The sequence below is a fragment of the Caldimonas caldifontis genome (assembly GCF_002930615.1).
GTDB classification, from domain to species: domain Bacteria; phylum Pseudomonadota; class Gammaproteobacteria; order Burkholderiales; family Burkholderiaceae_C; genus Caldimonas; species Caldimonas caldifontis.
In genome coordinates this window covers 170246-223333 of sequence record NZ_PSNX01000015.1, presented here as the reverse complement: position 1 = coordinate 223333, position 53088 = coordinate 170246, and the positions used below count along the sequence as shown (strand labels likewise).

The following is a 53088-nucleotide window of genomic DNA, read 5'->3' as shown; positions in this document are numbered from 1 at the left end:
AGCAGCCATCGGGCCTGCTCGGCCAGGGCCAGATCAATGAACACCTGATCGTCGGGGTCGGCGCAGCGCAGGCCGCAGCTCGGAGGGAGGGGGCAGATCCGGGCATGGCGTTGCCAGGCCTCCAGCAGGCCCGCGGAGGAGGTCCGAGACGACACCTTCTTGTATGTGAGCACACGCTCCCACTCCATCCGCATGGTCTCTGTTGCCAGCCAGGTCAACTGGCCTTGCTTCAGCGCGTGGACCCAGGGGCGGGAGCTGGGATCATCAAAGACCAGCCAGTCCAACACCACGTTGGTGTCGAGCACGACACGTGAGGCCGGAACGAAGGAGCGCTGTGGCATGGGCCGGGAGCATAGCCTCAGGAACCTGGGGTTGACTTGCGCGCACCCTCGCTTCCCCCTACAATGGCGGGCTTTTCGGCAGATTCTGCTGCGCTCTTTGCTGGGCGGCTACCGGGGTTTCGGGGCCACGCTTGTTCAGGGGGTTCGGCATTCGGCCGGAATTCGTCCGAAACGTAACTTCAAACGGGAACAAGTTACCTATGCCCACCATCAACCAACTCGTGCGCCATGGCCGCAAGGCCGAGGTCACGAAGTCCAAGTCGCCTGCGATGGAGAACTGCCCGCAGCGACGCGGCGTGTGCACCCGCGTGTACACCACCGCCCCCAAGAAGCCGAACTCCGCGCTGCGCAAGGTCGCCAAAGTGCGCCTGACGAACGGCTTTGAGGTGATCTCCTACATCGGCGGCGAAGGTCACAACCTGCAGGAGCACAGCGTGGTGCTCGTGCGTGGAGGTCGTGTGAAGGATCTGCCGGGTGTGCGCTATCACATCGTGCGCGGCTCGCTCGATCTGCAAGGCGTCAAGGATCGCAAGCAGGCGCGTTCGAAGTACGGCGCCAAGCGTCCCAAGAAGGCCTGATCCGGAAATTGTCGTGGTCAGGCCGTCGCAGGCCGGGCCGAAATCGTTGCGGCAAGCTGCGGTTTGCCGAGTAAGTGGGTGTCCGTGCTGGGTGCCCGAGGTGAGGGGGTGCCCCGAGCCAACTGAAGCAGAAAAGGAAGTCATCATGCCTCGTCGTCGCGAAGTCCCCAAGCGCGAGATCCTGCCCGATCCGAAGTTCGGCAACGTCGATCTGTCCAAGTTCATGAACGTCATCATGGAGTCGGGCAAGAAGGCTGTGGCCGAGCGCATCATCTACGGCGCTCTCGAACAGGTCGAGAAGAAGTCGGGCAAGGACGCGCTGGAGGTGTTCCTCACCGCGCTGAACAACGTCAAGCCCATGGTGGAAGTGAAGTCCCGCCGCGTGGGTGGTGCGAACTACCAAGTTCCCGTGGAAGTTCGCCCCGTCCGCCGGATGGCTCTGGCCATGCGCTGGCTGAAGGAATCGGCGCGCAAGCGCAGCGAGAAGTCCATGGCCCAGCGCCTGGCCAATGAGCTGCTCGAGGCGGCCGAAGGTCGTGGTGGCGCCATGAAGAAGCGCGACGAAGTCCATCGCATGGCCGAAGCCAACAAGGCTTTCTCGCACTTCCGCTTCTAAGACACCGCCAACCCGCCCCGCGGCTGCCCCGGACTGTCCACGAGACACGCGGGGCGGCCTTTGTATTTGGAGTGACATCATGTCCCGCAAGACCCCGATCGAGCGCTACCGTAACATTGGTATCTCCGCTCACATCGACGCCGGCAAAACCACCACCACCGAGCGCATCCTGTTCTACACGGGTGTGAACCACAAGATCGGCGAAGTGCACGACGGCGCCGCCACCATGGACTGGATGGAGCAGGAGCAGGAGCGGGGCATCACCATCACCTCCGCAGCCACCACCTGCTTCTGGAAGGGCATGGACCTGTCCTATCCTGAGCACCGTTTCAACATCATCGACACCCCGGGCCACGTGGACTTCACCATCGAGGTGGAGCGTTCCATGCGCGTGCTCGACGGCGCGTGCATGGTGTACTGCGCCGTGGGGGGCGTGCAGCCCCAGTCGGAAACCGTCTGGCGTCAGGCCAACAAGTACAAGGTTCCCCGCCTCGCGTTCGTGAACAAGATGGACCGCACCGGCGCGAACTTCTTCAAGGTCTATGACCAGATGAAGACCCGCCTGAAGGCCAACCCCGTGCCCATCGTCGTGCCCATTGGCGCCGAAGAGAACTTCAAGGGTGTGGTCGATCTGTTCAAGATGAAGGCCATCATCTGGGACGACGCATCCCAGGGCATGAAGTTCACCTACGAGGACATTCCGGCCGACCTGGTGGAGACCTGCCAGAAGTGGCGCGAGAACATGATCGAGGCGGCGGCCGAGGCCAGCGAAGAGCTGATGAACAAGTACCTCGAGTCCGGTGAGCTCTCCGAGGAGGAGATCAAGCGGGGCCTGCGTCAGCGCACCATCGCCACCGAGATCCAGCCCATGCTCTGCGGCACCGCCTTCAAGAACAAGGGTGTGCAGCGCATGCTGGATGCGGTCATCGACTTCCTGCCCTCGCCGGTGGACATTCCCCCGGTCGCCGGCACGGACGACGAGGACAAGGAGGTCACCCGCAAGGCCGACGACAACGAGAAGTTCGCTGCACTTGCGTTCAAACTGATGACTGACCCCTATGTCGGCCAGTTGACCTTCGTGCGCGTGTACTCGGGCGTGCTCAAGTCGGGCGATACCGTCTTCAACCCGATCAAGGGCAAGAAGGAGCGCATCGGCCGTATCCTGCAGATGCATGCCAACCAGCGTGAGGAGATCAAGGAAATCCTGGCTGGCGACATCGCCGCTTGCGTGGGCCTGAAGGAAGTCACCACGGGCGAGACCCTGTGCGACCCCGATTCCATCATCACGCTGGAAAAGATGGTCTTCCCCGAGCCGGTGATCCGTCAGGCTGTCGAGCCCAAGTCCAAGGCCGACCAGGAGAAGATGGGTATCGCGCTGCAGCGCCTGGCTTCCGAAGACCCGTCCTTCCGCGTCTCCACCGACGAGGAGTCGGGGCAGACCATCATCGCCGGCATGGGCGAGCTGCACCTGGAGATCATCGTCGACCGCATGAGGCGCGAGTTCGGCGTTGAGGCCAACGTCGGCAAGCCGCAGGTGGCCTACCGCGAGACCATCCGAAAGTCGGTCTCCGATGTCGAAGGCAAGTTCGTGCGCCAGTCGGGCGGCAAGGGGCAGTATGGCCATGTCGTCTTCACGGTCGAGCCCAACGAGCCGGGCAAGGGTTTCGAGTTCGTCGACGCCATCAAGGGTGGCGTGGTGCCGCGCGAATACATCCCGGCGGTGCAGAAGGGCGTGGAAGAATCCCTGACCACCGGTGTGCTGGCGGGCTACCCGGTGGTGGACGTCAAGGTCACGCTGACCTTCGGTTCTTACCACGAGGTGGACTCGAGCGAAAACGCCTTCAAGATGGCGGCCTCGATCGGCTTCAAGGAGGCCTGCCGCAAGGCGAACCCGGTCATCCTTGAGCCCATGATGGCTGTCGAAGTCGAGACGCCTGAAGACTATGCCGGCAACGTGATGGGCGACCTGTCGTCCCGCCGTGGCATGGTGCAGGGCATGGACGACATTCCCGGCGGCGGCAAGGTCATCAAGGCCGAGGTGCCGCTGTCCGAGATGTTCGGCTACTCGACCACGCTGCGCTCGATGTCGCAGGGCCGTGCCACGTACACGATGGAGTTCAAGCACTACGCCGAAGCTCCGAAGAACGTGGCCGACGCCATCATCAGCGCGCGCACCAAGTAAACCCCAGACGGTCTTCGACGCCGCGCAACATGCGGTGGGCCTGCTGCCCGTGGCAGGCCTGGGTCGGAGACCTTAAACCCGCACGGGCATTGTTCTTTCCCGGAGAAGAGAAATGGCAAAAGGCAAGTTTGAGCGGACCAAGCCGCACGTGAACGTGGGGACGATTGGTCACGTGGACCATGGCAAGACGACGCTGTAAATGGCAAAAGGCAAGTTTGAGCGGACCAAGCCGCACGTGAACGTGGGGACGATTGGTCACGTGGACCATGGCAAGACGACGCTGACGGCGGCGATCACGACGATTCTGTCGAAGAAGTTTGGCGGCGAAGCCAAGGCGTACGACCAGATTGACGCGGCGCCCGAAGAGAAGGCGCGCGGCATCACGATCAACACTGCGCACGTGGAATACGAGACGGCCAACCGCCACTATGCTCACGTGGACTGCCCGGGCCACGCCGACTACGTGAAGAACATGATCACGGGTGCGGCGCAGATGGACGGTGCCATCCTGGTGTGCTCGGCCGCCGACGGCCCGATGCCCCAGACGCGCGAGCACATCTTGCTGGCCCGCCAGGTGGGCGTGCCCTACATCATCGTCTTCCTGAACAAGTGCGACATGGTTGACGACGCCGAGCTGCTGGAGCTGGTGGAGATGGAAGTGCGCGAGCTGCTCTCCAAGTACGACTTCCCCGGCGACGACACCCCCATCGTCAAGGGCTCGGCCAAGCTGGCGCTGGAAGGCGACACGGGCGAGCTGGGCGAGCAGGCCATCATGAAGCTGGCTGAGGCGCTGGACAGCTACATCCCCACGCCCGAGCGCGCGGTGGACGGCGCCTTCCTGATGCCCGTGGAAGACGTGTTCTCCATCTCCGGCCGCGGCACCGTGGTGACCGGTCGCGTGGAGCGCGGCGTCATCAAGGTGGGCGAGGAAATCGAGATCGTCGGTATCCGCCCGACCCAGAAGACCACCTGCACCGGCGTGGAGATGTTCCGCAAGCTGCTGGACCAGGGCCAGGCGGGCGACAACGTGGGCATTCTGCTGCGCGGCACCAAGCGCGAGGAAGTCGAGCGCGGCCAGGTGCTGTGCAAGCCCGGCTCGATCAAGCCGCACACGCACTTCACGGCCGAGGTGTACGTGCTGAGCAAGGAAGAGGGCGGGCGTCACACGCCGTTCTTCAACAACTACCGTCCGCAGTTCTACTTCCGCACCACCGACGTGACGGGCGCCATCGAGCTGCCCAAGGACAAGGAGATGGTGATGCCGGGTGACAACGTGTCGATCACCGTCAAGCTGATCGCGCCGATCGCCATGGAAGATGAGCTGCCCAAGGACAAGGAGATGGTGATGCCGGGTGACAACGTGTCGATCACCGTCAAGCTGATCGCGCCGATCGCCATGGAAGAGGGCCTGCGCTTTGCCATCCGCGAAGGCGGCCGCACCGTCGGCGCCGGCGTCGTGGCCAAGATCATCGAGTAAGCCGTTTGCGTGACCCAGCACGGGGGGTTTTGCTCCCCGTTCGCAGCCTCAAACTTCGCCACCCCGGTGGCATCGCTCTTTAGGACACCGTCATGCAAAAGCAAAAGATCCGTATCCGCCTCAAGGCGTTCGACTACAAGCTGATCGACCAGTCGGCACTCGAGATCGTGGACACCGCCAAGCGCACCGGCGCGATCGTCAAGGGGCCCGTGCCCCTGCCGACCCGCATGCAGCGTTTCGACATCCTGCGCTCGCCGCACGTCAACAAGACCTCGCGCGACCAGTTCGAGATCCGCACGCATCAGCGCCTGATGGACATCGTCGATCCCACCGACAAGACCGTCGACGCCCTGATGAAGCTGGACCTGCCGGCCGGCGTCGACGTCGAGATCAAGCTGCAGTAAGGCGAAAGGCGCAGCGGCGGCTTGCAGGGCAGGCCGCATCTGCTACAATCGCAGGCTTTTCCGCAAGGCGCCCACCCCTGGTGGGCCTTTGTGGTTTGTAGTTGCGGGGCCGGCTCAGGCGGGCACCCGTGCATCAAGTCAGTCCGGCCAATCGTTGTCGGGCATTGGAGAAAACAATGAGTCTTAGCAATCGTCTCGGATTGCTGGGCCGCAAGGTGGGCATGATGCGCATCTTCACGGGCGACGGCGATGCCGTGCCGGTGACGGTGCTCGACGTGTCGAACAACCGCGTGACCCAGGTCAAAACCGTGGAGACCGACGGCTACAACGCCATCCAGGTGGCGTTCGGTGCCCGCAAGGCGTCCCGCGTGACCAAGCCCGAAGCCGGGCACCTCGCCAAGGCGGGTGTCGAGGCGGGTGAGCTTCTGAAGGAATTCCGTGTCTCCGCTGATGTGGCTGCCGAGTACAAGCCTGGCTCCACGCTGCCGGTGACCCTGTTCGCTGCCGGCCAGCTGGTCGACGTGCAGGGCACGTCCATCGGCAAGGGCTTTGCAGGGACCATCAAGCGCCACAACTTCGGTTCGCAGCGCGCCTCCCACGGTAACAGCCGCTCGCACAATGTCCCGGGCTCGATCTCGATGGCCCAGGACCCGGGTCGCGTGTTCCCGGGCAAGAAGATGTCCGGTCACCTGGGTGATGTGACCGTCACCACTCAGAATCTGGACATCGTGCGTGTCGATGAGGCCCGTCAGCTGCTGCTGGTCAAGGGTGCCGTGCCTGGCGCCAAGGGCGGTCACGTGGTCGTTCGCCCGGCCGTCAAGGCCAAGGTCAAGAAGGAAGGGGCCAACTGATGCAGCTCGAGCTCCTGAACGAACAGGGCCAGTCGTCGGCCAAGGTCGACGCGCCTGACACGGTGTTCGGTCGCGAATACAACGAAGCCCTGGTGCACCAGGTGGTCGTGGCCTACCAGGCCAATGCCCGCCAGGGTACCCGCGCCCAGAAGGATCGTGCCACCGTCAAGCACTCCACCAAGAAGCCTTGGCGCCAGAAGGGCACCGGCCGCGCTCGCGCCGGTATGACCTCGTCGCCGCTGTGGCGTGGAGGCGGTCGGATCTTCCCGAACAGCCCCAACGAAAACTTCACGCACAAGGTCAACAAGAAGATGTACCGCGCCGGCATGGCCGCCATCTTCTCGCAGCTCGCCCGTGAAGGCCGTCTGGCCGTGGTCGACTCCCTGAAGGTCGAGTCGCCCAAAACCAAGGCGCTGGCCGCCAAGTTCAAGGCCATGGGCCTCGAATCCGTGCTGGTGATCGCCGACGAGGTCGACGAGAACCTGTACCTGGCCTCGCGCAACCTGGCCAACGTGCTCGTCGTCGAGCCGCGCTACGCCGATCCGCTGTCGCTCGTGCACTACAAGAAGGTGCTCGTGACCAAGGCCGCGATCGAGCAGCTCAAGGAGATGCTGGCATGAGCGCCCCGAAATTCAACGAAGGCCGCCTGATGCAGGTGCTCGTTTCGCCCATCGTGTCCGAGAAGGCCACGGCGGTTGCCGAGAAGCACAACCAGGTGATGTTCAAGGTCCTGCGGGACGCCACCAAGCCCGAGATCAAGGCGGCCGTCGAGCTGCTGTTCAAGGTCGAGGTCGAAGGCGTGCAGGTGGTGAACCAGAAGGGCAAGGTCAAGCGCTTCGGTCGTTCCATGGGTCGGCGTGATCACGTCAAGAAGGCCTATGTGTCGCTGAAGGAAGGCCAGGAGCTCAACTTCTCCGGGGAGGCCGCGTAATGGCTGTCGTCAAACTCAAGCCCACGTCGCCTGGCCGTCGCGCCATGGTGAAGGTGGTGCACAAGCACCTGCACAAGGGCGCTCCCGAGAAGTCGCTGCTCGAGCCCCAGAAGCAGAATGCGGGCCGCAACAACAACGGCCACATCACCACCCGCCACAAGGGCGGTGGCCACAAGCATCACTACCGCGTGGTGGATTTCCGTCGCAACAAGGACGGCATTCCCGCGAAGGTGGAGCGCATCGAGTACGACCCGAACCGCACGGCGCACATCGCGCTGCTGTGCTACGCCGATGGCGAGCGCCGCTACATCATCGCCCCGCGTGGCCTGGACGTGGGTGCCACGGTGCTGAGCGGCGCGGAAGCCCCGATCAAGGCCGGCAACACGCTGCCCATTCGCAACATCCCGGTGGGTTCGACCATCCACTGCATCGAGATGCTGCCGGGCAAGGGGGCCCAGATTGCCCGCTCGGCCGGCACGTCGGCCGTGCTGATGGCTCGCGAGGGCACGTATGCCCAGGTCCGCCTGCGCTCGGGTGAGGTCCGCAAGATCCACATCGAGTGCCGTGCCACCATCGGCGAGGTGAGCAACGAAGAACACAGCCTGCGCCAGTACGGCAAGGCCGGCGCGATCCGCTGGAAGGGCATCCGCCCGACCGTGCGCGGCGTCGCGATGAACCCGATCGACCACCCGCACGGTGGTGGTGAAGGTCGCACCGGCGAGGCCCGCGCGCCCGTGTCGCCGTGGAACACCCTGACGAAGGGCTACCGGACCCGTAGCAACAAGCGCACCCAGACGATGATCGTCTCGCGCCGCAAGAAATAAGAGGACGCTATGGCTCGTTCACTCAAAAAAGGCCCGTTCGTTGACCACCACCTGATGGGCAAGGTCGAGAAAGCCATCGAGACCAAGGACAAGAAGCCGATCAAGACCTGGTCGCGTCGTTCGACGATCCTGCCCGACTTCATCGGCCTGACGATCGCGGTGCACAACGGCAAGCAACACGTGCCCGTGTACGTGACCGACCAGATGGTCGGCCACAAGCTCGGCGAGTTCGCGCTGACCCGCACGTTCAAGGGTCACCCCGCGGACAAGAAAGCGAAGAAGTAAGGAGCGGCGATGGAAACCAGAGCAATCGTTCGCGGCGTTCGTCTGTCGGTCGACAAGGGTCGGCTGGTGGCGGACATGATCCGCGGCAAGAAGGTCGACCAGGCCCTCGACATCCTGACGTTCACGCCCAAGAAGGCTGCCGGCATCATCAAGAAGGCGCTCGAGTCCGCGATCGCGAACGCCGAGCACAACGACGGTGCCGACATCGACGAACTGAAGGTCAAGACGATCTACGTGGAGCAAGGCGCCACGCTGAAGCGTTTCACGGCCCGCGCCAAGGGTCGTGGCAATCGCATCAGCAAGCCCACCTGCCACATCTTCGTGACCGTCGGCAACTAAGGGGCAGAAAGAGAACCATGGGACAGAAAATCCATCCGACCGGTTTCCGGCTGCCCGTCACGCGTGCCTGGGCGTCACGCTGGTACGCTGCGAACCGCAACTTCGGCCAGATGCTGGCTGACGACCTGCAGGTGCGCGAGTACCTGAAGGAGCGCCTGAAGAACGCCGCCGTGTCGCGCATCCTGATCGAGCGCCCCGCCAAGAACGCCCGCATCACCATCTTCTCGGCTCGTCCGGGCGTGGTGATCGGCAAGAAGGGCGAGGACATTGAGAATCTGAAGGCCGAACTGGCTCGCCGCCTGGGTGTGCCGGTCGCTGTGAACATCGAGGAGGTGCGCAAGCCCGAGATCGATGCCCAGCTGATCGCCGACTCGATCACCCAGCAGCTCGAGAAGCGCATCATGTTCCGTCGTGCGATGAAGCGCGCGATGCAGAACGCCATGCGCCTGGGCGCTCAGGGCATCAAGATCATGTCCGCCGGCCGCCTGAACGGCATCGAGATTGCCCGTACCGAGTGGTATCGCGAAGGCCGTGTGCCTCTGCACACCCTGCGCGCCGACATCGACTATGGCTTCTCGGAGGCCAAGACCACCTACGGCGTCATCGGCGTCAAGGTGTGGGTGTACAAGGGCGACCGCCTGGGCCGTGGCGAACAGCCTGCCGCCAAGACGGACGAGCGTCCTGAGGACGATCGCCGCAATCGCCGTGGCCCGCGCAGCGACCGTCCGGCTGGTGATCGTCGCCCGCCGCGTGGAGGCGCTCGTGCTGGCGCCGGCCGCAATGAGGCGCCGGCCGATGGCAGCGACAAGCCGGTCGAGGCCGCTGCTGACGCACCCAAGACGGCTGCCGTCAAGCGCGTGCGCAAAGCCGCCACCCCGGGCGCCGGCTCGGGCGAGGCCAAAGGAGAATAAGACATGCTGCAACCCGCTCGTCGCAAATTTCGCAAAGAGCAAAAGGGCCGCAACACTGGCGTGGCCACCCGTGGCGCGAATGTGTCCTTCGGCGACTTCGGTCTGAAGGCCACCGAGCGCGGCCGGATCACGGCACGCCAGATCGAGGCTGCCCGTCGTGCGATCTCCCGCCATGTGAAGCGTGGCGGCCGCATCTGGATCCGCATCTTCCCGGACAAGCCGATCTCCCAGAAGCCCGCTGAAGTGCGTATGGGTAACGGCAAGGGCAACCCCGAGTACTGGGTGGCCGAGATCCAGCCGGGCAAGGTCCTGTACGAGATCAATGGCGTGCCCGAACAACTCGCTCGCGAAGCCTTCCAGCTGGCCTCGGCCAAGCTGCCCCTGAAGACCATCTTCGTGTCCCGCCAGATCGGCACCTGATCCGCATTCGGAGTATCGACATGAAAGCATCTGAACTGCGCGCCAAGGACATCGCCGGCCTGGAAAAGGAAGTGGCGGACCTGCTCAAGGCCCATTTCGGCCTGCGCATGCAAAAGGGCACCCAGCAGCTGAGCAACACCTCGGCCCTGGGCAAGACCCGCCGTGACATCGCCCGTGCCAAGACCATCCTGGCGCAGAAGAAGAAGGAAGGAGCCGCGAAATGACGCAAGCTCAAGCCGCTGAAAAGAACACCCGCACCCTCGTGGGTCGTGTGGTGAGCGACAAGCGCGCCAAGACGGTGACCGTCCTGGTGGAGCGTCGCGCCAAGCACGAGCTGTACGGAAAGATCGTGGCCCGCTCCCGCAAGTACCACGCCCACGACGAAAAGGGCGAGTACAAGATGGGTGACCTGGTCGAAATCGCCGAAGGGCGTCCCATTTCCAAGACCAAGTCCTGGGTTGTGACCCGCCTGGTGGAAAAGGCGCGCGAGGTCTGAGACCCCGCACGGGAGCGAGCTCCCGATGGCGGATGCGGTCTTTCGGGGTCGCCTGCCGTGCAACACGGTCGGTTCGCCGCATACTGGCGACCGGCCGTTTTCATTTCCGGACCGATTTCCTTTGCACCTGAATCAGGAGACAACCATGCTGAAAGTTGGCGACAAGCTGCCCGCAGGCAGCCTGCAGGAGTTCATCGAAGTCGAGGGCAATGGCTGCTCGATCGGACCGAACAGCTTTGACATCCAGCAGGCCACCGCAGGCAAGACGATTGCGATCTTCGGCCTGCCGGGGGCCTACACCCCCACCTGTTCCGCCAGGCACGTGCCGGGCTATGTGGAGCACGCGGAAGCGTTCAAGGCCGCTGGTGTGGACGAGATCTGGTGCGTGTCCGTGAACGACGCCTTCGTGATGGGCGCCTGGGGGCGGGATCAGAAGACCGCTGGCAAGGTGCGCATGATGGCGGACGGCAGCGCGGAGTTTGCCAAGGCCACCGGCCTCACGCTGGACCTGACCGCGCGCGGCATGGGTCTGCGCTCACAGCGGTACTCGATGCTCGTCGTGGACGGGGTCGTGAAAACCCTGAACATCGAAGCACCTGGCAAGTTCGAGGTCAGCGACGCAGCCACCTTGCTCAAGCAGGCGCAGGGCTTGCGCAGCTGAGCCGCCAAGGAGGGCTGGCCTGGGGGTCTGGTGACGGGTGTTGACGTCAGGGAAAACTCGGGCCATAATACACAGCTTCGCCGGAAATCGGCTGGTCTTGCATTGCTTGCCAGGCTCGTCCAGGGTTGTGACTGGGGGTCTTGCAGCGCAGGCAGTGTCGGGGCCAGGGCGCGCCGGCTTCGCCCAACCGGGCAATCCTTCCTTCGGGTGGATTGTTCGACGGGCCCAAGACTGACCGCTTTGCCTTCCGTGATGGGCACGGGAGATTCGGCGGGAGAAGTTGGGGACTTTCATGATTCAAATGCAATCGCGACTCGATGTCGCCGACAACACTGGCGCCAAGTCCGTCATGTGCATCAAGGTGCTGGGCGGGTCCAAGCGCCGTTATGCCGGGATCGGCGACATCATCAAGGTCAGCATCAAGGAAGCTGCGCCGCGTGGCCGCGTCAAGAAGGGCGAGGTCTACAGTGCTGTGGTCGTGCGCACGGCCAAAGGGGTGCGCCGCCAGGATGGCTCGCTGGTCAAGTTCGACGGCAACGCGGCGGTGCTCCTGAACAACAAGCTGGAGCCGATCGGCACCCGCATCTTCGGCCCGGTCACCCGCGAACTGCGGACCGAGCGCTTCATGAAGATCGTGTCGCTCGCCCCTGAGGTGCTTTGAGCTTCAAGCCGAGGACAGGCCATGAACAAGATTCGTAAAGGCGACCAGGTCATCGTGCTGACCGGCCGCGACAAGGGCAAGCGCGGGGTGGTGACGGCGCGCGTCGATGCCGATCACATCACCGTCGAGGGTGTGAATGTGGTCAAGAAGCATGTCCGCCCCAACCCGATGAAGGGTACGACGGGTGGCATCGTTGACAAGACCATGCCCATCCACCAGTCCAATGTGGCGATCTACAACGCTGCCACGGGCAAGGCAGACCGCGTCGGCGTCAAGCTGCTGGCAGACGGCAAGAAAGTGCGCGTCTACAAGTCCAGCGGCGAAGAGATCAAGGCGTAAGGGGTTCGAGATGGCTCGTCTGCAACAGTACTACCGCGAAAAGGTCGTCCCGAACCTCGTCAAGAAGTTCGGCTACAAGTCGGTCATGGAGGTGCCGCGCATCACCAAGATCACGCTGAACATGGGGGTGAGTGAGGCGGTGTCGGACAAGAAGGTCATGGAGCACGCCGTGGGCGACCTGACCAAGATCGCGGGCCAGAAGCCTGTGATCACCAAGTCCCGCAAAGCCATTGCCGGCTTCAAGATTCGCGACGGTGTGCCCATCGGCTGCATGGTCACGCTGCGGGGTGTCCAGATGTATGAATTCCTCGATCGCTTCGTGACGATCGCGCTGCCTCGCGTGCGCGACTTCCGTGGCATCTCGGGTCGTTCCTTCGATGGTCGCGGCAACTACAACGTCGGCGTCAAGGAACAGATCATCTTCCCCGAGATCGAGTACGACAAGGTTGACGCCCTGCGTGGCCTCAACATCAGCATCACCACGACGGCAAAGTCGGACGAAGAGTGCAAGGCGCTGCTGTCCGAGTTCCGTTTCCCGTTCAAGAACTGAGGTGGCTCATGGCTAAGGTTTCCATGATTCAGCGCGAAGCCAAGCGCACCAAGCTGGCCGCCAAGTACGCGAAGAAGTATGCCGAGCTCAAGGCGATCGCCAACGACGCCAAGAAGAGCGACGAAGAGCGCTACCTCGCCCGCCTGGAGCTGCAGAAGCTGCCGCGCAACGCCAACCCGACCCGCCAGCGCGCCCGTTGCGAGCTGACCGGTCGCCCGCGTGGCACCTTCCGTCTCTTTGGCCTGGGCCGCAGCAAGATTCGCGACCTGGCGTTCAAGGGTGACATCCCTGGCGTCATCAAGGCCAGCTGGTAATCGGCACGATCAGGAGAAATATCCATGAGCATGAGTGATCCTATCGCCGACATGCTGACCCGCATCCGCAATGCCCAGATCGTCGAGAAGGCCAGCGTCCGCATGCCCTCGTCGAAGCTGAAGGTTGCGATCGCGCAGGTCCTGAAGGACGAAGGCTACATCGACGACTTCGCCGTGCGCGGCGAGGCCACCAAGCCCGAGCTTGAAATCGCGCTCAAGTACTACGCTGGCCGTCCGGTGATCGAGCGCCTGGAGCGCGTGAGCCGTCCGGGTCTGCGCATCTACAAGGGCCGTCACAGCATTCCGCAGGTCATGAACGGCCTGGGTGTGGCCATCGTGACCACGCCCAAGGGTGTGATGACCGACCGCAAGGCACGCCAGGCCGGCATCGGCGGCGAAGTGCTCTGCTACGTCGCCTGATCGAGGAGAGGTCGCAAATGTCCCGCGTTGGAAAAATGCCGATCGCCATCCCCCAGGGTGTGGATGTGTCGATCACTGCCGACCAGATCAGCGTCAAGGGTTCGCTGGGCTCGCTCTCGCGCCCGGTCAACAAGCTGGTCTCGGTCAAGAACGAAGGTGGCAAGCTGGTGTTTGCCCCGGTGAACGAGTCTGCTGAAGCCAATGCCATGTCCGGCACCATGCGCGCCCTGGTGGCCAACATGGTCCAGGGTGTCAGCAAGGGTTTCGAGCGCAAGCTGAACCTCGTCGGTGTGGGCTTCCGTGCCCAGGCCCAGGGCCAGAAGCTCAACCTGCAGATCGGTTTCTCGCATCCGGTGGTCAAGGACATGCCTGCCGGCATCAAGGTCGAGACGCCGTCCCAGACCGAGATCCTGATCAAGGGGGCTGACCGCCAGGTGGTCGGCCAGGTCGCCGCCGAGGTGCGTGCCTTCCGTCCGCCTGAGCCCTACAAGGGCAAGGGCATCCGCTATGCGGACGAGAAGGTCGTCATCAAAGAGACCAAGAAGAAGTAAGGAGCCGCCAGATGTTGACCAAGAAAGAACAGCGCCTGCGTCGCTCCCGTCAGACGCGTGCCCGCATCGCCGAACTGCGCGTGGCTCGCCTGACCGTGTTCCGATCCAACCTGCATATCTACGCGAGCGTGATCTCCGAGGATGGCAGCAAGGTTCTGGCCTCCGCGTCCACCGCCGAGAAGGCTGTGCGCGAGCAGCTGGGTGGTGCTGGCAAGGGCGGCAACGTGGCCGCAGCTCAGATCGTGGGCAAGCGCATCGCCGAGAAGGCCAAGGCGGCTGGCATCGAGAAGGTGGCTTTCGACCGCTCGGGCTTCGCTTACCACGGTCGGGTCAAGGCCCTGGCCGAAGCCGCTCGCGAAGGCGGCCTGCAGTTCTAAGCGCACGACCTCAAGGAATCTGAAATGGCAAAGTTTCAACCGAAAGTGGCTGACGAAGGTCGCGACGACGGTCTGCGCGAGAAGATGATCGCGGTGAACCGCGTCACCAAGGTGGTCAAGGGCGGCCGGATCCTCGGCTTTGCGGCCCTCACCGTGGTCGGCGATGGCGACGGCCGGATCGGCATGGGCAAGGGCAAGGCCCGCGAAGTGCCGGTGGCCGTGCAGAAGGCCATGGAAGCCGCACGCCGCAACATGTTCAAGGTGAACCTGAAGAACGGCACGCTGCATCACAACGTGACCGGCCAGCACGGCGCGGCCAAGGTGCTGATGGCACCCGCCAAGCCTGGCGACGGCATCATTGCCGGTGGCCCGATGCGCGCGGTCTTCGAGGTGATGGGTGTGACCGACATCGTGGCCAAGAGCCACGGGTCGACCAACCCCTACAACATGGTGCGCGCCACGCTGGACGCGTTGAAGAACAGCACCACGGCGGCCGAGATCGCGGCCAAGCGTGGGAAGTCGGTTGAAGAGCTCTTCAACTGACAGCCGGGAGAAAACCATGGCTGAAAAGAAGACCCTGAAAGTCAAGCTGGTTCGCAGTGTCATCGGCACCCGCGCCGACCACCGTGCCACCGTGCGCGGTCTGGGCCTGCGCAAGCTCAACAGCGAATCGGTGCTCGAAGACACGCCCGCTGTGCGCGGAATGATCAACAAGGTGAGCTACCTGGTTCAGGTGGTTCAGGCAGGCTGAGGACGATCATGCAACTCAACTCCATCAAGCCGGCGGCAGGTGCGAAGCACGCCAAGCGCCGCGTGGGCCGGGGCATCGGTTCGGGCCTGGGCAAGACCGCCGGTCGTGGTCATAAGGGCCAGAAGTCGCGTGCCGGTGGTTACCACAAGGTGGGCTTCGAAGGCGGTCAGATGCCGCTACAGCGCCGCCTGCCCAAGCGCGGCTTCAAGTCGCAAAGCCTGAAGTTCAACGCCGAGGTCCGCCTGGGTGACCTGCAGCGCCTGGAATCGGCCGAGATCGACCTGCTCACGCTGAAGCAGGCCGGTCTGGTCGGCGAACTGGTGCGCAACGCCAAGGTGATTGCCGCGGGTGAACTCAGCCGCAAGGTTGTGCTCAAGGGCGTGTCGGCCACCGCCGGCGCCAAGAAGGCGATCGAGGCGGCTGGCGGCTCCGTCGCCGAGTAAGCCGTACAGGCAGCAGCAACAGGCTCACGAGGACATCCACGCCGTGGCAAGCAACGCAAGTCAGTTGGCCAAGACCGGGAAGTTCGGCGATCTGCGTCGCCGACTGTTCTTCCTGTTGATGGCCCTGGTCGTGTACCGGATCGGGGCGCACATCCCTGTGCCGGGCATCGATCCCAACCAGTTGCAGGAGCTCTTCCAAGGCCAGCAAGGCGGCATCCTGAGCCTGTTCAACATGTTCTCGGGCGGTGCGCTGTCCCGCTTCACCGTGTTCGCGCTGGGCATCATGCCCTACATCTCGGCGTCGATCATCATGCAGTTGATGACCTACGTCGTGCCGACGCTCGAGCAGTTGAAGAAGGAAGGTGAGGCCGGCCGCCGCAAGATCACGCAGTACACACGTTACGGCACGCTGGGTCTGGCCATCTTCCAGTCGATTTCGATCGCGATCGCCCTGGAAAGCTCGCCTGGCCTGGTCCTGAACCCCGGTTTCGGCTTCCGCATGACCGCCATGATCAGCCTGACGGCGGGGACCATGTTCCTGATGTGGCTGGGTGAGCAGATCACCGAGCGGGGCCTGGGCAACGGCATCTCGATCCTGATCTTCGCCGGGATCGTGGCTGGTCTGCCGAGCGCCATCGGTGGGCTCTTCGAGCTGGTGCGTACGGGCGCCATGAGCATCATCGTCTCCCTGGCCATCATCGTGGTCGTGGGCCTGGTGACCTACTTCGTGGTGTTCGTGGAGCGCGGCCAGCGCAAGATCCTGGTGAACTACGCCAAACGGCAGGTTGGCAACAAGGTGTATGGCGGCCAGTCGTCGCATCTGCCTCTCAAGCTGAACATGGCCGGCGTGATTCCGCCGATCTTTGCGTCGTCGATCATCCTGCTGCCCGCCACCGTGGTGAGTTGGTTCAGCACCGGTGACAGCCTGCGCTGGCTGAAGAACATCGCGGATGCGCTGCATCCCGGCCAGCCGGTGTATGTGATGCTGTATGCGGCCGCCATCATCTTCTTCTGCTTCTTCTACACGGCCCTGGTGTTCAACAGCCGTGAGACGGCAGACAACCTGAAGAAGAGCGGTGCGTTCATTCCGGGCATCCGTCCTGGGGACCAGACGGCACGCTACATCGATCGGATCCTGTCGCGTCTGACCCTGGTGGGCGCCCTGTACATCACCGCGGTGTGTTTGCTGCCGGAGTTCCTGATCCTGAAGTACAACGTGCCGTTCTACTTCGGCGGGACCTCGCTGCTGATCATCGTGGTCGTGACCATGGATTTCTGGGCCCAGGTGCAGTCGTACGTGATGTCGCAACAGTACGAGTCCCTGTTGAAGAAGGCGAATTTCAAGGCCAGCTGAGCTTGGCCGGGGCGAAACGAGCAAGACACGCATGGCGAAAGACGACGTCATCCAGATGCAGGGCGAGATCCTGGAGAACTTGCCCAATGCAACGTTTCGCGTGAAGTTGGAAAACGGGCATGTGGTGCTCGGTCACATTTCAGGCAAGATGCGCATGCACTACATCCGCATCCTGCCTGGCGACAAGGTGACCGTTGAACTGACGCCTTACGATTTGAGTCGCGCTCGCATCGTGTTCCGAGCGAAGTGAGCAACTAGAAGGTCAAGGAGAAGACCATGAAAGTTTCGGCATCCGTCAAAAAGATCTGCCGCAATTGCAAGATCATCCGCCGCAATGGCGTGGTTCGCGTGATTTGCACCGACCCACGTCACAAGCAGCGCCAGGGCTGAGCGGCGCTGCCGCCCCCGGATGAACGCGAGTTAGAGGACGCACATGGCACGTATTGCTGGTATCAACATTCCGCCCCACAAGCACACCGAGATCGGTCTGACGTCGATCTACGGGATCGGCCGCACGACGGCGCAGAAGATCTGCGACGCCTGCTCGATTCCCTACGACAAGAAGATCAAGGATCTCACCGACGGTGACCTGGAGAAGATCCGGGAAGAAGTGGGCCGCCTGACCATCGAAGGTGATCTGCGCCGTGAGATGTCCATCAACATCAAGCGCCTGATGGACCTGGGTTGCTACCGCGGCTTCCGCCATCGTCGCGGCCTGCCGATGCGCGGCCAGCGCACCCGTACCAATGCCCGTACCCGCAAGGGTCCGCGCAAGTCGGGCGTGCAACTGAAGAAGTAAGCCGTCGCTCTACGCTGATTGAAAGAAGGTTTCCATGGCTAAGTCTCCTGCGAACACCGCTGCCCGCCGCGTGAGCAAGAAGGTCCGCAAGAACATTGCGGACGGCATTGCCCACGTGCACGCGTCGTTCAACAACACCATCATCACCATCACCGACCGCCAGGGCAACGCGCTGTCCTGGGCGTCCAGCGGTGGTCAGGGCTTCAAGGGTTCGCGCAAATCCACCCCATTTGCCGCGCAGGTGGCCGCCGAGATGGCTGGCCGTGCCGCGCAGGAACAGGGCATCAAGAACCTGGACGTCGAGATCAAGGGCCCCGGCCCGGGTCGCGAGTCCTCCGTGCGCGCGCTGGCCGCCCTGGGCATCCGCATCAACTCCATCTCGGATGTGACGCCGGTGCCCCACAACGGCTGCCGCCCGCAGAAGCGTCGCCGTATCTAATAAAATACTTTGTTTTGGTTCGCCGGCAGGTGTTGAGAGACACCTTGGCCGGCGGTTTCGTTGAAGCCCACCGTCCGGGCGCACTCGACAGAGCATCGAATACCGCACCGGACTCGCGCAGCACCCACAGGCGCCGCGTCAGACTTTTGAGGAAGCACTCAAGTGGCACGTTATCTCGGCCCCAAGGCCAAACTCTCCCGCCGTGAAGGCACCGACCTCTACCTGAAGAGCGCCCGCCGCGCCATCGGGGACAAGGCCAAGTTCGACAGCAAGCCCGGCCAGCATGGCCGCACCTCCGGCTCGCGCACGTCCGACTACGGCCTGCAGCTGCGTGAAAAGCAGAAGGTCAAGCGCATGTACGGCGTGCTGGAGCGCCAGTTCCGCCGTTACTTCGCCGAAGCCGAGCGCCGCAAGGGCAACACGGGCTCGAACCTGCTCGTGCTGCTCGAGTCGCGCCTGGACAACGTTGTGTACCGCATGGGCTTTGGCTCGACGCGCGCGGAAGCCCGTCAGCTGGTGTCGCACAAGGGCATCACGGTGAACGGCCAGTGCGTGAACATCCCGTCCTACCTGGTCAAGGCCGGTGATGTCGTGGCCGTGGCCGAGAAGGCCAAGAAGCAGCTGCGGGTGCAGGATGCCTTCAAGCTGGCCGAGTCCGTCGGTCTGCCGGCCTGGGTCCAGGTCGATGGTGCCAAGCTGGAAGGTGTGTTCAAGAAGACGCCGGACCGCGATGAATTCGGCGCCGAGATCAACGAATCGCTGATCGTTGAACTGTACTCGCGTTGATTCTGAGAGCTGCCTGTGGCGGCCAGGGGCCGCACGGGTGGCTGTTCGCCTTTTCAAGGACCCGGTGCGTGGCGCCGGGCGGTCCATCAGCCTTATCGGTGTAACGAGCCGAGGGTATTGACAGGAAGACCTCATGCAAACCAATCTGCTGAAACCCAAGGCCATCAACGTCGAGCCGCTGGGCGGTCATCGCGCCAAGGTGACCTTGGAGCCCTTCGAGCGCGGCTACGGCCACACGCTGGGCAACGCCCTGCGCCGTGTGCTGCTGTCGTCGATGGTGGGTTACGCGCCGACCGAAGTGACCATCGCGGGCGTGCTGCACGAGTACTCCACCGTGGATGGCGTGCAGGAAGACGTCGTGCACATCATGCTCAACCTCAAGGGTGTGGTGTTCCGCCTGCACAACCGTGACGAGGTCACGCTGGTGCTGCGCAAGGAAGGCGAAGGCCCGGTCACGGCCGGCGACATCCAGACCCCGCACGACGTGGAGATCATCAACCCGGATCACGTCATTGCCCACCTGGCCCAGGGCGGCAAGCTGGACATGCAGATCAAGGTGGAGAAGGGCCGCGGCTACGTGCCGGGTACGCTGCGCCGCTTCGGCGACGAGCCCACCAAGGCCATCGGTCGCATCGTGCTGGACGCATCGTTCTCGCCCGTCAAGCGCGTCAGCTACACGGTCGAAAGCGCTCGTGTGGAGCAGCGCACCGACCTGGACAAGCTCGTGATGGAGATCGAGACCAATGGCGCGATCTCTCCCGAAGAGGCCATCCGTGCGTCGGCCAAGATCCTGGTCGAGCAGCTGGCGGTGTTCGCCCAGCTGGAAGGCAGCGACCTGCCGGGCTTCGAGCCGGCCGCGCCGCGCAGCCAGAGCTTCGATCCCATCCTGCTGCGTCCGGTGGACGAGCTGGAACTGACGGTGCGCTCGGCCAACTGCCTGAAGGCCGAGAACATCTACTACATCGGCGACCTGATCCAGCGCACGGAAACCGAGCTGCTCAAGACGCCCAACCTGGGGCGCAAGTCGCTCAACGAAATCAAGGAAGTGCTGGCCTCGCGCGGCCTCACGCTGGGCGTTCGCCTGGAAAACTGGCCGCCCTCCGGCCTGGACAAGCGCTGATCACTCTTGCAAGTGCACCTCCTGGTACCTGATACGGCCAGGAGTTTGATAAGGAAAGGAAAGCACCATGCGTCATCGTCACGGACTTCGCAAACTCAACCGCACCTCCGAGCACCGTCTCGCGATGCTGCGCAACATGGCCAACTCGCTCATCGAGCACGAGGCCATCAAGACCACCGTGCCCAAGGCCAAGGAACTGCGCCGCATCGTCGAGCCGCTGATCACCCTGGGCAAGGAACCCACGCTCGCCAACAAGCGCCTGGCCTTCGATCGCCTGCGCAACCGCGACAACGTAGTCAAGCTCTTCAACGTGCTGGGCGAGCGCTACAAGACCCGTCCGGGCGGCTACACCCGTATCCTGAAGATGGGCTTCCGCGTGGGCGACAACGCCCCCATGGCCTTCGTCGAACTGGTGGACCGTCCCGAGCCGACGGAAGCGCCCGAGGCCTCGGCTGACGCCGCGGAGTGACGTCTGCGCCTGCTGCCTGAGGCGGCAGTGCCCTCTGCAAGGCCGGCTTCTGCCGGCCTTTGTCTTTTGGGTGGGCGGGCAAAGGCCTGCCGCCCGGGCAGACACCGGGGCTCTTTGGCACACTGAGGGCTTATGCCACGCGATGTCCTGTTCTCCGTCGAACACCTGGTCAAGCGCTATGGCGGCCACACGGTGGTCGATGATCTGAGTTTCGAGATCCATGCGGGCGAGTGCCTGGGCGTCATTGGCCCGAACGGCGCCGGCAAGACGACGACGATCCGCCTGTGCCTGGGTCTGGCGGCACCCGAGTCCGGCCGCATCCGCGCCTTCGGCTTCGAGGTTCCTCGCCAGGTGCGCGAGGTCAAGCAACGCCTGGGCGTGGTCAGCCAGTTCGACAGCCTGGACCCGGACTTCACCTGCGCCGAGAACCTGGCAGTGTTCGCGCGCTACTTCGGCGTGCCGCGTTCGGTGATGGCGCAGCGCACCCCCCAGTTGCTGGAGTTCGCGGCCCTGTTGTCGAAGGCGCAGGCCAAGCCGTCGGAGCTGTCGGGTGGCATGCGACGGCGCCTGAGTCTCGCGCGGGCATTGGTGAACGACCCGGACCTGCTGCTGCTGGACGAGCCGACCACCGGCCTGGACCCACAGGCACGCCATCTCATGTGGGAGCGCCTGAAGCGGCTGCTGCAGCAGGGCAAGTCCATCCTGCTGACGACCCACTTCATGGATGAAGCCGAACGCTTGTGCGACCGGCTCATCGTGCTGGACCATGGCCGCAAGATCGCGGAGGGTACGCCGCGTGGGTTGATCGCCGAGCACCTGGAACGCGACGTGATCGAGCTGTACGGGGAGGGGGCCGAGCCAGCGGCGCAGTCGCTGGCCGGGCTGTGCGAGCGCATGGAACGCAGCGGCGAGACGATCTTCCTCTACGTGAACCATCCGCAGCCCGCGCTGGAGCGGCTGGCGGGCCATCCCGGTGTGCGTCACCTGCATCGGCCGGCCAATCTCGAAGACCTATTCCTCAAGCTGACGGGGCGGCAGATCCGCGACGACGCCTGACACCGTTTGAACCACCATGACCGTGTCCTTCTACGCACCGCCCCAACTGAGCCGACGGGTCTGGCCGGTGGTTCAGCGCAACCTGCTGGTGTGGCGCAAACTGGCCTTGCCCAGCCTGCTGGGCAACATCGCCGAACCGCTGATCGTGCTCGTCGCCTTTGGCTACGGCCTGGGCTCCCTGGTGGGGGAGGTGCAGGGCCTGCCCTACATCGTCTTCCTCGCGTCGGGCAGCATCTGCATGAGCACGATGTATGCGGCGTCGTTCGAATCGCTGTACTCGGCCTTCTCACGCATGCATGTGCAGAAGACCTGGGACGGCATCATGAACGCCCCGGTGTCGCTGGACGACATCCTCTTTGCCGAGATGCTCTGGGCGGCACTCAAGGCGCTGTTTTCGGCGGTGGCCATCGTGGGGGTGCTCATCGTGCTGGGCATCAGTCGCCAGCCCACGCTGCTGCTGGCCCTCCCGCTGCTGTTCGTGGTGGGGGTGACCTTCGCCTCGGTGGCGCTGGTGTTCAATGCCCTGGCGCGCAACTACGACTTCTTCACCTACTACTTCACCTTGGTGCTGACCCCGATGACCTTTCTGTCGGGCGTCTACTTTCCACTGGAGCAGCTGCCCGATGCGCTGCGCCTGGTGGCCCAGGCCCTGCCGCTGACCGCGGCGGTGGAGATCGTGCGCCCGCTGGTGGTGGGGCAGTGGCCGGTGGAGTGGCTGCGGCCCCTGCTGGTGCTGAGCCTGTATGCAGTGGGCGGCTACTATGTGGCCCTGGCGCTCACGCGTCGCCGCTTCTTCAGATCCTGATCGGGAGGACGAAGGCATGAACGAGCCGGAGGTGATGCTGGCCCTGAGCACCGCGCCCGACGAGGACGCGGCCCGGCACATCGCGCGCCAGCTGGTGGACGAGGGGTTGGTCGCCTGCGTCAACCTGCTGCCCTCGGCCCGCTCGATCTATCGTTGGCAAGGTCGGGTGGAGGACACGCGGGAGTGCGTGATGGTGATCAAGACCACAAGGTCTGCGTGGCCCAGGCTGCTGGAGCGCCTGCCCGCACTGCACCCCTACGAGCTGCCGGAGCTGATCGCGTGCGACGTGCGTGACGGGCATGCGCCGTACCTGGCCTGGGTGCGTTCCAACGTGAGGGAGGACCGCCCGTGAGGCGCCTGATGCAATGGATGGCCGTGGTGCTGCTCGCAGGCGTGGCATCGATGGCTGCGGCCAGCCAGGACTTCCTCGACCCGGAGGAGGCCTTTCGCCACAGCGTGCGCGTGGTGGACGAGCGGGTGCTTGAACTGCGCTTCGACATCGCGGACGGCTACTACATGTACCGCGAACAGTTCGCCTTCACGGCGCCGTCGGCCACGCTGGGAGACGCGGACGTTCCCGCCGGGGAGGTCAAGTACGACAAGACCTTCGAGAAGGACGTCGAGACGCACCGCGGCACCTTGCTGATCCGCCTGCCGGTGCAGTCGGCGCCCCCCGAAGGCTTCCGCCTGGTGGTGCGCAGCCAGGGCTGCGCCGACCAGGGGCTGTGCTATCCGCCGATGGAGCACGAGCACGAGGTTGCCTTGCGGGCCTTCGGCGCGGCGCAGGATGGGGTGCAATTGCTGCGTGTCGATGATCGCCAGGTCGGGGGTGGGGTGGGCAGCGTCTTTTCTCAAGGCTTGGGCGCGCTGTGGGGCTCACGTGGCGGGCCTGCGGCGTCCACGACGGCGATGCCTGCCGACAGCGAACGCCTCGTCAACACGGCTTCGCCCGTGGAGGCCTCGCGCATCGACGCGGTGCTGGCCTCCGGCCGCTGGCTGCCGGTGATGGCGGTCTTCTTCGCGGCGGGCGTGCTGCTGTCGCTCACGCCCTGCGTGCTGCCGATGCTGCCCATCCTGTCGTCGCTGATCGTGGGGCAGGCCGATGCGCAGGGGCAGCCGGTCACGAGAGGCCGGGGCCTGGCGCTGGCCGCCAGCTATTCCCTGGGCATGGCGCTGGTCTACACGGCCCTGGGACTGGCGGCGGGCTGGGCGGGGGAGGGTCTGGCTGCGGCGCTGCAGCAGCCCTGGGTGCTGAGCGTGTTTGCCGCGATGCTGGTGCTGCTGGCCCTGTCGATGTTCGGGTTCTATGAGCTCCAGCTGCCGCGCGCCTGGCGCGAGCGGCTCACCCAGGCCAGCGGACGCACGCGTGGCGGTCGCCTGTGGGGCGTGTTCCTGATGGGCGGAATCTCGGCGCTCATCGTCAGCCCCTGTGTGGCGGCGCCGCTGGCGGGGGCGCTGGTCTACATCAGCCAGAGCCGGGACATGCTGCTGGGCGGCCTGGCGCTCTTTGCGCTGGCCGCGGGCATGAGCGTGCCGCTGCTGTTGCTGGGCGCCTCGGCCGGCCACTGGCTGCCGCGTTCCGGCGCCTGGATGGAGCACATCAAGCACTTCTTTGGCGTGCTGCTGGTGGCGGTGGCCCTGTGGATGCTGCAGTCGGTGCTGCCCGGTGCGGTGAGCATGCTGCTGTGGGGCGCCTTGCTGCTCGTCAGTGCCGTCTACCTGAGGGTCTTCGACACCTTGCACACCGGCGCTCGCGGCTGGGCGAAATTCTTCAAGGGCGTGGGGGTGGTCCTGGCCGTGCTGGGCGTGCTGCAACTGGTGGGGGCGGCGTCGGGTGGGCGTGACCCCTGGCAGCCGTTGCGTCACCTGGCCACGACCGGCAGCGTTCAGGCGGCCACGGGGGTGCATTTCCAACGGGTGGGCAGCGTGGCCGAACTGGAGCGCGTCGTGGCCACGGCGGGGCGCCCGGTGATGCTCGACTTCTATGCCGACTGGTGTGTGTCGTGCAAGGAAATGGAGGCTTTCACCTTCAGCGACCCGCGCGTGCAGGCCGCCTTGTCCGGCGCCTTGCTACTGCAGGCCGACGTGACCCGCAACAGCCCCGAGGACCGGGCCCTGCTGCGCCGCTTCCGACTTTTCGGCCCACCGGGCATCGTCTTCTTCGATGCGCGGGGTCGCGAACTCGAAGGTGTGCGCGTGATCGGCTTCCAGTCGGCAGATCGCTTCCTGCAAAGTCTCGCGGTGGCCGGACTGCAGCCCTGACCTTGCAGCGCAGCAAGATTTCGTGCTATAGTTTCGGTCTTCTGACGCGGGGTGGAGCAGTCTGGTAGCTCGTTGGGCTCATAACCCAAAGGTCGTTGGTTCAAATCCAGCCCCCGCAACCAAACACCGCCAAAACGCCAGCCCCTTGGGCTGGCGTTTTGCATTGGGTCAGGCATTCCTTGCGCTATCACATCAGGGTCACCCGATTGCGCCCGCTGCGCTTGCTGGCGTAGAGGGCTGCGTCGGCGCGGATCAGCACATCGTCGATGCGGGCGTCGCTGTGGCGGGCGCTGGTGGTGCCGATGCTCACGGTGATGGACAGCGGCCCGGCCGTGGTGGCGGCCGGTGAGGCGGCGATGCGCTCGCGCAGGCGCTCACAGGCCTGCTGGGCGCCCGCTGCATCGGTGTCGGGCATGAGCAGCAGGAACTCCTCGCCGCCATGACGCGAGAGCCGGTCGGTGGGGCGCACGTTGGCCTGCAGGGTGGCGGCCACATGCTTGAGCACCTGATCACCGACATCGTGGCCATGGGTGTCGTTGATGGCCTTGAAGTGGTCGATGTCGAGCAGGCCCACTGACAGCGGCGAGGGATGCCGCCCCAGCCGTTGCCATTCGTCGTGCAGCACGTCGTTCATGGCTCGCCGGTTGAGCAGGCCGGTGAGGCCGTCGGTGCGAGAAAGCGCATCGAGGCGACGCATGACGCGCGCCATCAGCATGCCGCCGTAGGCGAAATTGACAAAGGCCGAGATGATCTGGGCAGCGTAGGCAAAGCCCGGGTGGGCGGCGGTGGTGGTGACGATGTCGGTGTCGGGCCGGGGCTCCAGCAGCACGCCGATGATGCGCAGCCCGAGCAGGCAGGCCATCAGCATCGAGGGGCCGTTGATCAGCCAGGACAGCCGGGTGCCGAACTCCCGGCCCATGGGCCGACGCACGGCCATCACGGCCCGCACGATCACCCATACGATGACGATGCTGACCACCACCACGCGGGAGGCTGAGTTTTCCGGGCTGGGGCCGATCCACAGCGATGCGAGCATCGCCAGCACGCCCACCACCTGGCGTTCCCGCGTCTGCTCCTCGAGCTGGAAGAAGGCCGTGACGCCGCGCCACACCATCAGGTAGGACGCGATCAGGCACAGGTTGGAGCCGGTGACGCTCCACCAGGGGTCGAGCGTGCCGCGCCCGGCCATGAGGATGAGTGCCGCTGCATGGAAGCCGCAGAAGCCCATGAAGTGCCGGGCCGTGGTGCGGTGCTCGCGGATGAGCACCGCCACCATCAGCCAGCCCATGGCATACAGCGCCTGGGTGAGACCGGTCGAGATGAACAGCGGGGCAATGGTCTCCATCGGTCAGCAGGGCTTGTTGTTTTTGACCGGCCGTGCACAAATGTCGGCAGCGGCACCACCCATCTTCGGGGCCGTGGCACAAGAAGGCAAGAAATCGGCCCGAATCGCGAATGACGTATTTCACGCCACTTCGTACATTGGGCCCCGAACCCGAGGATGCGGTGAATGACCTCAGGGTTGTCCCGCAGTGTGTTGCCTGATGTCCTGGAAGTGCCCCATGTCCGCCATCCTGAGCTCCCTCCCGTCCCCCGTGTCCCGCATCCCCGCTGGCGTGCGCTCGCCGACCTGGCGGGGGGGCATCGTCTCCTCCGACCTGCGCCTCGATGAGCTGGCCAGCCTGCATGCGGGGCCGTGGTTCGGTGCCCTGTCGGAAACGCTGCGTTGCGCGGTGCTGGCGCGCTCGCGCGTCAGCCGTGTTTCCACGGGCACGGTGCTGGCGCGCCGGTGCAGCCTGGCGGCCGACTGGATCGGTGTGATCCGGGGGGCCGTGCGTCTGGGGACGGTGCTGCGCGACGGGCGGCCCTTCACGCTGGATCTGGTGGGCCCAGGGCAATGGTTCGGTGACATTGCGCTGATCGACGGCAAGCCCAATGACCTGGACGTGGTGGCGCAGGTGCCCTCGACGCTGCTGATGGTGTCGCAGGCGGACATGCGTGGGCTGATGGCCGACCACGCCGAGCTGCGCGATGCCTTCATGAAGCTGAACTGCCAGCGCCTGCGGCACATGTTCCGCCGCTTCGAGGAACTGCACACGCTGCCGCTGGCGCAGCGTCTGGCCCGCCAGGTGCTGCGCCTGGGCCGGCACTTCGGCAGCACGCAGGGCCAGGAGTTGCGCATCGACCTGCGCATCTCGCAGAGCGATCTCGCGGCGATGGTGGGTGGCAGCCGCCAGCGCGTCAATGGGGCCCTGCGGCAGTTGCAGGCCATGGGCCTGGTGAAGCTGGGGGAGGCGCGCCTGTCGGTGCTGGACTTCACGCGACTGCAGGAGCTGGCCGATGCCGATGCCAGCTGGTGGATGGATCTGGGCCGCCGCGCCGCGCCGCGCAAGACCGGTCAGGCCCCGGCCGAGGGCTGGGCCGAGCTCGCGCATGCCTGGCCGCCCCGGGTCTGAAGTCCGTCGCTTTCGGCCAGAACTGTCGCCTGGGTGGGGCTGAAAACGCCACTTTGCCCCGGCCTTTGTGTCTGATCGTGCCAAACCATGCTAGGGTGGAGGCTCGCGCGGCCGTCTGGAGGTGCCGCGCCGGGAGCCCTGCACCTTGGCTGGACGTACGCGGTTGGAGATGACGCCCACCCTCTCGATGGGCTACGTGCGCGCCGTTTTCGAGGCGAGCGGCACGGGCGAGACCGAGGCCCGGGAGGCGCTGGCCGAAGCGGGGGTGTCGCCGGCCCTGCTGCAGCACGCCGGGGCCCGTGTCACCGAAGAGCAGTTTGCCGCCCTGTACCGCGCCCTGGTGCGGCGCCGCGATGACGAGATGCTGCGCTTCTACTCTCGCCCGCTGCGGCCTGGGGCGCTGAAGTTCACCTGCCTGAGCCTGATGGATGCACGCAATCTGCAAGTGGCGCTGCACCGGTGGACGCTGTTCCTGCGCATGCTGCAGGATGATTTCCGCCTCGACGTCGGGGTGCAGGATGGGTGGTGCCGCATCGCGCTGCTGCGTTGTGAAGGGGCTCCGCCGCCCAGCGCGGTGGGAGACGATCTGATGCTCAAGCTCGTGCACGGGGTGTGCTCGTGGCTGGTGGGCCGCAAGCTGCCGCTGGAGCGGGTGGATTTCGCCTTCTCGGCGCCGGGCTTTGCCGAGGAGTACCAGAGCCTCTACCCCGGGCCGGTGCGCTTTGGTCAGCCGGTGTCGGCGCTGTACCTGGACGCGACCTGGCTGGAGCTGCCGCTGCGGCGCAGCGCGCATGAACTTCCCGAGTTCCTGCGGCGCGCGCCGGAAGGCTGGATGTTCGCCGAGTTCCGTCACGAGCGCCTGAGCCAGTTGGTGCGAGGCCATCTTTCGGAGCATCTGCTGCACGGCGCAACGGCCGAAGCGGCGGCACGGGCCCTGAACCTGTCGCTGCGCACCCTGCACCGGCGGCTGGCCGACGAGGGCACGAGCTTCCAGCGCATCAAGGACGAACTGCGCCGCGACCTGGCGGTGCAGAAGCTCACGCGCACACGCGAGTCGATCGCAAGCATCGGCGCCGAGCTGGGCTTCGACAGCGCGGCCTCCTTCCACCGCGCCTTCCGGCTGTGGACGGGGCAAACGCCGGGGGCCTATCGCCAGGCCGGCGAGGCGGTGGGCGCCTGAGCCTGCCGCTCGCCCGCCGGGCGGGCGGCGTCGGCCAGGGCCCGAAGGTCGGCCTCCCAGCCGCGCACGCGCTGGACGGCCGTGGCCCGCTGCGCCGGGGTGGTGCGGTTGTGCAGGCCGGCAATGAGTTCACACTGGCGGGCCTGCGGGTGACCACTGCCGCCGGCAGCCGGTGCGTGCACGGCGCGCCGGTACACCCCTTGCAGGGCGGCCCGGGCCTGGGGTTCGCTGGGCCGGCGCTCCTGCAGGCCTGCCAGGGTGCGCAGCAGGTCGTCCTGGCGGCGTTGGCGTTCGGCCCACCAGGCCTCGGGGCTCAGCGGGGCCTGGGTGAGCTGCAGGCTCAGCCACTCGCGCTGGGTGGCATCGAGCCGTCCATAGAGACGCTGCGCGCGCTGGGCCGTGCGCTGCACCTGGCCTTGCAGTCGGTCCGCGGCGCTGTCGGGCAGGATCTCGCGCTTGAGCTTGTCGTCGGCGCTGCGCAGCTCGGTACGTAGGCGCTGCAGCTGGCCGGCGTCCAGGGACAGGGCCACCGGTGCGAGCAGGGGCAGGGCGGCCTCCCAGGCGCTGTCGCGCCACAGTGCCAGCTCGTCGAACCAGCGGCACACCTGGGTGGGCGTGGCGTCGCCTGGGAGTTCGCGTTGCAGCCGGGCCAGGGCGTCGGCGTAGCGGGGCAGTTCCTCGCGGCGGTGCCAGTCGAACCATTGCGCGATGGCCTCGCGCACCTGGGGGGCCTGCTCGGCGGAAAAACCGGCCAGCCCATCGAGTCGCCAGTAGACGAGGTTGGGGGCCTGTCCGTAGCCCACACGCACCAGCCCGCAGCCCGCCAGCAGCAGGGGCACGGCCAGCAGCGCCAGGGCCCAGCGGCGCGCACCGATAATGCGCAGCATCGTCTTGATACGGCAGAACATCTTCATGGCACTCGACGTTGTCATCATGGCCGCGGGGCAGGGCACCCGCATGAAGTCCTCGTTGCCCAAGGTCCTGCATCGACTGGCGGGACGGCCCTTATTGCAGCACGTCATCGATGCGGCTGCACGCCTGCAGGCCGATCGCCTCATCGCCGTGGTGGGTCATGGCGCCGACACGGTGCGTGCGGCCATGGCGCAGGCGGCGCCTGCGCTGCACTTCGTGGTCCAGCAGCCCCAGCTGGGCACCGGCCACGCCGTGCAGCAGGCGGTGCCTGCGCTGGCCGACGAAGGCACCACGCTCATCCTCAACGGCGATGTGCCCCTGATCGACACGGAGACGGCCCGCGCCCTGGTGGCCGCCTGCGACGGCCGGCGCCTGGCCTTGCTGACGGTGCACCTGGCCGACCCGACGGGCTACGGCCGCATCGTGCGCCAGGGCGCCGGCGTGCGCGCGATCGTCGAGCACAAGGACGCCAGCGCCGAGCAGCGCGAGATCCGCGAGGTCTACACCGGCATGATGGCCGCGCCGACCGCGCACCTGAAGCGCTGGCTGGCGCAGCTGAAGAACGACAACGCCCAGGGCGAGTACTACCTGACCGACGTGGTGGCCCTGGCGGTGGCCGACGGCGTGGAGGTGGTGGCCGCCCACCCGGCCGACGAGATCGAGGTGCTGGGCGTGAACAGCCCGGCGCAGCTGGCCGACCTGGAGCGCCGCCTGCAGCGTCGCCACGCCGAACGCCTGCTGGCCGAGGGGGTGCGTCTGGCCGACCCGGCACGCTTCGACCTGCGCGGCACGTTGCGCTGCGGGCGCGATGTGGAGATCGACATCAACTGCGTGTTCGAAGGCCGCGTGGTGCTGGGCGACAACGTGCGCATCGGGCCGAATTGCGTGATCCGCAACGCCGAGATCGCCGAGGGCGCGGTGATCCATGCCTGCACCCACATCGATGGCGACACCCTGGGCGTGACGGTGGGCCAGGGCGCGCTGATCGGGCCCTTTGCCCGGCTGCGCCCAGGTGCCGACCTGGGCCCCGAGGTGCACATCGGCAATTTCGTGGAAGTGAAGAACTCGACGCTGGCGCGCGGTGCCAAGGCCAACCACCTGGCCTACCTGGGCGATGCCACGGTCGGTGAACGCGTCAACTACGGCGCAGGCAGCATCACGGCCAACTACGACGGCGCCAACAAGCACCGCACGGTGATCGGCGACGACGTGCACGTGGGCTCGAACTGCGTGCTGGTGGCCCCGGTCACGCTGGGCGCGGGGGCCACCATCGGTGGCGGCAGCACGATCAGCAAGGACGCGCCGGCCGGGCAGCTCACGGTGGCGCGTGCCAAGCAGGTGTCGCTGCCGGGCTGGCAGCGGCCGCAGAAGAAGAAGTGAGGAGGGCGGCGCCGCTCAGGCGGCCGCAGCCTGGCAGGCGCCGCACACGCCCTTGATCTCGATGCCCGTGGCGTGAAACCCCGGGGCGTCGACATGCAGGGCGCGGCGAATGGCCTCGGTGGCCGGGTCGTCGTGCACCTCGGTGACCTGGCCGCAGCGCGAGCACACCAGCATCATCGTGTGATCATGATGGTGATCGTGCGGCCCAGGGTCGAGGTTGCACACGACGAAGCTGTTGAGCGAGTCCACGCGGTGCACCAGCTGCTGCTCCATGAGGAATTCGAGCGCCCGGTAGACCGTGGTGGGGGCGACGCGGCCGTGGCGCACGCGCATGTCGTCCTGCAGGTCGTAGGCCTTGGCGCTGCCCTGGCGCAGCAGCAGCAGCTCCAGCACCTCGCGGCGCAGGGCGGTCAGCTGGGCGCCACGCGCAGCGCATTGCGCCTGCGCCTGGTCCAGGCGACGGGTCACCTCGGTGGGGCTGGGGCGCGCAGCGGCTGCAGGCGGGGCGGGGGTCGGACTCACGCGTCGAGTGTAGCGCCGGGTTCGCGGCGCAGCCCCCCAAGACCCGGTACGGCGACCAGGGCGCCGAAGGCCATCAGCGCCAGCACGACGCAGGGCCCGCTGGGCAGATCCCAGACCAGCGAGGCCAGCAGGCCGGCTGCGTAGGCCAGGCTGCCGCCGAGCACACCGCTCCACGCGCGGCGCCCGCCCGCCACCACCGCCAGGGCGGGGACGATGAGCGTGGCAAACACCAGGTAGAGTCCCAGCAAGGGCACGGACAGGCTCACCAGCACGGCAAACGCGGGATAGAAGGCGCTGCCATTCCAGAACGCGGGGCCCCACACCCGGTGCAGCACCAGGAAGACCGCAGTGGCGGCGGCCAGCAGAGCGAGCTGGCCGGGCAGCACCCACAGTACGTCTCCGGCGAGCAGGCTGGCCAGTTTCTGTCCGCCGTGTGGATCGGCGCTCACCCACAGCAGCGCAGCGGCCGCGCCGGCCACGTAGACCAGCCCGATCAAGGCCTCGCGACGCTCGGGCCAGGCCCGGCTGAGCCAGGCCACCAGCCCCGCACCCGCCAGCGCCGACACCACGCCGGCCAGGGCCGACAGGCCGGCCTGCGCGGTGAGGCTGCCCACCACCAGCACGCCCAGGGCCGCCACCTGGGCGATGGCCAGGTCGATGAAGACGATGCCGCGACGCAGCACCTGCACGCCCAGCGGCACATGGCTGAGCAGCACCAGCACGCCCGCCGCCAGCGGCCAGCCCAGCACCGAAAGATCGCTCATCGGCGAGCGCCTTCCGAGGCCCGCAGGGCCGCCAGCAGCTGCTCGATGAGCTCGTCGAACAGACCTTCCAGCGTGCTCGCGCGGCCCTGTTCGGTGACCGTGGCGGGCAGCACCTTCACCGGCAGCCCCGTGCGTCCGGCCAGCCACTGGCCGGCCTGCGGATCCTGGTAGCTGGCCTGCACAATGAAGCGCGGCGGGTCGTCGGCGACATCCTTGAGCACGCGCTGCAGGTGCGCCAGCGTGGGCGGCAGGCCGGGCCGGGGCTCCAGGTCGGCGACCTGGGTGAGGCCCAGCCATTCCCACAGGTAGCCGAAGGTGCTGTGCTGGGCCACCAGCGTGCGGCCCATCAGGGGCTCGGCCTGGGTTTCCCAGGCGGCGATGCGTTCGTCCCATTGACGCACCCAGGCCGCGTGGCGCTCGCGCACACCCGCGGCACCCGCGGGGTCGATGCGCGCCAGGCGATCAGCGAGGGCCTGGGCGACCTGCCTGAGCTTGTGCGGGTCGAGGTGAAAGTGCGGGTTGCCCTCGGCATGCACGTCGCCCAGGCTGCGGTCCAGGTGCGTGTGGGCGTGGTCGTGCATCAGCGTCACATGATCCGCTGCGAAGAACATGCCGTCGCGACCGTTGAACACGCGTGCATTGCCCGCACGCTGCTGCAGCATGGGCAGCCAGCCGGCTTCCAGCGAGGCGCCGGTGCACACCGCGAGGTCGGCGCGGCGCAGCGCCCCGATGAGCGCCGGCCGGGCCTCGATGTGATGCGGGTCCTGCAGGGCGTGCGTGGCGCTGGTCACGCGCGCCTGCGGGGCCAGCACCTTCACGAGTGCGGCCCATTCGGGCTCGCAGGCGAAGACCTCGAGCGCCTGTGCGGCCGGCGCTGCCAGGGCGCAACACAGCACCGCCATCCAGCGGCGAACGTGTTCAGAAGCCGTGCGCACCGTGGGCTCCCAGGCTCATCACGTATTGCAGCTGCACGCTGTTCCCGGCGTCGTCGAAGCCGCCACGGTCGCGCTGGCCGGTGAGCTGCAGGCGCAGCGCAGAGAAGTGCGTGGGCTTCCAGGCCAGCATGGCGCTGGCCTCGCGCAGGCGGCCGCTGTGGAAGTGGTCGCCATGCGGCTCGCGCACGCGCAGCTCGTCCACGCGCACGCCGGCTTCCCACTGCGGCGCGAAGCGGTACACCACCGACAGGTAGCCGGCTTCGTGCACGTCGCTGTTGCGGGCGAACTCGTTGAGGTCGCTCACACGCGCGTACTCGGCCGAGACGCGCAACTGCTGCTGGCGGTTGTTGCCACCGGGGGCCCATTTCCACACCGCATCGGCGATCACGAGATGACGCCCGCCGAAACGGCGGCCATGGGCGTGGTCATGATCGTGATCAGGATCCGGGTCTTCCTCCTCCATCACCGCCTTGCGCCGGTTGTGCAGGTAGGACAGGCCCAGCTGCCAGCTGTTCGAGGCATTCCAGTCGCCGCCGATCTTGGTGCTGGCGGTGAAGGCGCCGGCGCGCGGATCGTTGGTGGATTCCGGCACGAGCTGCCGCCCGCCGAGCACCTCGACGGTGGAGCGCCAGTACAGGCGCGTGGGGGCCGTCCAGCTCAGGCGCAGCCCGTCGTCGAAGTAGTGGCTGCCCAGGAAGGCGCGGTAGAGCAGGGGCCGCTCGACGAAGTCGTCGGCGTGGACGTGCTGCTCGTTCAGGTAGCCCAGGCTGGCCAGGAAGCGGCCGGCGCGCAACTGCAGGCCGGCCGGCAGCGTGGTGGTCTCGACGAAGGCCTCTTCGAGTTCCAGTTCCGTCTCGCCGTCGTGGCTGTGCAGCACGGCGGTCGCGCGGGCCTGGAAGAGGTTGTCCACGGCGCCCGCCAGGCTCAGCTCGTTGTGGCCGAGGCCGAAGCCCCGCTCGCGCTGGCCCAGGGCCCGTTCGCGCGAGGAGAAGGCGCCGTCGAGTACCAGGCCCACCTCGAAGTTCGAGACGGTGGGTGCTGGCGCCGTCGCGGGAGAGGGCTGACCCCACGCAGTTGCACTGACCAGGGCCAGGGTGGGGGCCAGCACACAGGCGTGGCAGAGGGTCGGGATGGAGATGGGGTGGTTCATGCGGGGCCTCCTCGCCCAGAGAACAAGTAAACGCAATGTTATAACATTGCAGTCAAGAGGCGCATGAAGATCAACCGCCGGGCGCAGCGGTTCAGGCGGAGGAGGGTGGCAGGCTCAGCGCAGGCTCAAACTTGGCACGCTTGACGGAGAAGTAGGCCTTCACATTGCGCACGTTGGCGTCACTGGTGAACAGGCGCTGTACCAGCGCGTGGTAGGCGTCCATGTCGCGCACCTGCACCACCAGCACGAAGTCGGGCCCGCTGCTGGTGCGGTAACACTGCTGCACCTGCGGCTCGGCCACGGCGCGGGCTTCGAAGGCGGCCAGCCGCTCGGCGGCCTGCTGGTCGAGCGAGATCTCGACGATGGCCGTGAGCCCGGCACCCAGCCGCTCGGGCGAGAGCAGGGCCACGCGCCGCTCGATCACGCCGGCCTCCACCAGGCGTCGCACCCGGCGCAGGCAGGTGGCGGGCGACACATGGCAGCGCTCCGCCAGGGCCTGGTTGTTCAAGGAGGCATCCCGCTGCAGCTGATCGAGCAGGCGCAGGTCGATGGCATCCAGATGAGGGTGGGGGGCGGTTGATTTCATCAAAAACAGTGAATTCACGATCAATTATTGCACGCAAAAGGCTTTGTGGCGGAATCATTCCTGAAATGAATGTGAACGCAAGAAAATTTCTCACCATCTTGCCTAGCATCCCGACATCCCTTCTTTGCGGAGTTCTTCCATGTGCGGCATCGTCGGCGCCACCAGCCAGCGCAACATCGTCCCCATCCTGATCGAAGGCCTGAAGCGCCTGGAGTACCGCGGCTATGACTCCTGCGGCGTGGCCGTGCACCAGGACGGCGGGCCGCGCCGTGCGCGCAGCACCTCGCGCGTGGCCGAACTGGAAGCCCAGGTGGCGCAGGACGGTGTGGCCGGCTACACCGGCATCGCCCACACCCGCTGGGCCACGCACGGCGCGCCGGCAGTGCACAACGCCCACCCGCACTTCTCGCACGGCACCGGGGCCGACGCCTACACCGCTCGCCCCGCACGCATCGCCCTCGTGCACAACGGCATCATCGAGAACCACGACGAACTGCGCGCCGAGCTGCAGGCCAAGGGCTACACCTTCGCCAGCCAGACCGATACCGAGGTCATCGCTCACCTGGTGGACCACCTGTATGACGGCGACCTCTTCGACGCCGTGAAGCGCGCCACGCTGCGCCTGCGCGGCGCTTACGCCATTGCCGTGTTCTGCCGCGACGAGCCGCACCGCGTGGTGGGCGCGCGCGAAGGCTCGCCGCTGGTGCTGGGGGTGGGCGCGGCCGATGCGGGCGAGAACTTCCTCGCCTCCGACGCCATGGCCCTGGCCGGCGTGACCGACCAGATCGTCTACCTGGAAGAAGGCGACGTGGTCGACCTGCAGCTCGGCCGCTACTGGATCGAGTCGCGCACCGCGAGCGCGCCGCATGACCGCTACGAGCGCGTGGAGCGGCCGGTGCGCACCGTGCTGGCCCACACCGGCGCGGCCGAGCTGGGCCCTTACCGGCACTACATGCAGAAGGAGATCTTCGAGCAGCCGCGCGCCATCGCCGACACGCTCGATGCCGTCCAGTCCATCACGCCCGAACTCTTCGGTGACGGGGCCTATTCCGTGTTCAAGGACGTGGAGCAGGTGCTCATCCTGGCTTGCGGCACCAGCTACTACGCCGGCTCCACCGCCAAGTACTGGCTCGAATCGATCGCCAAGATCCCCACCAGCGTGGAGATCGCCAGCGAGTACCGCTACCGTGAGAGCGTTCCGCACCCCAGGACCCTGGTGGTGACGATCACGCAGTCCGGCGAAACGGCCGACACGCTCGCGGCACTGAAGCACGCACGCAGCCTGGGCATGCCCCATACGCTCACGGTGTGCAACGTGGCCACCAGCGCGATGGTGCGCGAATGCAAGCTGGCCTACATCACCCGCGCGGGCGTGGAGATCGGCGTGGCCTCCACCAAGGCGTTCACCACGCAGCTCGTGGGCCTCTTTCTGCTCACACTGGCGCTGGCCCAGGTGCGCGGCCGCCTGAGTGACGAAGAAGAAGCCGCCCACCTCAAGGCCCTGCGCCACCTGCCGGTGGCTCTGCAGGCCGTGCTGGCGCTGGAGCCCCAGGTGATCGCCTGGGCCGAGGACTTCGCCCGCAAGGAAAACGCCCTCTTCCTGGGCCGTGGCCTGCACTACCCCATTGCGCTGGAGGGCGCGCTGAAGCTCAAGGAGATCAGCTACATCCACGCCGAGGCCTACCCGGCCGGCGAGCTGAAGCACGGCCCCCTGGCCCTGGTGACCGACCAGATGCCCGTGGTCACCGTGGCCCCCAACGACACCCTGCTGGAAAAGCTCAAGAGCAACATGCAGGAAGTGCGCGCCCGCGGCGGCGAGCTCTACGTCTTTGCCGATGCCGACACCCGCATCGAAAGCGAACCCGGCGTGCACGTCATCCGCATGCCCGAACATTACGGTCAGCTCTCACCCATCCTCCACGTGGTGCCGTTGCAGCTGCTGGCCTATCACACCGCCTGTGCGCGCGGGACGGATGTGGACAAGCCGAGGAATCTGGCTAAGTCGGTCACGGTGGAGTGAGCGACAGGAGACGCTCGAGCACCTCGATGCGATGCCGGTGCGGCGTGGTGATGGCGTAGAAGCGTTCCTGCAGGGCCGTCGAGCGGCCCACGGTGACCAGCACACCGGTTCGCAGCTCGTCCTGCACCACCACTTCGGGCAGGACGGTCAGCCAGCCGCTGTCGCGGGCGATGAGGCGCAGCATGGCCATGTCGTCCACCTCGGCACGCAGCCGCGGCGTGACGCCGGCGGAAGCGCACAGGGCGTCGAACTGCGCGCGCAGGGCGTGCCGCTGGCCCGGCAGGGCCACGTCGAGGCCGTCGAGGTCCTCGGGCAGACGCAGGGTCTGCGAGGCCCAGCGCCCGCTGGGGCCCACGAGCGAGATCGACTGGCTGCCCAGGAAGACGCAATGCAGCGGACGGTCCGGGTGGGCCGGCACCGTCTCGTTGGCCAGCACCACGTCGAGCTGGTGCTGCACCAGCCGCTCGATCAGGCCTTCCAGCAGGCCCGATTCCAGGGTCAGCACCACCGAGCTGTCGGCCAGCAGCGGCCGGATCCAGTTCTCCTGGTAGTTGCGTGACAGCGTGGCCACGCTGCCCACGCGCAGCCGGGTGATGCCGGCGCTGCGGCCTTGCAGCCGGCCGAGCATCTCCTGACCCAGCCCGAAGATGTTCTCGGCATAGGCGTGGACGAGCTGCCCGGTGTCGGTCAGGACCAGCCGGCGACCTTCGCGCGCGAACAGTGTTTCGCCGAGCCGCTCCTCGAGCTGGCGGATCTGCGCCGACACGGCCGATTGCGAGGTGTGCAGTTCCTGCGCCGCCCGCGTCAGATGCCCCAGCCGAGCCACGCGCCAGAAGTAGAAGAGGTGGTGAAAGTTGAGCTGGTCCAGGCGCATCGTTCTGTTTTTGATATTTTAAAGTTCTGATCAATGTAATTTACAGAACAAAAGCCGGCAAGCATCATCCCTCCCATCCGCATGACGAGGGCTTGTGATGACGATGTTCGAGGGGCTGTCCGTGGCCGTGGGCCTGGCGCCGGTGGGGCTGATGCTGATGGCGGCGCTGCTGGGCCGGTTCGACGGGCTGCCGACACCGGGGCTGTGGAAGGGGGTGCTGCTGCTGTCCGGCGTGGCACTGGTGATGGCTGTGGTATCCGCCGGAATGGGGGCGGTGCCGCTGTTGCCGGGCTTGAAGGCGACGTCCCTGGGCCTGGTGCTGGCCGTCCTGGTGCAGTTGCTGGGCACGGTGATTGCCGCGTTCTCGGCGCGCTACCTCCAGGGTGAGCCCGGCCAGCGGCGCTATGTGTCGGCCCTGGCGATGGTGCTGGCGATGGTGCACCTGCTGCTGCTGGCCGATCACTGGGGGGTGCTGATCGCGGCCTGGGCCGGAGTCGGGGCGGCGTTGCGTCCCCTGCTGTGCTTCTACCCCGATCGGGCCTTCGCCCGGCTGGCCGACCACAAGAAGCAGTTCGCCGATCGCGCCGCCGATGGCCTGCTCATCCTCGCGGCGGCCCTGGCGTGGGCGGAGGTGGGCAGCGGCTCGCTCACCGCCCTGGCGGACCATGTGGCACACACTGGCCTCACCGCGGGCTTGCAGGGCAGCGCGGTGGCGCTGGTGCTGGCCGTGGTGTTGCGCACGGCCCTGCTGCCGGTGCACGGCTGGCTGATCCAGGTGATGGAAGCGCCGACGCCGGTCTCGGCCCTCCTGCACGCGGGGGTGGTCAACCTGGGGGGGTTCGTGCTGATCCGGTTGGCGCCGCTGCTCGAACAGTCGATGGTGGCGCGCGTGCTGCTGCTGGCCCTGGGCCTGGCCACCGCCGTGCTGGCGGGCATGGTCATGCTGACGCGCATCAGCATCAAGGTGCGGCTGGCCTGGTCCACCGTGGCACAGATGGGTTTCATGCTGGTCGAGTGCGCGCTGGGGCTGTACACCCTGGCGGCCCTGCACCTCATCGGGCACTCGCTCTACAAGGCCCACGCCTTCCTGGGCGCCTCCGGCGTGGTGCGCCACACGCGCCTGCAATCGCTGCATGTCGCGGCGGCGCCGCATGCGCTCAGCCTGGGCCTGGCCCCGGTGCTGGCGGTGGCGGCGGTCCTGGGCGTTCAGTGGCTCGCCGGCCTGTCGGCCTGGCCATGGTGGTGGAGCGTGCTGCTGGGCCTGGCCTGGTCCCCCTTGCTGTGGGTGCCCGCCGGGCCGGGCTGCGGCCCGGGCCTCTGGCCGGTGCTGAGCGGCATGTCGATGGTGACGGCCCTCACCCTGGCCGCGCTGGGGGTGCATGCGCTGCCGCTGGGCGTGCCGCAAGCGCCTGCGCCTGATGCGCTGGGGCTGGCGGCGCTGCTTGGCATGGCGGTTCTGTACACCGGACTGACGCTGATGCAGGTGCGGCCCGCCTGGCTGGCCGGCGCCTGGCGCTGGAGCTATGCCGGCTTCTACGTCGATGAGGCCTACACACGCCTGGCCCTGCGTTGCGGGCCGGCCCGCTGGGCGCCACCGTCCCGATATGCGTCAGATGCACCTCCGGTGGCCACCTTGCGCACCGACGCCCTGTGATGCCCTGACACCCTGGAGACCTTCATGACCGAGTCCCTGATCGATCGCGCCTGCGAACAAGCCTGCAGCGCCATCGCCCCCGCCTGGCCCCTGGACCGTGCGATCGCGGTCAACCCGCACTGGGCCCGCGTCGGGATGCCCGTGCGCCGTGTGGCCGCCCGCATGGCGCTGCTGGGCAACATCCGGGTCTTCCCCGCGCGGGAGCAGCAGCTCGAGGCCTGGGCCGCGGGCCGCATCACGCCCTCCGATCTGGCGCAGGCGCTGCAGCAGCTGCGGGGGCAGGCCTCGGGGCCGGAGATGGACGCGGATCTGGCCGGGCTGACGCCGGCCGCTTGTGTCGAGGCCTTGCACCGGCGGGCTCCGCTGCAGCAGTTGCCGCTGCTCATCGACGTGCTGGACAACGATCCCCGGCGACACACTCGCTTGTCCTGGCGCGAGGCCATCACCCACCAGGTGAGCCAGACCTGTGCGGCTTACTTCGATGAGCACCAGGCCGACTGGCGCGCAGCGCGTTCGCAGGGCCTGTATGCCTTCTGGCGCGACACCCTGGCGCATGACCACGGCATCGGCCTGCTGATGGGCCTGCCCGGGATCGGCCGTGCCATCGATGCCGTGCCGGCCTCGGCCAGGGATGCCGAGCGCTGGGTGATGGAACGCCTGGGCCTGCCTGAGGGCGTGTGGGCGGACTACCTCGAGGCCGTGTTGCTGACGGTCAATGGCTGGGCCTCGTGGTGTGCCTATCTGGGGTGGCAGGCGCGCCTGGCCGGCGGGCAGGATGGCCACCTGCGCGAGCTGCTGGCCCTGCGGCTGGCCTGGGGGGCCTTGCTGCTGGAATGCAAGGATGACGCAGCCACGCAGACTGCGTTGGCGGCCTTGCGCACGACCTGGGCCCAGGCCCCCCAACGGCTGGCGGAGGCCGAGCGCACCCTGGCCGTGGACGAGGTGTGGCAGGCCGCGCTGGAGGCCGGCTACCAGCGCGAACTGGCCCGCCGGTTGTCGTTGGCGCCCGGCGGGGACGCGGCGGCCGCACCGATCGAGGTGCAGGCGGTCTTCTGCATCGACGTGCGCAGCGAGCCCCTGCGCCGTGCGCTGGAATCGGTGTGGCCGGCCGTCCAGACACGCGGGTTTGCCGGATTCTTCGGTCTGCCGCTGGCCTACACGCCCCTGGGCACCCAGGCCACGCGGCCGCAGCTGCCCGGCCTGCTGGCGCCTTCCGTCGCGGCCAGCGAAGCCTTCACCGTGCACACGGGATCCGGGCAGGGCGGCGAGGCCGGTCTGCTGGATGAGGCGACCCGCTCACGCCAGCGCCGGCTCGGGCTGCAGGCCCGTTGGCAGGCGGCCAGCCGGTGGCCCGGGTCGGCCTTCTCCTTCGTGGAAGCGGCGGGACTGGGCTATCTCGGCCCCTTGGGCCGCTGGCTGCGCCCCGGGGGGGACGACCGGCCCCGGGATGATCTGCAGGGCCTGTCGAAGCGCTATCGTGCCTTGTGCCGGCCGCGCCTGACGGGCCTCGACCTGCAGGCCAAGGTCGCCCTGGCCTCGCGCGTGCTGCGTGCCATGGGCCTGGGTGAGGCGCTGGCCCCGCTCGTGCTGCTGGCGGGGCACGGGAGCCAGTCTGCCAACAACGCGCACGCGGCCGCGCTGGACTGCGGCGCGTGCTGCGGACAGAGTGGCGAGGTCAACGCGCGCACCCTGGCGCATCTGTTGAACGAGCCAGCCGTGCGAGAAGGCCTGCGTGGCCAGGGCCAGCCCATCCCGGCCTCCACCGAGTTCGTTGCCGCGCTGCACAACACCACCACGGACGAGGTGGAGTTCTTCGATCTCGACGAACTGTCGGAGGCTGGCCGGGCGCGTGTGGAACGCTTGCAGCGTGCCTTGGCGCTGGCGTGCGACCAGGTGCGCCGTGAGCGGGCCCCGAGCCTCGGCCTGGACCCGCGCATGCCGCACCCGCGACTCCTCGACACCTTGCGCCGCCGGGCCAATGATGGCGCGCAGACCCGTCCGGAATGGGGGCTTGCCGGCAACGCAGCCTTCCTGATCGCACCGCGCCACCGTAGCCGGGGCATCGTGCTGGGCGGGCGCAGTTTCCTGCACGACTACGACGCGAACCAGGACCCGGATGGCAGCGTGCTGGAATTGCTGATGACGGCGCCGATGCTGGTGACGCACTGGATCAACTGGCAATACCACGCCTCGGCCTGCGAGCCCGATCGTCTGGGCAGCGGCAACAAGCTGCTGCACAACGTGGTGGGCGGCACGCTGGGTGTGTTCGAAGGCAATGGCGGGGACCTGCGCATCGGCCTGTCACGCCAGTCGCTGCATGACGGGCAGCGCTGGATGCACGAACCGCTGCGGCTGACCGTGGTCATCGATGCCCCGCGCGCGGCCATCGACGCCGTGATCGAGCGGCACGAGGTGGTGCGGCACCTGGTGGACAACGGCTGGCTCCACCTCTGGCGTTTCGAGGCGGCCACGCTGGAGCGCCGCTCGGGCGGGCGCTGGCAGTCAGTGGCGCTGCTGGACGATCCGCAAGTGGCCGAGCCGGTAGGCCTCAGCCCGGCAAGACCTTGATCACACGCTCGCGTCGCGCATCGCCTGCGCCAGCCCCGGGTGGCCCTGCGCCTCCAGCCCCTGGATGACGCCGGCGCGGTTGCGGGCCTCGTGGTTCTGGCTCAGCTTGCGCTTGCCCTCCAGGCGCGTGATGCGCACCTCCAGCCCCACGATCTTGCCCAGCATGTCGCTCAGGTAGTCGGGCGGCGCATCGCCCATCTTCCAGGGCACCGGCTGCGCGGCCTCATGCACCCGCGTGAGCCGCGCCACCAGGCCGCGCAGGAACTTCTCGTCGTCGTGCACGTGCACCGTGCCGTGCGCATGCACCACCTCGTAGTTCCAGGTGGGCACGGCGCGGTGCGTCTCGTGCTTGCTGGGGTACCAGTTGGGCGAGATGTAGCCCTCCACCCCGCGGAACACCACCATCACCGCATCGCCGCTGGCCACCTCCTGCCACACCGTGTTGGCCCGCGCCACATGCGCCAGCAACACCCCCTGCGCGCCCTGCGCCGGGTCCAGCAGGAAAGGAATGTGCTGCGCCTCCAACCCCGCCGCCGTGTGCGTGACCATCATGCCCAGCGGGTGGTCGTTGATGATGCGGTGCAGCTGCTCGGGGCGGGTTTCGGCGAAGTGGGCAGGGAGGTACATGGCGGGGCTCCGGGGGGCTGGCGCGTGCGGGAAGGGTAAGGGATTGCCCGGGACCTTGCCCGCGAGGAGGGCGGGGCATCGAGGCTCGACGGCGAGCTGGGGCGACTGAGTACCCCCGAAAGGGGGAATTTGCTGGGTGGCGGCCTCAGGCAAAGTGCGCCTTGCGAACCCTGCGCTAATTTGCATGAAATTTATTACTGTGCAAATATCCAGTCCATGCCTGCTAACGCATGGCGGGGCGAGGCTTTGCGCCCGATCAAGCCGTCGGTGTTAGGGAGACAGCCGGCGGTGTTATGCAGCAGTTTTGCTCCCTATAACACGTTAGGTGCCTCAATTGCCACCTCTTCGCGTCGTTGCCGTCGAGACAATCACCCTGCGTAGGGGTAGGCGCGCTCTTGCAGCGACGCTTGATGTCCCGTACACGGTGCTTGCGCACGCCGCTTCATCCATACCCGTCCCCAAGATTGGGCCAAATGAGCACATTCGTCTCCGGGTTAGGTTGTCACTACCCGATGGCACCGTCTCGGAGCCGTGCGCTTCTGTGGCGCTGGTTTCCGGACAGGGTGCACCGGGCGTTATCAGCTTCTACGATCTTTCAGCCACCGCTTTGCCAATTGGTGCCGCTGTTGAACTTCTCGGGTATGAGGTGTGCGGCACCTAACCCCTCCATCGAGCGGACGGCTTCCGGCCTGCGGCCTACAGCCGCCGCTCATGTCGAACGTCAGGTCGCACAACTCCAGATGGCGAACCATTGACCGCCTATGAAATACCTAGTCCTTGTCTTCGTCGTCCTCGTCGTCCTTATCGCAGTCGCTCTCGTCGTCCTCAAGAAGCTTGGTCTGCTGAATGTCGGCCCGAGCGGCCCGTGGCCCTTCTACATCAAGCGACCCTTGTCTCAGCCGGAGCAAGTCCTGTATCACCGGCTCATTCGTGCCCTGCCGGAGCACGTCGTTCTTGCGCAGGTTCAGGTGTCACGCGTTCTTGGTGTCAAGAAGGGCTCGAACTTTCACGAGTGGAATAACCGAATCAATCGGTTGAGCTATGACTTTGTGGTGTGCGGGAAGGACTTCACCGTCATCGCCGCAATCGAACTCGATGACAAGTCGCACGAGTCGAGCTCGAGAGCCAAGACAGACGAGAAAAAGTCCAAGGCCACAGCCGACGCCGGCCTTCGGCTCATTCGCTGGCACGTCCGTTCGCTCCCGAATGAAGAGGCCATCCGTACCGAACTGCTCACGCCAGCGCCGCCCACCCCTGCCGCCTTGGCACCTACAACGGGAAAGGCCAAGAGAGCGGCCTAGCCCCTCTACAGGGACTTCAGGATGCCCAATCGCTGGAACATCCCGGAATCGCTTGAACGTGAAGTGATTGCGCGCGACAAGGCGTGCGTCTATTGCAGCGTGCGCTTCGTGGCAAACGGGGCCGTGCGCCGGGAACGCGCAAGCTGGGAACATATCGTGAACGATGCGCGCATCGTGACCCGAGAGAACATTGCGCTTTGCTGTGTGGGCTGCAATGCCAGCAAAGGTGCCAAAGACCTCGAGTTGTGGCTCGGCTCGAACTACTGCCGGGCGTGGGGGATCGCGCCTGAAGCGGCGGCGCCTGTTGTCAGGGATGCCATCCGGGAGCGGCCTCGGTGATCGATCACAGAAAGCCATCTGCCATGCGAGACGCGCAAGCAAGCAAGAGATTTGCCGTGGCCCTGGTGTCCTGGTCACTGGCCGGGGTGGGCGTTCTCTCGTCAGTGATGCTTGCTGGCTCGGTTCTCGCAGGCGACAGAGTCGGGCCTGCAGGACTTATCGCAGTCCTCCCACTTGTTGCCTGGTTGTGTCTGGCGGTGATGACGGCGCGCTGGATCCAAGGCCGACGCTGCCATTGGATGTGGCTCATCGCTGGCACGCTCAGCGGCCTGGTTTGTGCGCTCGCGTTCTACTGGGTGTTCTTCGTCTACGTGGCGGCCGTCCCCTTGGCCGTCTATTTGGTTTGGTGGCACCTCGGCGGTCCTGAGCGAACAGTCGCCGGTCCATGACTGAGTTCGCGTGGCGTGAGGCGGTGGTCCAGGCTCGACGCCGTTCTTGCCCCAGTGTTCAGCAGCCAGAGTGATAGCGGAGGAGTCCATGCCCCACCCCATCTTCACCACCCCCTTCGCCAAGGTCTACCCGCTTTACGTCAACAAGGCCGAGCGCAAGGGCCGCACGAAGGACGAGGTGGATCGCATCATCTGCTGGCTCACGGGCTATGACGCGAAGGGCCTGCAGCGGCAGGTGGAGGCGGGGGTGGATTTCCAGGCCTTCTTCGACCAGGCCCCGGCGCTGCATCCGAACGTGGCGCTGATCAAGGGCGTGGTGTGTGGCGTGCGGGTGGAGGAAGTGGAAGACCCGCTGATGCGCAAGATCCGCACCCTCGACAAGCTGGTGGACGAGCTGGCCAAGGGCCGGGCGATGGAGAAGATCCTACGGGCTTGATGAGCCTCTTCAGGACGTCACCCAGTCCTCGATCCGAAGCCCTTCGACCCGCTGAAACTTGCGGGTGTTGTGGGTCACCAAGGTGGCGCCTTCGGCCAGCGCGTGGCAGGCAATCCACAGGTCGTTGGCTCCAATGGGCGTGCCGGCGTCTTTCAGCCGGGTGGCCTGAACGGCGTAGTGGCGGCAGATGGCAGGGGCCGAAGGGTAGATCACCGGCACCTGCCGGGCGAGATTGTCCAGGGCGCGCAGCACCTCCGGCTTGCGGGTGCTTCGCTCTGCGCCCTTCAGCAGTTCGGCCCAGGTGATGAAGGACATGCACAGCCGGTCGTCCTCCGACATCGCATCCACGCGCTGCGCCACGGCGGGTGGGTGGTTCTTGATCAGGTCAATCAGGATGTGGGTGTCGAGCAGGTAGATCACAGGCCTTCGCGCTCCTGCATCGGCAGCGGGTGGTCCTGCTCGGCTTCCAGGGCGGCGATGAAGGCATCGTCCACACCCCTCAGTTCATCCAGGGCCTGGAGCAGGGACGCGCCCCGCTGGGCTCGCAAGGGGTGGATGACCAGGTCGCCCTGCTCGTTGCGTGAGATGGTCACGCGGTCGGTGTCGAGGCGGAATTCGGCGGGAATGCGCACGGCCTGGCTGTTGCCGTTGTTGAAGACGCGGGTGGTGAGTGCGTTCATGGCCACCTCAATGTGTGTACGCTAATGTGTGTATTTTGGGGGGCGCCGCGGCGGCACAAGTCCAAGGCCTGGAAGGCCCCATCCCCCTCTTGGAGGATGTGCTTGCGAGGCGCTGGTGTCACCATGCACCCGCGGCACATCGTCCTGACGAGGAGGCGAGCATGAGCGACCTGGGTCCACGCGATGCGGAACTGGCCTACGGCAACGTCACGGTGGTGCAGCTGCCGGCCTCTCCCACCGCCTGCCAGCGCTTCCTGCGCCGGCTGCAGGAGGCCCTGGGCGACGCCGGCACGCTGGGTGCGCTGACGCCGGCGCATGCGCGCGATGTCTATGTGGTGCCGCAGGTGCTGGAGGCGGTGCTGCGCCAGCGCCCGGGCCTGGCCAGCGATGCCGCCTGGGAGCAATGCCTGCGCGACTGGGGCGCGCTGGCGGTGAACGCGCTCAGCCGCGACGCGCTCTTTCACCTGCTGCAGCGGGGCGTGGCCGTGGTGGACGGCGAGGTGCTGGGCACGCCCAAGCTCACCCGGGCCGCCGCTGCCGCGGGACCGGCCCCCGCCGCGGCGGGGGCCCCCTTGCTGCCCCAGGACTTCCAGGGCCCCTACGACTGGCACCTCGACGCGCGCGGCGCCAACGTCGTGTCGGCCTGGGCCATGTTCGCCGGCGACCCGCGCTTCCAGGCGGCCTTGCCCTGGCAGGACATCCGCATCGGTCACATCGACACCGGCTACACCGAACATGCGGCCCTGGGCTGGCAAGGCGGGGCCAGCGGCACCGTGAAGCCGGCCGATGGCCACGACTACTGGGACCGCCCGCAACGCGCCTTGCCCTGGGACGACCCGCGCGACGAGTGGCTCGTGGGCTTTCCCGGCCATGGCACACGCATCAGTGGCGCCATCGCCGGCTTCGCGGTGGGGTTGGACCCCCGCCCCTTCTACGGGGTGGCGCCGGGGGTGACGGTGGTGCCCTTCCGGGTGACCGATTCGGTCATCGTGGACCACGTGAAGGCCGAGATCGGGCGGGCCATCCGCCATGCCGTCGACGCCGGCTGCCACGTGGTGAACATCTCGCTGGGCGCGCTCTTTGGCAGCCGGCACCTGTCGTCGGCGCTCGACCATGCCTACGAGCATGGCGTGATCGTGGCCTGTGCCGCCGGCCAGTACTGGGGCGAGGTGATCTACCCCGGCCGCTACAACCGCTGCATCACGATGGGTGGTGTGGGGCCGGGCCTCAAGCCCTGGCGGGCGGCCGCGCGCGGGCCCTGCGTCGACCTGTGCGGCCCGGCCGATGCGATCCGTCGCGTGCGGGCCGAGCCCTTGCCGGCCGGCCAGGCCGCTCAGCGGATCTACCCGAAGGCCGATGGCGATGGCACCTCGTACGCCACGGCCACCTGCTCGGGCGTGGCAGCGCTGTGGCTGGCCTGGCACGGTGTGGCCGCACTGAAGGCCTTCTACGGGCCGGGAGAACTCTGGCGCATTCCTGCGGCCTTCAAGGCGCTGGCCCGCCAGACGGCCACCCCGGGGCGGTGGCCCGCTCAGGAGGCCGACCAGTACGGCAGTGGCGTGATCAACGCGGCGGCCTTGCTGGCCGCGCCCTTGCCGGCGCCCCACACGCTGCACAAGGCCCATCCGGCCGGGGGGCTGTTCGACCCGGACGATTGAGCGCGCGGCTCAGGTGTCGCGATCGGCCGGACCCCCGTCCCAGCCCAGCAGTTCGGCCAGCCGACGCAGCACCCACCGGGCCTCGTCCGGCGTGAGGTCCAGCGGCCCCGCGGCCAGCCCCTGGCCGATGCGCTCCAGCACGTCGGCCTCGGTGGCATGCAGCTCCCACAGCTTGGTGCGGGCCGTGTCCGTGAGCATCTGGGCCAGGTCCTCGCACAGCTCGTAGCGCTGGGCGATCACGCCCAGGGGCTCGCGCGGCTTGATCCGCCCGGGCGCCACGAACAGGGCCATGAAGGAGGGCGGCACCTCGATCTGCGAGTCATCGTTCATGCTTCCATTGTCGCCGTGGCGGGGGTGGTGCTGCACGCGGCAGGCCAAGCGGGTATAATTCGTGCTTCTGTCGCGCCCTGCTCTCTGACGCGGCAGTCGTCGTCTGACACGCTGCTGGCCCCACGCGCCGCGCGTTTCGCCCAGGACCGGCCTTCGAGCCGCTTTCGGTCCCCGGCTGTCAGTCTTCTCCTCCGGCGAGCCCCATCCCGGATGGCTCCTTGCGCACCGCGCATCGAGACGCTTCCGACCCAAGTTTGAACGCATGGCCGTATGGCCGTGCAGGAATTCCATGAAGACCAACCGTGAACAACCGTTTGCGGTGGGCAAGTACCTTGTCTCACCGCTGTCCCGCCGCATCGATGCCGGCGGGTTTGCCGCATCCGTCTCGATCCGCAGTGGTCGGGGCACCGGCACGCACGACCGCGTGTTCCGCTTTGCGGCGTCATTCGATACCCGCGAGGGCGCATTGCGCCACGCAGCCGAGCAAGGCCGGGAGTGGGCGCAGCGCGCCCTCCTGGCCTGAGTTTCTGAAATTGATTCATCCACCAGCAAGGAGTTGATTTGGCCAAGGAAGAACTCATCGAGATGCGCGGCAAGGTCGAGGAAGTGCTGCCCGATTCCCGTTTCCGTGTGACCCTGGACAATGGCCACAGCCTGGTGGCCTACACCGCGGGCAAGATGCGCAAGCACCACATCCGCATCCTGGCGGGCGACAACGTCTCGCTGGAGCTGTCGCCCTACGACCTCTCCAAGGGCCGCATCACCTTCCGTCACCTCGAGACGCGTTCCTCCGGCCCGCGTCCGTCCTACCGGCCGAACAGCCGCTGAGCTTCCAGGCGCGCCCGATCGGGCGCGCTCCTACTGGAACGCCACCTCGGCGAAGCTGCGCAGCTTGCGGCTGTGCAGCCGATCCACCCCTTCCCCCCGCAGGATCTCGATCGCACGGATGCCGATGCGCAGGTGCTGGTCCACCCGTTCGCGGTAGAACTGGTTGGCCATGCCCGGCAGCTTGAGCTCGCCGTGCAGGGGCTTGTCGCTCACGCACAGCAAGGTGCCGTAGGGCACGCGGAAGCGGAAACCGTTGGCCGCCACCGTGGCGCTTTCCATGTCCAGCGCCACCGCGCGGCTCTGGCTGAAGCGACGCTCGGGCGTGCGGTGCGGCAGCAGTTCCCAGTTGCGGTTGTCGGTGCTGGCCACGGTGCCCGTGCGCAGGATGCGCTTGAGCTCGTAGCCGCTGAGCTGCGTGATGTCGGCCACGGCGGTCTGCAGTGCGATCTGCACCTCGGCCAACGCAGGAATCGGCACCCACAGCGGCAGGTCTTCGTCCAGCACGTGGTCTTCGCGCACGTAGCCGTGGGCCAGCACGTAGTCGCCCAGCTGTTGCGTGTTGCGCAGGCCCGCGCAGTGGCCCAGCATGATCCACGCGTGCGGGCGCAGCACGGCGATGTGGTCGGTGATGGTCTTGGCGTTCGCGGGCCCCACGCCGATGTTGACCATGGTGATGCCCGCACGGTCGCGCCGCACCAGGTGGTAGGCCGGCATCTGCGGCAGCCGCGGGGGCGGCGCGCCCAGCGCGTCCTCGGGCTCGGGCGCCTCGCCCTGGCGGCGCGTGACCACGTTGCCGGGCTCCACAAACGCCACGTAGCCATCGTCGGCCGCAGCGTCCTTCGACGCGGTGAACAGCGCCCCCTGGTCGGGCGCCTGCGCCATCAGCTCGCGGCCCAGCCGCACGAACTCGTCGATGTAGAACTGGTAGTTCGTGAACAGCACGAAGTTCTGGAAGTGCTCGGGTGCGGTGCCGGTGTAGTGGCGCAGGCGGTGCAGCGAGTAGTCCACGCGCGGTGCCGTGAACAGCGCCAGCGGGTGCGGCTCGCCGGGGGCCGGCTCGTGTGTGCCGTTGGCGATGCCGTCGTCCATCGCACCCAGGTCGGGCAGGTCGAAGAGGTCGCGCAGGCGCAGGCGGCGGGCCGCGTCGAGCTGGCCTTCGACATGATCGGAGCTGTCCACGGCAAAGTGCACCGGGATGGGCTGGTGGCTGGTGCCCACCTCCAGCTCGACGCCATGGTTGCGCAACAGCAGGCGGAACTGCTCGCGGTAGTAGTCGCTGTAGAGGTCGGGCCGCGTCAGCGTGGTCTCGTAGGTGCCTGGGCCCGCCACGAAGCCATACGACAGGCGCGAGTCGGCGCGTGCCACCGTGTCGGTGTGCACGCGCACGTAGGGGTAGCAGGCCCGCACGTGCTGGGCCAGATCATCGCCACCCACAAAGCGGTGCAGCGCGTCGCGTAGGTGGGCCAGGCTTTCGTCGTAGATGCGGGTCACGCGCGCAAGCGCCAGGTCGGGGTCGCTGAAGCGTTCCGGAGCAAAGAAGGGCGGGGTGAACAGGGACACGGGCAGGGCTTTCGGATGCAACATCAACGGAGCCATTGTGAGCCGAAAGGCAAACACCACTGTATCCCGGCGGTAACCCGTGGCCACGGACCGTCGCATGCACAATGGGCTGCTCTCCAAGCCTGCAAACCCACCCATGCCCGCCGTGCTCGACCTGGACCAGCGTGCGCCTGCCTTCCGTGAAGCGCTCGCCACCTTGCAAGCCTCACGCCCCGCCGCACCGACGGCCGACGAGGGCTGGTGGTCACAGGTTCATCGCTACTATGACGTGGCCCGCGAGCCGGTCAATCTGGAGAACGGCTTCTGGGGCCCGATGGCCGAGCCGGTGAAGGCCGAGTACGAGCGCCTGACCACCTTCATCAACCACCACAACGCCCATTGGGTACGCCGCGAGTGGCCGCAGGCGCTGGAAGCCCTGCGGGTGCGTGTGGCACGGTCGCTGGGCTGTGGGCACGACGAACTGGTGCTGGTGCGCGGCGCCAGCGAGGCGATGCAGGTGCTGATCCAGGGCTACCGTGGCCTGGCCGCTGGTGACACGGTGCTGTACTGCGATCTCGACTACCCCGCGATGCGCGCGGCCATGGCCTTCCTGCGCGAGCGCCGCGGCGTGAACGCGGTGCGGCTGGCCATCCCCGAGCCTGCCACGCGTGAGGCGGTGCTGGCCACCTACCGCCAGGCCCTGCACGACCACCCACGCGTGCGCCTGGTGCTGCTCACCCACGTGAGTCACAGCACCGGCCTGGTGATGCCGGTGCGCGAACTCACCACGATGATCGAGGCGGCCGGCGCCGACGTGGTGGTGGATGCGGCGCATTCCTGGGGGCAGATGGCATTCGACGCGCCCGACCTGGGCGCACCGTTCGCCGCCTTCAACCTGCACAAGTGGGTGGGCGCGCCCCTGGGCTGCGCGGTGCTCTACATCCGGCGCGACCGGCTCGACGCCATCGAGGCGCCTTTTGCGGGGCTGGACTTCGGCGCCGACGACATCCGCAGCCGGCTCTATGGCGGCACGCCCAACTTCGCGGCCTGGCTGACGTTGCCCGCGGCGCTCGACTGGCACGAGACCATCGGCGTGGCGCACAAGGCCGCGCGCCTGCGCCACCTGCGCGATGCCTGGGTGGGGCCGGCCCGCACGCTGCCGGGCATGCAGATCCTCACGCCCGACGAACCCGGCATGGTGGCGGGCATCACGTCGTTCCGCCTGGCCGGGCGCACCTCGACAGCCGACAACCAGGCCCTGGCCCGCGCGCTGCTGGAGCACCACGGCGTGTTCACCGTGCAGCGCAGCGGCCCCGCGGCGGGCGACGTGGTGCGGGTGACGCCGGGCTTGCACACCACGGACGCCGAGATCGATCGGCTGGTGGTGGGGCTGAGGCAGTTGCTGGGCTGACCCCGTACCGCGCCTGGGGTCCGCCGTCACTGCGGGATCAGCGCATGCCGCACCAGCAACGCGGCCAGCGTCCACATCGTCAGGCCGATCAGGCCGTCCAGGATCTGCCACGCCCGCGGCCGGGCGAACCAAGGCGCCAGCCAGCGCGCGCCAAAGCCCAGCAGACTGAACCACACCACGCTGGCGGTGCAGGCGCCTGCCACAAACCAGCCTCGCGTCGCGGCAGGCTGCTGCGCACCGATGCTGCCCACCAGCAGCACGGTGTCGAGGTACACATGCGGGTTGAGCAGCGTGAAGGCCGCGGCCTGTGCCACGGCGGCTCCCCGGCTGAGGCCATCCCCACCGGCCGCGGCCTGCAGGCGGCTGGGGTGACGTGCCCGACGCAGGGCGAGCCAGCCATACCAGGCCAGGAAGAGGGCGCCCGCCAGGGCCAGGGCCTGCGCCAGCCCCGCGCGCTCTCCCAGGGCCTGGGCCATGCCCAGCACCCCGGCCGTGATCAGCACCGCATCGGCCACGGCGCAGAACACCACCACGGGGCCGACGTGCTCGCGCCTCAGTCCCTGACGCAGCACGAAGGCGTTCTGCGCGCCGATGGCCACGATCAGGCCCAGGCTCAAGGCCAGGCCCTGCGTGAAGGCCGGTGCCGCGAGCGTGGCGATGTCGGGAACGCTTGTCATGTCGACAGCTTGCCCGTGACGAGTGGTTTAGACAAACTACATCTTCTGAATCTGATGAAGTTTTTCTAAATCAATGATCGACTACTCCGCCCTGGCTGCCCTGGCCGCCGTGGTGCGCGAAGGCAGCTTCGAGCGTGCCGCCCGGGCCCTGCACGTGACCCCGTCGGCCGTGTCGCAGCGCGTGCGGCTGCTGGAAGAACGCATGGGCTGCGCCCTCGTGGTGCGGGGCCAGCCCTGCCAGCCCACCGAAACTGGCCGGCGGCTGTGCCAGCACCTCGATCGCGTGCGGCTGCTCGAACACGAACTGCGCGGTACGCTGCCCACGCTCGACCCGCAGGGCCACACCCGTGTGCGGTTGCCCATTGCGGTGAACGCCGACAGCCTGGCCACCTGGTTCGCGCCCGCTCTCGCGGCCTTTGCCGCCGAGGCGCCGGTGCTGATGGATGTGGCGGTGGACGACGAAGGCCACACGGCCGAATGGCTGCGCAGCGGCGCCGTGCTGGCCGCCGTCTCCGCCACGGCCCGCCCGGCCACCGGCTGCAACAGCCGGGCCCTGGGGGCGATGCGCTACCGTGCCGCGGCGAGCCCCCGCTTTGTTGCTCGGCACTTTCCCGATGGCGTGAGCGCCGGTGCCTTGGCGAGGGCCCCCAGCCTGCTCTTCAGCGCCAAGGATGATCTGCAGGCCCGTTGGGTGCGCCGCCAGTGCCGCCGTCATGTGGAGCTGCCCCGTCACACCCTGCCGTCGTCCCAGGCCTTTGTCACGGCCGCGCTGGCCGGCATGGGCTGGGGCCTGCACCCGCAGGCGCTGATCCAGCCCCACCTCGACGACGGCTCGCTCGTGGAGCTGGTGCCCCACACCCCGCTGGACGTGCCCCTCTACTGGCACGAGGCCCGGGCGGCTTCATCCCTGCTGGAGGGGCTGACCCGGGTGGTGGTGGGGGCGGCGAAGCAGGGGTTGGGGCGGGGGTGAAGCAGTCTTGGGGCCCGTGAGCTGCCTCCAGGACTGTCACACCGGATACACACGCTGACGCCACACTGCTGACAGTCTCACTTTCGCTGT

General features: G+C 67.0%; 67 protein-coding genes and 1 tRNA gene (1 of these 68 running past the window's edge). 53 read left to right on the top strand and 15 right to left on the bottom strand.

Features of this window, described 5'->3' with window-relative positions; translation table 11 throughout:
* Positions 1 to 341 carry the 5' portion of a putative toxin-antitoxin system toxin component, PIN family gene (locus C1704_RS15680; protein ID WP_104303673.1) on the bottom strand. The gene continues 115 nt to the left of window position 1, outside the view, so only the first 341 of its 456 coding nucleotides appear in the window; the start codon lies at positions 339 to 341; its stop codon lies beyond the left edge, outside the window.
* Between the two features lie 200 nt (positions 342 to 541).
* Here C1704_RS15680 and rpsL point away from each other — a divergent pair, with 200 nt between their 5' ends.
* The 39 genes from rpsL to C1704_RS15485 all read left to right on the top strand — a co-directional run bounded on the left by rpsL (position 542) and on the right by C1704_RS15485 (position 24934).
* Positions 542 to 919: a 30S ribosomal protein S12 gene (gene rpsL, locus C1704_RS15675; protein ID WP_104303672.1), complete on the top strand. Its 378-nt coding sequence runs from the start codon at positions 542 to 544 to the stop codon at positions 917 to 919.
* A 145-nt stretch (positions 920 to 1064) separates the two neighbouring features.
* Positions 1065 to 1535 (top strand): 30S ribosomal protein S7, encoded by a 471-nt coding sequence (gene rpsG / locus C1704_RS15670; protein WP_104303671.1) that lies wholly within the window; start codon positions 1065 to 1067, stop codon positions 1533 to 1535.
* Between the two features lie 79 nt (positions 1536 to 1614).
* The gene (gene fusA, locus C1704_RS15665) at positions 1615 to 3717 is read left to right on the top strand and encodes an elongation factor G (protein ID WP_104303670.1); all 2103 of its coding nucleotides are present in this window, start codon (positions 1615 to 1617) and stop codon (positions 3715 to 3717) included.
* A 199-nt stretch (positions 3718 to 3916) separates the two neighbouring features.
* Positions 3917 to 5194, top strand: coding sequence for an elongation factor Tu (gene tuf / locus C1704_RS15660; RefSeq protein ID WP_104303669.1), 1278 nt, complete (start codon positions 3917 to 3919; stop codon positions 5192 to 5194).
* Positions 5195 to 5286: 92 nt separating this feature from the next.
* Positions 5287 to 5598, top strand: a complete 312-nt coding sequence (gene rpsJ / locus C1704_RS15655; protein WP_019561663.1) for a 30S ribosomal protein S10 — start codon at positions 5287 to 5289, stop codon at positions 5596 to 5598.
* 176 nt (positions 5599 to 5774) lie between these two features.
* Complete coding sequence (gene rplC, locus C1704_RS15650; protein WP_104303668.1) at positions 5775 to 6449, top strand: 50S ribosomal protein L3; 675 nt, start codon at positions 5775 to 5777, stop codon at positions 6447 to 6449.
* Positions 6449 to 7069: a 50S ribosomal protein L4 gene (gene rplD, locus C1704_RS15645; protein WP_104303667.1), complete on the top strand. Its 621-nt coding sequence runs from the start codon at positions 6449 to 6451 to the stop codon at positions 7067 to 7069. The genes rplC and rplD overlap by 1 nt, the downstream gene beginning before the upstream one ends.
* Positions 7066 to 7380, top strand: coding sequence for a 50S ribosomal protein L23 (gene rplW, locus C1704_RS15640; RefSeq protein WP_104303666.1), 315 nt, complete (start codon positions 7066 to 7068; stop codon positions 7378 to 7380). Before rplD ends, rplW begins: the two co-directional genes overlap by 4 nt.
* Positions 7380 to 8204, top strand: a complete 825-nt coding sequence (gene rplB, locus C1704_RS15635; protein WP_104303665.1) for a 50S ribosomal protein L2 — start codon at positions 7380 to 7382, stop codon at positions 8202 to 8204. The genes rplW and rplB overlap by 1 nt, the downstream gene beginning before the upstream one ends.
* A 9-nt stretch (positions 8205 to 8213) precedes the next feature.
* Positions 8214 to 8489, top strand: a complete 276-nt coding sequence (rpsS, locus tag C1704_RS15630; RefSeq protein WP_104303664.1) for a 30S ribosomal protein S19 — start codon at positions 8214 to 8216, stop codon at positions 8487 to 8489.
* Between the two features lie 9 nt (positions 8490 to 8498).
* Positions 8499 to 8828, top strand: a complete 330-nt coding sequence (rplV, locus tag C1704_RS15625) for a 50S ribosomal protein L22 (RefSeq protein ID WP_104303663.1) — start codon at positions 8499 to 8501, stop codon at positions 8826 to 8828.
* Positions 8829 to 8845: 17 nt separating this feature from the next.
* The gene (gene rpsC / locus C1704_RS15620) at positions 8846 to 9739 is read left to right on the top strand and encodes a 30S ribosomal protein S3 (protein ID WP_104303662.1); all 894 of its coding nucleotides are present in this window, start codon (positions 8846 to 8848) and stop codon (positions 9737 to 9739) included.
* A 3-nt stretch (positions 9740 to 9742) separates the two neighbouring features.
* Positions 9743 to 10159 carry a 50S ribosomal protein L16 gene (rplP, locus tag C1704_RS15615; protein ID WP_104303661.1) on the top strand — a complete coding sequence of 139 codons (417 nt, stop codon included), beginning with the start codon at positions 9743 to 9745 and terminating at the stop codon, positions 10157 to 10159.
* Positions 10160 to 10179: 20 nt separating this feature from the next.
* A complete protein-coding gene (rpmC, locus tag C1704_RS15610) occupies positions 10180 to 10383 on the top strand; it encodes a 50S ribosomal protein L29 (protein WP_104303660.1) in 204 nt (67 codons plus the stop codon).
* Complete coding sequence (gene rpsQ, locus C1704_RS15605) at positions 10380 to 10655, top strand: 30S ribosomal protein S17 (RefSeq protein ID WP_104303659.1); 276 nt, start codon at positions 10380 to 10382, stop codon at positions 10653 to 10655. The genes rpmC and rpsQ overlap by 4 nt, the downstream gene beginning before the upstream one ends.
* A 145-nt stretch (positions 10656 to 10800) precedes the next feature.
* The gene (locus C1704_RS15600) at positions 10801 to 11316 is read left to right on the top strand and encodes a peroxiredoxin (protein ID WP_104303658.1); all 516 of its coding nucleotides are present in this window, start codon (positions 10801 to 10803) and stop codon (positions 11314 to 11316) included.
* 292 nt (positions 11317 to 11608) lie between these two features.
* Complete coding sequence (gene rplN, locus C1704_RS15595; RefSeq protein ID WP_028997289.1) at positions 11609 to 11977, top strand: 50S ribosomal protein L14; 369 nt, start codon at positions 11609 to 11611, stop codon at positions 11975 to 11977.
* Between the two features lie 21 nt (positions 11978 to 11998).
* Positions 11999 to 12316, top strand: coding sequence for a 50S ribosomal protein L24 (rplX, locus tag C1704_RS15590; protein ID WP_104303657.1), 318 nt, complete (start codon positions 11999 to 12001; stop codon positions 12314 to 12316).
* A 10-nt stretch (positions 12317 to 12326) separates the two neighbouring features.
* Entirely contained in the window at positions 12327 to 12866 is a 540-nt protein-coding gene (gene rplE / locus C1704_RS15585) for a 50S ribosomal protein L5 (RefSeq protein ID WP_104303656.1), read from the top strand.
* An 8-nt stretch (positions 12867 to 12874) separates the two neighbouring features.
* Complete coding sequence (gene rpsN, locus C1704_RS15580; protein WP_104303655.1) at positions 12875 to 13180, top strand: 30S ribosomal protein S14; 306 nt, start codon at positions 12875 to 12877, stop codon at positions 13178 to 13180.
* 24 nt (positions 13181 to 13204) lie between these two features.
* The gene (gene rpsH / locus C1704_RS15575) at positions 13205 to 13600 is read left to right on the top strand and encodes a 30S ribosomal protein S8 (protein ID WP_104303654.1); all 396 of its coding nucleotides are present in this window, start codon (positions 13205 to 13207) and stop codon (positions 13598 to 13600) included.
* A 17-nt stretch (positions 13601 to 13617) separates the two neighbouring features.
* Positions 13618 to 14151, top strand: a complete 534-nt coding sequence (gene rplF, locus C1704_RS15570; protein WP_104303653.1) for a 50S ribosomal protein L6 — start codon at positions 13618 to 13620, stop codon at positions 14149 to 14151.
* A gap of 11 nt (positions 14152 to 14162) precedes the next feature.
* Complete coding sequence (rplR, locus tag C1704_RS15565) at positions 14163 to 14528, top strand: 50S ribosomal protein L18 (RefSeq protein ID WP_104303652.1); 366 nt, start codon at positions 14163 to 14165, stop codon at positions 14526 to 14528.
* A gap of 24 nt (positions 14529 to 14552) precedes the next feature.
* A complete protein-coding gene (rpsE, locus tag C1704_RS15560) occupies positions 14553 to 15071 on the top strand; it encodes a 30S ribosomal protein S5 (RefSeq protein ID WP_104303651.1) in 519 nt (172 codons plus the stop codon).
* A gap of 16 nt (positions 15072 to 15087) precedes the next feature.
* Positions 15088 to 15279: a 50S ribosomal protein L30 gene (gene rpmD, locus C1704_RS15555; RefSeq protein ID WP_019561683.1), complete on the top strand. Its 192-nt coding sequence runs from the start codon at positions 15088 to 15090 to the stop codon at positions 15277 to 15279.
* An 8-nt stretch (positions 15280 to 15287) separates the two neighbouring features.
* Entirely contained in the window at positions 15288 to 15722 is a 435-nt protein-coding gene (rplO, locus tag C1704_RS15550; RefSeq protein WP_104303650.1) for a 50S ribosomal protein L15, read from the top strand.
* Between the two features lie 43 nt (positions 15723 to 15765).
* Entirely contained in the window at positions 15766 to 17076 is a 1311-nt protein-coding gene (gene secY / locus C1704_RS15545; RefSeq protein ID WP_104303649.1) for a preprotein translocase subunit SecY, read from the top strand.
* Positions 17077 to 17107: 31 nt separating this feature from the next.
* Positions 17108 to 17326 (top strand): translation initiation factor IF-1, encoded by a 219-nt coding sequence (infA, locus tag C1704_RS15540; RefSeq protein ID WP_009855680.1) that lies wholly within the window; start codon positions 17108 to 17110, stop codon positions 17324 to 17326.
* Positions 17327 to 17352: 26 nt separating this feature from the next.
* Positions 17353 to 17466: a 50S ribosomal protein L36 gene (gene rpmJ / locus C1704_RS15535; protein WP_047196694.1), complete on the top strand. Its 114-nt coding sequence runs from the start codon at positions 17353 to 17355 to the stop codon at positions 17464 to 17466.
* A 43-nt stretch (positions 17467 to 17509) separates the two neighbouring features.
* Positions 17510 to 17875: a 30S ribosomal protein S13 gene (rpsM, locus tag C1704_RS15530; protein ID WP_104303648.1), complete on the top strand. Its 366-nt coding sequence runs from the start codon at positions 17510 to 17512 to the stop codon at positions 17873 to 17875.
* Positions 17876 to 17909: 34 nt separating this feature from the next.
* A complete protein-coding gene (gene rpsK / locus C1704_RS15525; protein WP_104303647.1) occupies positions 17910 to 18314 on the top strand; it encodes a 30S ribosomal protein S11 in 405 nt (134 codons plus the stop codon).
* Between the two features lie 162 nt (positions 18315 to 18476).
* On the top strand, positions 18477 to 19100 hold the full coding sequence (rpsD, locus tag C1704_RS15520) for a 30S ribosomal protein S4 (protein ID WP_104303646.1): 624 nt from the start codon (positions 18477 to 18479) through the stop codon (positions 19098 to 19100).
* A gap of 133 nt (positions 19101 to 19233) precedes the next feature.
* A complete protein-coding gene (locus C1704_RS15515) occupies positions 19234 to 20220 on the top strand; it encodes a DNA-directed RNA polymerase subunit alpha (RefSeq protein WP_104303645.1) in 987 nt (328 codons plus the stop codon).
* Positions 20221 to 20287: 67 nt separating this feature from the next.
* Complete coding sequence (rplQ, locus tag C1704_RS15510; RefSeq protein ID WP_104303644.1) at positions 20288 to 20689, top strand: 50S ribosomal protein L17; 402 nt, start codon at positions 20288 to 20290, stop codon at positions 20687 to 20689.
* A gap of 132 nt (positions 20690 to 20821) precedes the next feature.
* The gene (locus C1704_RS15505) at positions 20822 to 21745 is read left to right on the top strand and encodes an ATP-binding cassette domain-containing protein (protein WP_104303643.1); all 924 of its coding nucleotides are present in this window, start codon (positions 20822 to 20824) and stop codon (positions 21743 to 21745) included.
* Positions 21746 to 21761: 16 nt separating this feature from the next.
* Positions 21762 to 22550, top strand: coding sequence for an ABC transporter permease (locus C1704_RS15500; protein ID WP_104303642.1), 789 nt, complete (start codon positions 21762 to 21764; stop codon positions 22548 to 22550).
* A gap of 16 nt (positions 22551 to 22566) precedes the next feature.
* A complete protein-coding gene (cutA, locus tag C1704_RS15495) occupies positions 22567 to 22902 on the top strand; it encodes a divalent-cation tolerance protein CutA (RefSeq protein WP_104303641.1) in 336 nt (111 codons plus the stop codon).
* Between the two features lie 8 nt (positions 22903 to 22910).
* The gene (gene dsbD, locus C1704_RS15490) at positions 22911 to 24812 is read left to right on the top strand and encodes a protein-disulfide reductase DsbD (RefSeq protein WP_104303640.1); all 1902 of its coding nucleotides are present in this window, start codon (positions 22911 to 22913) and stop codon (positions 24810 to 24812) included.
* Between the two features lie 45 nt (positions 24813 to 24857).
* Positions 24858 to 24934, top strand: a tRNA-Met gene (locus C1704_RS15485).
* 65 nt (positions 24935 to 24999) lie between these two features.
* Here the strand turns inward: C1704_RS15485 and C1704_RS15480 are convergent.
* Entirely contained in the window at positions 25000 to 26157 is a 1158-nt protein-coding gene (locus C1704_RS15480; RefSeq protein WP_104303639.1) for a GGDEF domain-containing protein, read from the bottom strand.
* Between the two features lie 217 nt (positions 26158 to 26374).
* Between C1704_RS15480 and C1704_RS15475 the strand changes: the two genes are divergently transcribed.
* Positions 26375 to 27268 (top strand): Crp/Fnr family transcriptional regulator, encoded by an 894-nt coding sequence (locus C1704_RS15475; RefSeq protein WP_104303638.1) that lies wholly within the window; start codon positions 26375 to 26377, stop codon positions 27266 to 27268.
* A 169-nt stretch (positions 27269 to 27437) separates the two neighbouring features.
* The gene (locus tag C1704_RS15470; protein WP_146076099.1) at positions 27438 to 28448 is read left to right on the top strand and encodes an AraC family transcriptional regulator; all 1011 of its coding nucleotides are present in this window, start codon (positions 27438 to 27440) and stop codon (positions 28446 to 28448) included.
* Here C1704_RS15470 and C1704_RS15465 read toward each other — a convergent pair.
* Positions 28415 to 29362: a DUF6279 family lipoprotein gene (locus C1704_RS15465; protein WP_104303636.1), complete on the bottom strand. Its 948-nt coding sequence runs from the start codon at positions 29360 to 29362 to the stop codon at positions 28415 to 28417. The two genes, C1704_RS15470 and C1704_RS15465, sit on opposite strands and share 34 nt — an antisense overlap.
* Between C1704_RS15465 and glmU the strand changes: the two genes are divergently transcribed.
* Entirely contained in the window at positions 29361 to 30740 is a 1380-nt protein-coding gene (gene glmU / locus C1704_RS15460; protein WP_104303635.1) for a bifunctional UDP-N-acetylglucosamine diphosphorylase/glucosamine-1-phosphate N-acetyltransferase GlmU, read from the top strand. The two genes, C1704_RS15465 and glmU, sit on opposite strands and share 2 nt — an antisense overlap.
* Positions 30741 to 30755: 15 nt before the next feature.
* Here the strand turns inward: glmU and C1704_RS15455 are convergent, their stop codons facing one another.
* The 5 genes from C1704_RS15455 to C1704_RS15435 form a co-directional block, all read right to left on the bottom strand.
* On the bottom strand, positions 30756 to 31262 hold the full coding sequence (locus C1704_RS15455) for a transcriptional repressor (protein WP_245876516.1): 507 nt from the start codon (positions 31260 to 31262) through the stop codon (positions 30756 to 30758).
* Positions 31259 to 32026 carry a metal ABC transporter permease gene (locus tag C1704_RS15450; RefSeq protein ID WP_104303633.1) on the bottom strand — a complete coding sequence of 256 codons (768 nt, stop codon included), beginning with the start codon at positions 32024 to 32026 and terminating at the stop codon, positions 31259 to 31261. Before C1704_RS15450 ends, C1704_RS15455 begins: the two co-directional genes overlap by 4 nt.
* Complete coding sequence (locus tag C1704_RS15445) at positions 32023 to 32961, bottom strand: metal ABC transporter substrate-binding protein (RefSeq protein WP_245876515.1); 939 nt, start codon at positions 32959 to 32961, stop codon at positions 32023 to 32025. The genes C1704_RS15450 and C1704_RS15445 overlap by 4 nt, the downstream gene beginning before the upstream one ends.
* Positions 32945 to 34111: a hypothetical protein gene (locus C1704_RS15440; protein ID WP_211286949.1), complete on the bottom strand. Its 1167-nt coding sequence runs from the start codon at positions 34109 to 34111 to the stop codon at positions 32945 to 32947. Before C1704_RS15440 ends, C1704_RS15445 begins: the two co-directional genes overlap by 17 nt.
* Positions 34112 to 34202: 91 nt before the next feature.
* Complete coding sequence (locus C1704_RS15435; protein WP_104303694.1) at positions 34203 to 34697, bottom strand: Lrp/AsnC family transcriptional regulator; 495 nt, start codon at positions 34695 to 34697, stop codon at positions 34203 to 34205.
* 139 nt (positions 34698 to 34836) lie between these two features.
* On the opposite strand from C1704_RS15435, the gene glmS reads away from it, so the two are divergent.
* A complete protein-coding gene (gene glmS, locus C1704_RS15430; RefSeq protein WP_104303631.1) occupies positions 34837 to 36717 on the top strand; it encodes a glutamine--fructose-6-phosphate transaminase (isomerizing) in 1881 nt (626 codons plus the stop codon).
* Here the strand turns inward: glmS and C1704_RS15425 are convergent.
* On the bottom strand, positions 36704 to 37591 hold the full coding sequence (locus C1704_RS15425) for a LysR family transcriptional regulator (protein WP_104303630.1): 888 nt from the start codon (positions 37589 to 37591) through the stop codon (positions 36704 to 36706). The genes glmS and C1704_RS15425 overlap by 14 nt on opposite strands.
* 97 nt (positions 37592 to 37688) lie before the next feature.
* Between C1704_RS15425 and C1704_RS15420 the strand changes: the two genes are divergently transcribed.
* Both C1704_RS15420 and C1704_RS15415 read left to right on the top strand, forming a co-directional pair.
* Complete coding sequence (locus tag C1704_RS15420) at positions 37689 to 39245, top strand: NADH-quinone oxidoreductase subunit L (protein ID WP_104303629.1); 1557 nt, start codon at positions 37689 to 37691, stop codon at positions 39243 to 39245.
* Positions 39246 to 39269: 24 nt separating this feature from the next.
* The gene (locus C1704_RS15415; protein ID WP_104303628.1) at positions 39270 to 41813 is read left to right on the top strand and encodes a YbcC family protein; all 2544 of its coding nucleotides are present in this window, start codon (positions 39270 to 39272) and stop codon (positions 41811 to 41813) included.
* Here C1704_RS15415 and C1704_RS15410 read toward each other — a convergent pair whose 3' ends face one another.
* Positions 41814 to 42440: an FMN-binding negative transcriptional regulator gene (locus C1704_RS15410; protein ID WP_104303627.1), complete on the bottom strand. Its 627-nt coding sequence runs from the start codon at positions 42438 to 42440 to the stop codon at positions 41814 to 41816. It abuts the gene before it with no gap.
* A gap of 761 nt (positions 42441 to 43201) precedes the next feature.
* On the opposite strand from C1704_RS15410, the gene C1704_RS15405 reads away from it, so the two are divergent.
* The 3 genes from C1704_RS15405 to C1704_RS15395 all read left to right on the top strand — a co-directional run bounded on the left by C1704_RS15405 (position 43202) and on the right by C1704_RS15395 (position 44905).
* Complete coding sequence (locus C1704_RS15405; RefSeq protein ID WP_104303626.1) at positions 43202 to 43741, top strand: DUF2726 domain-containing protein; 540 nt, start codon at positions 43202 to 43204, stop codon at positions 43739 to 43741.
* A 21-nt stretch (positions 43742 to 43762) separates the two neighbouring features.
* Positions 43763 to 44080, top strand: coding sequence for an HNH endonuclease (locus tag C1704_RS15400; RefSeq protein WP_104303625.1), 318 nt, complete (start codon positions 43763 to 43765; stop codon positions 44078 to 44080).
* A 477-nt stretch (positions 44081 to 44557) separates the two neighbouring features.
* Positions 44558 to 44905 carry a DUF2200 domain-containing protein gene (locus C1704_RS15395; protein WP_104303624.1) on the top strand — a complete coding sequence of 116 codons (348 nt, stop codon included), beginning with the start codon at positions 44558 to 44560 and terminating at the stop codon, positions 44903 to 44905.
* A 9-nt stretch (positions 44906 to 44914) separates the two neighbouring features.
* On the opposite strand, the gene C1704_RS15390 is transcribed toward C1704_RS15395, so the two are convergent.
* On the bottom strand, positions 44915 to 45325 hold the full coding sequence (locus C1704_RS15390; RefSeq protein ID WP_104303623.1) for a type II toxin-antitoxin system VapC family toxin: 411 nt from the start codon (positions 45323 to 45325) through the stop codon (positions 44915 to 44917).
* Positions 45322 to 45585 (bottom strand): antitoxin, encoded by a 264-nt coding sequence (locus tag C1704_RS15385; RefSeq protein WP_104303622.1) that lies wholly within the window; start codon positions 45583 to 45585, stop codon positions 45322 to 45324. The genes C1704_RS15390 and C1704_RS15385 overlap by 4 nt, the downstream gene beginning before the upstream one ends.
* Positions 45586 to 45746: 161 nt before the next feature.
* Between C1704_RS15385 and C1704_RS15380 the strand changes: the two genes are divergently transcribed.
* A complete protein-coding gene (locus C1704_RS15380) occupies positions 45747 to 47243 on the top strand; it encodes a S8 family peptidase (protein WP_104303621.1) in 1497 nt (498 codons plus the stop codon).
* A gap of 9 nt (positions 47244 to 47252) precedes the next feature.
* On the opposite strand, the gene C1704_RS15375 is transcribed toward C1704_RS15380, so the two are convergent.
* The gene (locus C1704_RS15375; protein WP_104303620.1) at positions 47253 to 47573 is read right to left on the bottom strand and encodes an ATPase with chaperone activity; all 321 of its coding nucleotides are present in this window, start codon (positions 47571 to 47573) and stop codon (positions 47253 to 47255) included.
* Between the two features lie 289 nt (positions 47574 to 47862).
* Between C1704_RS15375 and C1704_RS15370 the strand changes: the two genes are divergently transcribed.
* Both C1704_RS15370 and infA (C1704_RS15365) read left to right on the top strand, forming a co-directional pair.
* On the top strand, positions 47863 to 48096 hold the full coding sequence (locus C1704_RS15370; protein WP_104303619.1) for a hypothetical protein: 234 nt from the start codon (positions 47863 to 47865) through the stop codon (positions 48094 to 48096).
* A gap of 38 nt (positions 48097 to 48134) precedes the next feature.
* Complete coding sequence (gene infA / locus C1704_RS15365) at positions 48135 to 48401, top strand: translation initiation factor IF-1 (protein WP_104303618.1); 267 nt, start codon at positions 48135 to 48137, stop codon at positions 48399 to 48401.
* A gap of 30 nt (positions 48402 to 48431) precedes the next feature.
* Here the strand turns inward: infA (C1704_RS15365) and C1704_RS15360 are convergent, their stop codons facing one another.
* Positions 48432 to 49985: an AMP nucleosidase gene (locus C1704_RS15360; RefSeq protein WP_211286948.1), complete on the bottom strand. Its 1554-nt coding sequence runs from the start codon at positions 49983 to 49985 to the stop codon at positions 48432 to 48434.
* 112 nt (positions 49986 to 50097) lie between these two features.
* On the opposite strand from C1704_RS15360, the gene C1704_RS15355 reads away from it, so the two are divergent.
* A complete protein-coding gene (locus tag C1704_RS15355; protein WP_104303617.1) occupies positions 50098 to 51351 on the top strand; it encodes an aminotransferase class V-fold PLP-dependent enzyme in 1254 nt (417 codons plus the stop codon).
* A 26-nt stretch (positions 51352 to 51377) separates the two neighbouring features.
* On the opposite strand, the gene C1704_RS15350 is transcribed toward C1704_RS15355, so the two are convergent.
* Positions 51378 to 52028 (bottom strand): LysE/ArgO family amino acid transporter, encoded by a 651-nt coding sequence (locus C1704_RS15350; protein WP_104303616.1) that lies wholly within the window; start codon positions 52026 to 52028, stop codon positions 51378 to 51380.
* A 73-nt stretch (positions 52029 to 52101) separates the two neighbouring features.
* On the opposite strand from C1704_RS15350, the gene C1704_RS15345 reads away from it, so the two are divergent.
* A complete protein-coding gene (locus tag C1704_RS15345) occupies positions 52102 to 52998 on the top strand; it encodes a LysR family transcriptional regulator ArgP (protein ID WP_104303615.1) in 897 nt (298 codons plus the stop codon).
* The last annotated feature ends 90 nt before the right edge of the window (positions 52999 to 53088 follow it).

Bases quoted from the DNA above. Each gene is read 5' to 3' on its own strand.
- rpsL (WP_104303672.1), top strand. From the start codon at position 542: ATGCCCACCATCAACCAACTCGTGCGCCATGGCCGCAAGGCCGAGGTC.
- rpsG (WP_104303671.1), top strand. From the start codon at position 1,065: ATGCCTCGTCGTCGCGAAGTCCCCAAGCGCGAGATCCTGCCCGATCCG.
- fusA (WP_104303670.1), top strand. From the start codon at position 1,615: ATGTCCCGCAAGACCCCGATCGAGCGCTACCGTAACATTGGTATCTCC.
- tuf (WP_104303669.1), top strand. From the start codon at position 3,917: ATGGCAAAAGGCAAGTTTGAGCGGACCAAGCCGCACGTGAACGTGGGG.
- rpsJ (WP_019561663.1), top strand. From the start codon at position 5,287: ATGCAAAAGCAAAAGATCCGTATCCGCCTCAAGGCGTTCGACTACAAG.
- rplC (WP_104303668.1), top strand. From the start codon at position 5,775: ATGAGTCTTAGCAATCGTCTCGGATTGCTGGGCCGCAAGGTGGGCATG.
- rplD (WP_104303667.1), top strand. From the start codon at position 6,449: ATGCAGCTCGAGCTCCTGAACGAACAGGGCCAGTCGTCGGCCAAGGTC.
- rplW (WP_104303666.1), top strand. From the start codon at position 7,066: ATGAGCGCCCCGAAATTCAACGAAGGCCGCCTGATGCAGGTGCTCGTT.
- rplB (WP_104303665.1), top strand. From the start codon at position 7,380: ATGGCTGTCGTCAAACTCAAGCCCACGTCGCCTGGCCGTCGCGCCATG.
- rpsS (WP_104303664.1), top strand. From the start codon at position 8,214: ATGGCTCGTTCACTCAAAAAAGGCCCGTTCGTTGACCACCACCTGATG.
- rplV (WP_104303663.1), top strand. From the start codon at position 8,499: ATGGAAACCAGAGCAATCGTTCGCGGCGTTCGTCTGTCGGTCGACAAG.
- rpsC (WP_104303662.1), top strand. From the start codon at position 8,846: ATGGGACAGAAAATCCATCCGACCGGTTTCCGGCTGCCCGTCACGCGT.
- rplP (WP_104303661.1), top strand. From the start codon at position 9,743: ATGCTGCAACCCGCTCGTCGCAAATTTCGCAAAGAGCAAAAGGGCCGC.
- rpmC (WP_104303660.1), top strand. From the start codon at position 10,180: ATGAAAGCATCTGAACTGCGCGCCAAGGACATCGCCGGCCTGGAAAAG.
- rpsQ (WP_104303659.1), top strand. From the start codon at position 10,380: ATGACGCAAGCTCAAGCCGCTGAAAAGAACACCCGCACCCTCGTGGGT.
- C1704_RS15600 (WP_104303658.1), top strand. From the start codon at position 10,801: ATGCTGAAAGTTGGCGACAAGCTGCCCGCAGGCAGCCTGCAGGAGTTC.
- rplN (WP_028997289.1), top strand. From the start codon at position 11,609: ATGATTCAAATGCAATCGCGACTCGATGTCGCCGACAACACTGGCGCC.
- rplX (WP_104303657.1), top strand. From the start codon at position 11,999: ATGAACAAGATTCGTAAAGGCGACCAGGTCATCGTGCTGACCGGCCGC.
- rplE (WP_104303656.1), top strand. From the start codon at position 12,327: ATGGCTCGTCTGCAACAGTACTACCGCGAAAAGGTCGTCCCGAACCTC.
- rpsN (WP_104303655.1), top strand. From the start codon at position 12,875: ATGGCTAAGGTTTCCATGATTCAGCGCGAAGCCAAGCGCACCAAGCTG.
- rpsH (WP_104303654.1), top strand. From the start codon at position 13,205: ATGAGCATGAGTGATCCTATCGCCGACATGCTGACCCGCATCCGCAAT.
- rplF (WP_104303653.1), top strand. From the start codon at position 13,618: ATGTCCCGCGTTGGAAAAATGCCGATCGCCATCCCCCAGGGTGTGGAT.
- rplR (WP_104303652.1), top strand. From the start codon at position 14,163: ATGTTGACCAAGAAAGAACAGCGCCTGCGTCGCTCCCGTCAGACGCGT.
- rpsE (WP_104303651.1), top strand. From the start codon at position 14,553: ATGGCAAAGTTTCAACCGAAAGTGGCTGACGAAGGTCGCGACGACGGT.
- rpmD (WP_019561683.1), top strand. From the start codon at position 15,088: ATGGCTGAAAAGAAGACCCTGAAAGTCAAGCTGGTTCGCAGTGTCATC.
- rplO (WP_104303650.1), top strand. From the start codon at position 15,288: ATGCAACTCAACTCCATCAAGCCGGCGGCAGGTGCGAAGCACGCCAAG.
- infA (WP_009855680.1), top strand. From the start codon at position 17,108: ATGGCGAAAGACGACGTCATCCAGATGCAGGGCGAGATCCTGGAGAAC.
- rpmJ (WP_047196694.1), top strand. From the start codon at position 17,353: ATGAAAGTTTCGGCATCCGTCAAAAAGATCTGCCGCAATTGCAAGATC.
- rpsM (WP_104303648.1), top strand. From the start codon at position 17,510: ATGGCACGTATTGCTGGTATCAACATTCCGCCCCACAAGCACACCGAG.
- rpsK (WP_104303647.1), top strand. From the start codon at position 17,910: ATGGCTAAGTCTCCTGCGAACACCGCTGCCCGCCGCGTGAGCAAGAAG.
- C1704_RS15515 (WP_104303645.1), top strand. From the start codon at position 19,234: ATGCAAACCAATCTGCTGAAACCCAAGGCCATCAACGTCGAGCCGCTG.
- rplQ (WP_104303644.1), top strand. From the start codon at position 20,288: ATGCGTCATCGTCACGGACTTCGCAAACTCAACCGCACCTCCGAGCAC.
- C1704_RS15505 (WP_104303643.1), top strand. From the start codon at position 20,822: ATGCCACGCGATGTCCTGTTCTCCGTCGAACACCTGGTCAAGCGCTAT.
- C1704_RS15500 (WP_104303642.1), top strand. From the start codon at position 21,762: ATGACCGTGTCCTTCTACGCACCGCCCCAACTGAGCCGACGGGTCTGG.
- cutA (WP_104303641.1), top strand. From the start codon at position 22,567: ATGAACGAGCCGGAGGTGATGCTGGCCCTGAGCACCGCGCCCGACGAG.
- dsbD (WP_104303640.1), top strand. From the start codon at position 22,911: ATGCAATGGATGGCCGTGGTGCTGCTCGCAGGCGTGGCATCGATGGCT.
- C1704_RS15480 (WP_104303639.1), bottom strand. From the start codon at position 26,157: ATGGAGACCATTGCCCCGCTGTTCATCTCGACCGGTCTCACCCAGGCG.
- C1704_RS15475 (WP_104303638.1), top strand. From the start codon at position 26,375: ATGTCCGCCATCCTGAGCTCCCTCCCGTCCCCCGTGTCCCGCATCCCC.
- C1704_RS15470 (WP_146076099.1), top strand. From the start codon at position 27,438: ATGACGCCCACCCTCTCGATGGGCTACGTGCGCGCCGTTTTCGAGGCG.
- glmU (WP_104303635.1), top strand. From the start codon at position 29,361: ATGGCACTCGACGTTGTCATCATGGCCGCGGGGCAGGGCACCCGCATG.
- C1704_RS15465 (WP_104303636.1), bottom strand. From the start codon at position 29,362: ATGAAGATGTTCTGCCGTATCAAGACGATGCTGCGCATTATCGGTGCG.
- C1704_RS15450 (WP_104303633.1), bottom strand. From the start codon at position 32,026: ATGAGCGATCTTTCGGTGCTGGGCTGGCCGCTGGCGGCGGGCGTGCTG.
- C1704_RS15440 (WP_211286949.1), bottom strand. From the start codon at position 34,111: ATGAACCACCCCATCTCCATCCCGACCCTCTGCCACGCCTGTGTGCTG.
- C1704_RS15435 (WP_104303694.1), bottom strand. From the start codon at position 34,697: ATGAAATCAACCGCCCCCCACCCTCATCTGGATGCCATCGACCTGCGC.
- glmS (WP_104303631.1), top strand. From the start codon at position 34,837: ATGTGCGGCATCGTCGGCGCCACCAGCCAGCGCAACATCGTCCCCATC.
- C1704_RS15425 (WP_104303630.1), bottom strand. From the start codon at position 37,591: ATGCGCCTGGACCAGCTCAACTTTCACCACCTCTTCTACTTCTGGCGC.
- C1704_RS15420 (WP_104303629.1), top strand. From the start codon at position 37,689: ATGACGATGTTCGAGGGGCTGTCCGTGGCCGTGGGCCTGGCGCCGGTG.
- C1704_RS15415 (WP_104303628.1), top strand. From the start codon at position 39,270: ATGACCGAGTCCCTGATCGATCGCGCCTGCGAACAAGCCTGCAGCGCC.
- C1704_RS15410 (WP_104303627.1), bottom strand. From the start codon at position 42,440: ATGTACCTCCCTGCCCACTTCGCCGAAACCCGCCCCGAGCAGCTGCAC.
- C1704_RS15405 (WP_104303626.1), top strand. From the start codon at position 43,202: ATGAAATACCTAGTCCTTGTCTTCGTCGTCCTCGTCGTCCTTATCGCA.
- C1704_RS15400 (WP_104303625.1), top strand. From the start codon at position 43,763: ATGCCCAATCGCTGGAACATCCCGGAATCGCTTGAACGTGAAGTGATT.
- C1704_RS15395 (WP_104303624.1), top strand. From the start codon at position 44,558: ATGCCCCACCCCATCTTCACCACCCCCTTCGCCAAGGTCTACCCGCTT.
- C1704_RS15385 (WP_104303622.1), bottom strand. From the start codon at position 45,585: ATGAACGCACTCACCACCCGCGTCTTCAACAACGGCAACAGCCAGGCC.
- C1704_RS15380 (WP_104303621.1), top strand. From the start codon at position 45,747: ATGAGCGACCTGGGTCCACGCGATGCGGAACTGGCCTACGGCAACGTC.
- C1704_RS15375 (WP_104303620.1), bottom strand. From the start codon at position 47,573: ATGAACGATGACTCGCAGATCGAGGTGCCGCCCTCCTTCATGGCCCTG.
- C1704_RS15370 (WP_104303619.1), top strand. From the start codon at position 47,863: ATGAAGACCAACCGTGAACAACCGTTTGCGGTGGGCAAGTACCTTGTC.
- C1704_RS15360 (WP_211286948.1), bottom strand. From the start codon at position 49,985: ATGTTGCATCCGAAAGCCCTGCCCGTGTCCCTGTTCACCCCGCCCTTC.
- C1704_RS15355 (WP_104303617.1), top strand. From the start codon at position 50,098: ATGCCCGCCGTGCTCGACCTGGACCAGCGTGCGCCTGCCTTCCGTGAA.
- C1704_RS15350 (WP_104303616.1), bottom strand. From the start codon at position 52,028: ATGACAAGCGTTCCCGACATCGCCACGCTCGCGGCACCGGCCTTCACG.
- C1704_RS15345 (WP_104303615.1), top strand. From the start codon at position 52,102: ATGATCGACTACTCCGCCCTGGCTGCCCTGGCCGCCGTGGTGCGCGAA.